Annotated in this window: 40 protein-coding genes and 1 tRNA gene; 33 read left to right on the forward strand and 8 right to left on the reverse strand. The window is 54.7% G+C overall.

Annotated features, from left to right (window positions below; genetic code table 11):
• From ONB24_01100 to ONB24_01110, 3 genes are all read right to left on the reverse strand, one after another.
• A partial coding sequence (locus ONB24_01100) for a urocanate hydratase (GenBank protein ID MDZ7314698.1) occupies positions 1-892 on the reverse strand: 892 nt, incomplete at its 3' end.
• Between the two features lie 111 nt (positions 893-1,003).
• A complete protein-coding gene (locus tag ONB24_01105) occupies positions 1,004-3,730 on the reverse strand; it encodes a CoA-binding protein (GenBank protein MDZ7314699.1) in 2,727 nt (908 codons plus the stop codon).
• A gap of 48 nt (positions 3,731-3,778) precedes the next feature.
• A complete protein-coding gene (locus tag ONB24_01110; protein ID MDZ7314700.1) occupies positions 3,779-5,047 on the reverse strand; it encodes a carboxylate--amine ligase in 1,269 nt (422 codons plus the stop codon).
• Positions 5,048-5,323: 276 nt separating this feature from the next.
• On the opposite strand from ONB24_01110, the gene ONB24_01115 reads away from it, so the two are divergent.
• The 5 genes from ONB24_01115 (at position 5,324) to ONB24_01135 (ending at position 12,354) form a co-directional block, all read left to right on the forward strand.
• Entirely contained in the window at positions 5,324-7,366 is a 2,043-nt protein-coding gene (locus ONB24_01115) for a S9 family peptidase (GenBank protein ID MDZ7314701.1), read from the forward strand.
• Between the two features lie 78 nt (positions 7,367-7,444).
• A complete protein-coding gene (locus ONB24_01120; protein MDZ7314702.1) occupies positions 7,445-9,607 on the forward strand; it encodes a hypothetical protein in 2,163 nt (720 codons plus the stop codon).
• Between the two features lie 26 nt (positions 9,608-9,633).
• Positions 9,634-10,743 (forward strand): NUDIX domain-containing protein, encoded by a 1,110-nt coding sequence (locus tag ONB24_01125; GenBank protein ID MDZ7314703.1) that lies wholly within the window; start codon positions 9,634-9,636, stop codon positions 10,741-10,743.
• A 91-nt stretch (positions 10,744-10,834) separates the two neighbouring features.
• Positions 10,835-10,906: transfer RNA gene (locus ONB24_01130), tRNA-Gly, on the forward strand.
• Positions 10,907-10,998: 92 nt separating this feature from the next.
• Entirely contained in the window at positions 10,999-12,354 is a 1,356-nt protein-coding gene (locus tag ONB24_01135; GenBank protein ID MDZ7314704.1) for an AGE family epimerase/isomerase, read from the forward strand.
• On the opposite strand, the gene ONB24_01140 is transcribed toward ONB24_01135, so the two are convergent.
• A complete protein-coding gene (locus ONB24_01140) occupies positions 12,339-13,364 on the reverse strand; it encodes a sigma-54 dependent transcriptional regulator (protein ID MDZ7314705.1) in 1,026 nt (341 codons plus the stop codon). The two genes, ONB24_01135 and ONB24_01140, sit on opposite strands and share 16 nt — an antisense overlap.
• Positions 13,365-13,658: 294 nt before the next feature.
• Between ONB24_01140 and ONB24_01145 the strand changes: the two genes are divergently transcribed.
• Both ONB24_01145 and ONB24_01150 read left to right on the forward strand, forming a co-directional pair.
• Complete coding sequence (locus tag ONB24_01145; GenBank protein ID MDZ7314706.1) at positions 13,659-14,774, forward strand: exonuclease SbcCD subunit D; 1,116 nt, start codon at positions 13,659-13,661, stop codon at positions 14,772-14,774.
• Between the two features lie 9 nt (positions 14,775-14,783).
• Positions 14,784-17,186 (forward strand): SMC family ATPase, encoded by a 2,403-nt coding sequence (locus ONB24_01150; protein MDZ7314707.1) that lies wholly within the window; start codon positions 14,784-14,786, stop codon positions 17,184-17,186.
• Positions 17,187-17,217: 31 nt separating this feature from the next.
• On the opposite strand, the gene ONB24_01155 is transcribed toward ONB24_01150, so the two are convergent.
• Positions 17,218-18,249 carry a flippase-like domain-containing protein gene (locus tag ONB24_01155; protein ID MDZ7314708.1) on the reverse strand — a complete coding sequence of 344 codons (1,032 nt, stop codon included), beginning with the start codon at positions 18,247-18,249 and terminating at the stop codon, positions 17,218-17,220.
• A gap of 147 nt (positions 18,250-18,396) precedes the next feature.
• Between ONB24_01155 and ONB24_01160 the strand changes: the two genes are divergently transcribed.
• The 21 genes from ONB24_01160 (at position 18,397) to ONB24_01260 (ending at position 42,138) form a co-directional block, all read left to right on the forward strand.
• Complete coding sequence (locus tag ONB24_01160; protein MDZ7314709.1) at positions 18,397-19,233, forward strand: sugar phosphate isomerase/epimerase; 837 nt, start codon at positions 18,397-18,399, stop codon at positions 19,231-19,233.
• A 255-nt stretch (positions 19,234-19,488) separates the two neighbouring features.
• Positions 19,489-20,181, forward strand: a complete 693-nt coding sequence (locus tag ONB24_01165) for a thymidylate kinase (GenBank protein MDZ7314710.1) — start codon at positions 19,489-19,491, stop codon at positions 20,179-20,181.
• Positions 20,178-20,855, forward strand: coding sequence for a thymidylate kinase (locus ONB24_01170; GenBank protein ID MDZ7314711.1), 678 nt, complete (start codon positions 20,178-20,180; stop codon positions 20,853-20,855). The genes ONB24_01165 and ONB24_01170 overlap by 4 nt, the downstream gene beginning before the upstream one ends.
• An 8-nt stretch (positions 20,856-20,863) precedes the next feature.
• Positions 20,864-21,181, forward strand: a complete 318-nt coding sequence (locus tag ONB24_01175; GenBank protein ID MDZ7314712.1) for a hypothetical protein — start codon at positions 20,864-20,866, stop codon at positions 21,179-21,181.
• Positions 21,178-22,104 (forward strand): hypothetical protein, encoded by a 927-nt coding sequence (locus ONB24_01180; GenBank protein MDZ7314713.1) that lies wholly within the window; start codon positions 21,178-21,180, stop codon positions 22,102-22,104. Before ONB24_01175 ends, ONB24_01180 begins: the two co-directional genes overlap by 4 nt.
• Positions 22,101-22,715, forward strand: coding sequence for an HD domain-containing protein (locus tag ONB24_01185; GenBank protein ID MDZ7314714.1), 615 nt, complete (start codon positions 22,101-22,103; stop codon positions 22,713-22,715). The genes ONB24_01180 and ONB24_01185 overlap by 4 nt, the downstream gene beginning before the upstream one ends.
• Complete coding sequence (locus ONB24_01190) at positions 22,708-23,277, forward strand: cob(I)yrinic acid a,c-diamide adenosyltransferase (protein ID MDZ7314715.1); 570 nt, start codon at positions 22,708-22,710, stop codon at positions 23,275-23,277. Before ONB24_01185 ends, ONB24_01190 begins: the two co-directional genes overlap by 8 nt.
• Before the next feature lie 15 nt (positions 23,278-23,292).
• Positions 23,293-23,862: a beta-galactosidase gene (locus ONB24_01195; GenBank protein ID MDZ7314716.1), complete on the forward strand. Its 570-nt coding sequence runs from the start codon at positions 23,293-23,295 to the stop codon at positions 23,860-23,862.
• The gene (locus ONB24_01200) at positions 23,760-24,938 is read left to right on the forward strand and encodes a DUF5597 domain-containing protein (GenBank protein MDZ7314717.1); all 1,179 of its coding nucleotides are present in this window, start codon (positions 23,760-23,762) and stop codon (positions 24,936-24,938) included. Before ONB24_01195 ends, ONB24_01200 begins: the two co-directional genes overlap by 103 nt.
• Before the next feature lie 22 nt (positions 24,939-24,960).
• Positions 24,961-26,964 carry a glycoside hydrolase family 127 protein gene (locus ONB24_01205; protein ID MDZ7314718.1) on the forward strand — a complete coding sequence of 668 codons (2,004 nt, stop codon included), beginning with the start codon at positions 24,961-24,963 and terminating at the stop codon, positions 26,962-26,964.
• Between the two features lie 22 nt (positions 26,965-26,986).
• Positions 26,987-29,038: a PAS domain-containing protein gene (locus ONB24_01210; GenBank protein ID MDZ7314719.1), complete on the forward strand. Its 2,052-nt coding sequence runs from the start codon at positions 26,987-26,989 to the stop codon at positions 29,036-29,038.
• A gap of 13 nt (positions 29,039-29,051) precedes the next feature.
• Positions 29,052-30,470, forward strand: coding sequence for a sigma-54 dependent transcriptional regulator (locus ONB24_01215; protein ID MDZ7314720.1), 1,419 nt, complete (start codon positions 29,052-29,054; stop codon positions 30,468-30,470).
• Between the two features lie 263 nt (positions 30,471-30,733).
• The gene (locus ONB24_01220; GenBank protein ID MDZ7314721.1) at positions 30,734-31,144 is read left to right on the forward strand and encodes a hypothetical protein; all 411 of its coding nucleotides are present in this window, start codon (positions 30,734-30,736) and stop codon (positions 31,142-31,144) included.
• A gap of 280 nt (positions 31,145-31,424) precedes the next feature.
• The gene (locus tag ONB24_01225; protein ID MDZ7314722.1) at positions 31,425-32,666 is read left to right on the forward strand and encodes an SLC13 family permease; all 1,242 of its coding nucleotides are present in this window, start codon (positions 31,425-31,427) and stop codon (positions 32,664-32,666) included.
• A 61-nt stretch (positions 32,667-32,727) separates the two neighbouring features.
• The gene (locus ONB24_01230) at positions 32,728-34,350 is read left to right on the forward strand and encodes a thioredoxin family protein (GenBank protein ID MDZ7314723.1); all 1,623 of its coding nucleotides are present in this window, start codon (positions 32,728-32,730) and stop codon (positions 34,348-34,350) included.
• On the forward strand, positions 34,350-35,270 hold the full coding sequence (locus ONB24_01235; protein ID MDZ7314724.1) for a GTP-binding protein: 921 nt from the start codon (positions 34,350-34,352) through the stop codon (positions 35,268-35,270). Before ONB24_01230 ends, ONB24_01235 begins: the two co-directional genes overlap by 1 nt.
• A 78-nt stretch (positions 35,271-35,348) precedes the next feature.
• Positions 35,349-36,605, forward strand: coding sequence for a methyltransferase (locus ONB24_01240; protein ID MDZ7314725.1), 1,257 nt, complete (start codon positions 35,349-35,351; stop codon positions 36,603-36,605).
• 59 nt (positions 36,606-36,664) lie between these two features.
• Positions 36,665-38,035, forward strand: a complete 1,371-nt coding sequence (locus ONB24_01245) for a sugar porter family MFS transporter (protein MDZ7314726.1) — start codon at positions 36,665-36,667, stop codon at positions 38,033-38,035.
• Between the two features lie 12 nt (positions 38,036-38,047).
• Positions 38,048-40,048 (forward strand): hypothetical protein, encoded by a 2,001-nt coding sequence (locus ONB24_01250; protein ID MDZ7314727.1) that lies wholly within the window; start codon positions 38,048-38,050, stop codon positions 40,046-40,048.
• Positions 40,049-40,099: 51 nt separating this feature from the next.
• Positions 40,100-41,515, forward strand: coding sequence for a sugar porter family MFS transporter (locus tag ONB24_01255; protein MDZ7314728.1), 1,416 nt, complete (start codon positions 40,100-40,102; stop codon positions 41,513-41,515).
• A gap of 71 nt (positions 41,516-41,586) precedes the next feature.
• The gene (locus tag ONB24_01260) at positions 41,587-42,138 is read left to right on the forward strand and encodes a hypothetical protein (GenBank protein ID MDZ7314729.1); all 552 of its coding nucleotides are present in this window, start codon (positions 41,587-41,589) and stop codon (positions 42,136-42,138) included.
• A gap of 5 nt (positions 42,139-42,143) precedes the next feature.
• Here ONB24_01260 and ONB24_01265 read toward each other — a convergent pair whose 3' ends face one another.
• On the reverse strand, positions 42,144-47,141 hold the full coding sequence (locus ONB24_01265; protein MDZ7314730.1) for an FG-GAP-like repeat-containing protein: 4,998 nt from the start codon (positions 47,139-47,141) through the stop codon (positions 42,144-42,146).
• Positions 47,142-47,230: 89 nt separating this feature from the next.
• Between ONB24_01265 and ONB24_01270 the strand changes: the two genes are divergently transcribed.
• The 5 genes from ONB24_01270 (at position 47,231) to ONB24_01290 (ending at position 55,194) form a co-directional block, all read left to right on the forward strand.
• Positions 47,231-49,468 carry a glycoside hydrolase family 2 gene (locus tag ONB24_01270; protein ID MDZ7314731.1) on the forward strand — a complete coding sequence of 746 codons (2,238 nt, stop codon included), beginning with the start codon at positions 47,231-47,233 and terminating at the stop codon, positions 49,466-49,468.
• A gap of 22 nt (positions 49,469-49,490) precedes the next feature.
• A complete protein-coding gene (locus ONB24_01275) occupies positions 49,491-50,555 on the forward strand; it encodes a hypothetical protein (GenBank protein ID MDZ7314732.1) in 1,065 nt (354 codons plus the stop codon).
• 111 nt (positions 50,556-50,666) lie between these two features.
• Positions 50,667-53,015, forward strand: a complete 2,349-nt coding sequence (locus ONB24_01280; protein MDZ7314733.1) for a 6-phosphogluconolactonase — start codon at positions 50,667-50,669, stop codon at positions 53,013-53,015.
• A gap of 10 nt (positions 53,016-53,025) precedes the next feature.
• A complete protein-coding gene (locus ONB24_01285; GenBank protein MDZ7314734.1) occupies positions 53,026-53,994 on the forward strand; it encodes an ROK family protein in 969 nt (322 codons plus the stop codon).
• An 18-nt stretch (positions 53,995-54,012) separates the two neighbouring features.
• Positions 54,013-55,194, forward strand: a complete 1,182-nt coding sequence (locus tag ONB24_01290) for an ROK family protein (GenBank protein ID MDZ7314735.1) — start codon at positions 54,013-54,015, stop codon at positions 55,192-55,194.
• Positions 55,195-55,206: 12 nt separating this feature from the next.
• Here the strand turns inward: ONB24_01290 and ONB24_01295 are convergent, their stop codons facing one another.
• Both ONB24_01295 and ONB24_01300 read right to left on the reverse strand, forming a co-directional pair.
• The gene (locus ONB24_01295) at positions 55,207-55,971 is read right to left on the reverse strand and encodes a hypothetical protein (protein MDZ7314736.1); all 765 of its coding nucleotides are present in this window, start codon (positions 55,969-55,971) and stop codon (positions 55,207-55,209) included.
• Between the two features lie 112 nt (positions 55,972-56,083).
• A complete protein-coding gene (locus ONB24_01300; protein ID MDZ7314737.1) occupies positions 56,084-57,664 on the reverse strand; it encodes a DUF362 domain-containing protein in 1,581 nt (526 codons plus the stop codon).
• Positions 57,665-57,671 lie beyond the last annotated feature (7 nt).

Genomic DNA, 57,671 nt, shown 5'->3' on the forward strand with positions numbered 1-57,671 from the left:
GATACTCTTCAGGGTCCTGCCGACGCAGTTCATCCAATTCCTGCAGATCGCCGGACGGAACGTAATCGAGCAGATCGTGCGCAGGCGTCTGGTCGGTTACCACATCCGGCGTAATATTGCGGCGCACCAGTTCGGGGTAAATGTCCGCCGCATTGGCGGCCAAGCCGACGGAGAGCGGCCGCCGTTCTTTGACGGCCTGATCGACCCAGCGAAGGGCTTCTTCCAAGCTATAGGTCATCCGATCGCAGTAGCCTTCGCGAACCTTACGCTCGATGCGCTCCGGCCGCACCTCAACGTCGAGGATGACGCCGTCGTTCATGGTCACCGCCTGCGGTTGGGCGCCGCTCATGCCGCCCATGCCGGCGGTCAGCACCCATTTTCCGGCAAGCGTGCCGGAAAAATGTTGCTCAGCCAAAGCGCCGAGCGTCTGAAAGGTCCCCTGCAGAATCCCTTGCGTGCCGATATAGATCCACGATCCGGCGGTCATTTGGCCGTACATGATCAGTCCCAGCTCGTCATAGTGCTGAAAGTTTTCGGCCGTGCACCAAGCCGGCACAATGTTGCTGTTGGCGATCAGAACGCGCGGACTGTAGGGATGGGTTTGTACGATCCCCACAGCTTTCCCCGACTGAACCAATAGGGTCTCATCGGGTTCCAAGGCTTTGAGGGCGGCGACAATGCGGTTAAATTCGCGCCAATTGCGGGCGGCGCGGCCGCTGCCGCCGTAAACGATCAACTGATCGGGGTCGAGCGCAACTTCGGGATCGAGGTTGTTTTCCAGCATGCGCAAAGCCGCTTCGGCTTCCCAAGTTTTGGCGCGCAGAACGGTTCCGCGCTGCGCGCGAATCGGCGCCGTCGGCTTTTCCTCCATGTACATTGGTCGCGGGCACATAATCAGTCCTTATGCAGACCTCAAGAGACCGCTATTTGCCAAAATCGTACTCATGAGAGCTCGCCGGGAAGGAAAACATTTCATGAGCACATTGTTCAGCAACTGAACGGTTTACAGCACAAACTGGATTTCTTCCTGCGGCGTGCGACAATCCATGTCCAGGCCACGGTCGCGATGATCGATGATTTCGGCAATCGTGCCGACCGTGCGGCCGAGCAGAAAGAGCAGGAACACCACCTTTTGCGCCTGCGCGCGCGTCATGCGGCCTTCCTGGAGATCCCTCCACATCAGCTTCAGAGCAATGACGGCCAGAACCGCATCGACGTTGACGCAGAAAATATTGGGTGTCACGCCCTCGTCATGCAGTTCGACCACGAGATGATGATAAAATTCATGAAAAGCGTTATAGATGCCTTTGCCTTCCAATTCCTTGCGAATAAAATCTTCACGCGGATCGATATTGACGGCATTTCCCTTAAAAACCGGATGGTTAATACAGGGAATACGTTTGATGTCAAGATCGCCTTTGTCGCGCATGGACTGTTTATAGGCGGCATATGATTTGGCGGCGCGGTTGGCGAGCTCCTTCAGATTGAGCTTTTCATCCTTTTTGCCGGGATCCTGGAGCGGCACGCCCTGAAACTGTTCCAGCAGATATTCGACCGCTTCATAACCGTTGCCGCCGTGAGCGTAACCGGTATTGGTCAAAAAGCCGGCAAAGGCGGTCGGGATGTCGTTGCGGGCGCTGACCGACTCTTTGGCGCCTTTGGCGGAAAGCGTGCCGGGACCGTTGGTGGCCGTCAATCCCAATAGATAGCGGAATTCGGTCAGTTCTTCATCGTCCGGTTTTCGATTAAAGAGAATCTGGAAAAGGTTGCTGCTGAAGGAGGAGCCCAGATAGGGAGTGGTGCCGCTGACCAGCTTTTGCCAATATTTGTTTTCTTTTCGGTCGACGACCGAAAACGCCGCCGTTTGTGCGGCCAGATAGATGTAAAAAACGGCATCTTCAGCCGTCTGCCGGCTGATGCGTTTTTCCAGCATCTGATTCCAAAACATGCTGACGATCAGAGCGGCGAGGAGGAATTCGGTTTTGTTTCGAATTCCCTTGCCGCGTTCCTGCGCCATCTTGATGACATGATCGCAGAGCAGCACCGGCGGCCGACTGTTGACCGTGTGATGGATTTCCTTATAAAGAAGGTCGTCGTAATCGTGAACCGGAACGTTCTCGTCGGTCAGCAGCAGGTTGTTGATTTTTTCTTCCAGGGCGAGCCGCACCTGCTCGTCGTTTTCGAATTCCGGATACTCGCGCAACAGATCGATGATCAGCCGGCTGTCCGAACGGATCTGTTCGAGAAACGGCTGTTTGCCGATGAGGGCCGCCCGCGCCGCCAGCAGCGCATTCGGCGAACATCCGGAGGCGTCGGCCCATTCGAGAAGATCCAAAAGCGGCTTGTCGGTTTTCAAAAACATGTTCAACAGCATATTCATTCGGCGCAGGTCGCGGCGGCCGGGCATTACTTTGGCAAGCGCAAAGAAAAGATTCTCTTCAAAGGAAGTCGTGGACAGCTCGAGGACGCTTTTGCCGTGCAGCTCGGCCACCTGCGTTGCCGGGTCCATGCGGCTGGCGCCGGACTTGTTGCGCATATTCTGGCGAATATAGGACGCGCCGACCTGTTTGTTGATCTCTTTGATCTGCTCGTCGTAGGGCGGCATGGCCTGCACCACCGGCAGATGCAGCTCTTTCGGCAGCTTGATGATGTTGTCGCTGATCCATAGTTTGAGGGATAAATCGCCGGTCGGCGGAAAGTCGGGTTCTTCGTCGATCTTTTCGAACACCGCCCGCATGGCGTCGGGGAAATGCTGGATGGAGGTGACACGGACGCCGCGCTTGCTGACCAGCGGATTTTTCGGGTCAAAAGGCGGCACTTCAAAGTACTCGTCGAACCAACGCTCTTTGGACTCGGCATCGTCGCCGCTGCCCGCCAGCGCTCCGGCGTGGCCGCAGGCGCGGGTGATGTTCTTTTTCCATCGCCCGGTCACGCAGACGACGATCGGTTTGTTGAATCCGAAACGACGTTCCTTGATCCAATCCAGCGCCTGCTTTTCGTAATAGCCGCCGGGCTCGACGTACAGCGCCACCGCTTTGGTGCGCGGATCGTTCTGTGCCGCATAAAGAAATTCGGCCAGTGCAAAGTGAATGTAAACATCTTTTCCCGAGCTCACCGCCGTGGAGATGCCGAATCCGGCCAGCTTGAGGTATTGCGCGATGGTAGTGGTAAAGTTGCCCGAGTTGCTGTGAATGGCGATCGAGCCCTTCTGCAGCGTTTCTTCCGGGTTGTCGCCGCCGAGCGCCCCGCCGACCCGCACATGGTCCCATACGTTGGCGATGCCCAGACAATTGGCGCCGATGACGTCCACGCCGGCATTTTGACAAGTCCACCGCACGTTGCGCGAGTCACGTACCGACACCTTCTCGGTGACGATGACTATGCGCTTGAGATCCGGATTGAAACGCACAAATTCCCACACCGCCTGCGCCACAGCCGGCGGCGGCAGGTAGATGACGCCGATGTCGAACCAAATGCCTTTGTTCATGACGTCGCGCACGCTGCGATAAACGGGAATGTCGCCGATTTTGGTTTCCAGCACCCCCTCACGTCCGTACTGCACGCCGGCGACGACGTTCCCGCCGCTGTACTCGTGCGAAATCGGCGTCACTTTACGGCTTTCGTTCCCCAAGATGTTCACCACGCAGACGCGGGAATCCTTGGTCACCAGCTCTTCGAGCGAATGAATGCCGACGTAATAGGGAAACGGTTTTGTGATCAACTGTCTCATGGCTGCGCCCGATTTTCGTTTATTCAAGATTTTATCCCGAGTTTTTCATTATGATTTGGCAAACTTGGCTTCATATTCCGCGCGACCGACGCTGCCCCACCAGTCGTCGATCTGCTTGGCGTATTCCAACACGCCGATCATCGACGAATCGTAGCCGAACATTTTGTAAGGAAGCTTCAATCGGTCAAGGATGTCCTTGCCGTAGAACATGCCGCGGATGAGGTTGGGCCCGCCGCGGCCGATGACGGTGTAGATCGGCCGCTTGCCGTGCAAAGCAATGTGATCGCGCAGAGCGTCGAAAATGCCTTTGAAGGTGACATAGATATCGGTGTTATTGGCTTTGCCGCCGATGATCAGCAGGACGTTGGCCTGGTCATACCAATATTTGAAGATGATTCGGCTGATGCCGTACATTTTGTCATATGGAGGATTACCGCCGAAATCGGATGAAAAGATGGCCTTGGTGCCGAGTGTTTCGGTGGCCGCCGAGTTGGCGCCGCCGCCGAACATAAAGGGAATGATCGTGCCGTTCGGATTGAGCTCCAAAACGTCGCTCTGGCCCTGATAAGTCCGCAAGCGGTTGATTTCGGCCTCGAAGGGCGTGACGTCGGTCTGAAAGATCAGCGGCGAAAGTCCGGTGCGGCGCCAGGCCGGATTGTCTTGGTCGAACGCCGCCTTGAGGTCACAGGCCACCGGTGTCAGCTTGTTGCCTTCCTTTTTCATGCGGATGGGGTTGATTTCCAAATTGACGAACCCGTAATTGTCATAGAGCTGCCACAATAGCGGCAGGGTCTGCACCAACGGCGAGATGTACTTTTCCGGACAACCGATGTCGCCGAGCGCGTTGGTGATGTCGAATGACTTGATGCCGATGAAAGGATCGATCCAGATCACCTTCTTTTTTTCCGGCGGCACGCTTTCCACATCGACGCCGCCTTGGGTAGAGATGGTAAACACCGGCTTGCGCTCCCAAGTGGAAACCGAAATGCCGAAGTAAAGCTCCATGTCCGATTCGATGTACTCTTCGAACGTTACGCCGTTGGCGACATAGGTTTTGCCGTCCACGGTATGACGGGCAAAATAGAGCTCGCGCTTGGCTTCCATGGCGTCGAGAAGATTGTCGACAATGCGCACCAGGCCGGCCTTGCCCTTTTTGCCGATGCCGCCGTAAAAGACCGGCTTGACGACGATCTTGCCGTACTGATCGAGCATCTGCTGAATTTCGTCGCGCGTTGCGGCGTCGGTAAGCGTTTTTGCCACCGGAAATTCGACAAGGTTGAGCAGTTGGCTGCCGTATTTGAGTCCTGTCAGCTGCATGGCGTTTTTCCTATTGAATTATTCTCAGACCCTTAAAAAAACAAAAGGCACCCCCTTTTTGGGCGTGCCTTTATATTCTTTAAACTGTATTTTGTGATAGCCGCATGGCGGATAACCTAATTTGGGCGCGTGAAATTTAACAGTTTTGCGGCGAAAAGCAAGTTGTTTATTTTGCCTCTTTCTCCCGATGAGTTTGGAACCTCAACCGGCTTCTTTCCAATTGAATCTGATCGATCGGCTTTCTATATTTATTTCAAAACCAGGAGCTCGATGACTATGAATGTACGCCTTGTCTTCTTGATGATTTGGGTTGTTGCCGTCCTCGGCTGGGCTGCCGAGCCGTTTTCTCCTCAGGATGTGCTCGATCTTGTTTACCCTGTCGAAGCTGTTTTGAGTCCCGACGGCCGACATGTCGCTTACACGACGGCCGTCAGTCGCAAGCCCGACGAACCTGCCGGTTCCGCTTATCGCGAACTGCATCTTGTCTCCTTGCAGACCGGACAAGCAAAGCCGTTCATTACCGGAAAAGTCAATGTCTCTGCCGTGCAGTGGAGTCCGGACGGCCGCCTGATTTCGTTTCTCGACAAGCGCGGCGAAAAGTATACCCAAGTTTGGGCCATTCCGGTCGACGGCGGCGAAGCGCGGCAGTTGACCTTTGCCGACGCGAACGTGCGCGCCTACCGTTGGCGCCCCAACAGCCGTGAGATTGCCTATGTCGCCGAAACACCGGAAAGCAAAAAAGAGAAACAACTGAAAGAAAAGGGCTATGATTTTATTTTCTTCGAAGAAAACCTCAAGGATCGCAACCTTTATTTAATAACCGCAGGCGAAAAAAGCGAACCCCGCCAATTGACGACGGGAATGAGCGTGTGGGATTTAGAATTCAGTCCCGACGGCGCAGTGATTGCCGCGGCTGCTTCACCGCGCAATCTGGTCGACGACAGCTACATGTTCAAGCGCATTTATCTCATCGACGCGCGCACGGCTGAAAGCCGCCTGCTATACGATCCGCAGCGCAAGCTGGGTAATCTGTCGTTTTCTCCCGACGGCAAAAAGCTTGCCTTCAGCGCGGCTTTGTCGCAGTCTGATCATGCCGTCAGCCAGGCATTTGTCATCGACACGGCGGGGGGCGGTCCGGTCAATCTGACGCCGAAAAACTTTCGCGGCCATGTGGAACAGGTGTTTTGGCAGGACGACAAGACGGTGCTCTTTACCGCAGCCGAAGGGGTGTGGACGACTTTGAGCGCCGTTGCCGCGGCGGGAGGCCCCAGACGCATCGTCTATGACGCACAAAAAACAGGAGTCGTCTTTACCGATATTTCGGTTGGACGCAATAAAGCGGCGCTCCTCGGCTCCACGCCGACCTGCGCGGGTGACGTTTTTTTGTTCGACTATAAAAAAGGTCTCAAGCAGATGACCGATCTGAATCCCTGGCTGAAAGAACGACAGTTGGGCGAGCAGATCGTCGTTCGTTATCCGGCGCGCGACGGCGTCGAAATCGAGGGACTGCTGCTCTACCCCGTTGGTTACCGCAGCGGGGAACGTTATCCCTTGGTCGTGGTGGTGCACGGCGGTCCGGAAGCCAATTTCATCAACGGTTTCACCCAACTGACGCGTTACTTTATTGCCGGACAGGTTCTGGCCGGCCGAGGGTATTTCGTTTTTTATCCAAACTATCGCGCCAGTACCGGTTACGGAGTCGAGTTTGCCGCCGCGGGCTACGGAAATGCCGCAGGAGTCGAGTTTGACGACATTGCCGACGGCATCGATTGGCTGGCCGCACAGGGTCTTGTGGATCCGGAGCGCGTGGGATTGGGGGGCGGCTCTTACGGCGGATATGCGGCGGCCTGGTTTGCAAGCTATTATACCGCCAAAGTGCGTGCCGTCTGCATGTTCGTCGGCATCAGCGATCTGATCAGCAAACGACTCACGACCGACATTCCTTACGAAGAGCTCTATGTTCATTCCGGCAGGCCGCTTGAAGAGATGTGGCAGTTCAGTCTGCAGCGCAGTCCGATCTATTATGCTCATCAAAGCCGAACCGCGGTGCTGATCGTCGGCGGGGCCGAGGATACGCGGGTGCATCCCTCTCAGAGCCTCGAGTTCTATCGCGCGCTCAAGATGAACGGACACCCGGCCGTGCGCTGGGTGTTATATCCCAATGAAGGCCACGGCAACAGCCGTCAGCCTGGCCGCATCGATCTGCTGCATCGCCATCTGCAATGGTTCGATTGGTATGTCAAGGACAAAAAGCCGCTCGACGGACCATTGCCGCCTCTGGACATCAGCGAATGTTACGGCCTGGAGCTGAACGAGTGATCAACAAACAATAAAGCACGAATACGGTTTTGAGTCGGATAAATAAAATAGTCGTAGAAGTAAAGAAGTGAGGTAAAGATGAGAATCAAGGCAGTCACAATGGTCGTCTTGCTTGCCGCCGTCGCGCTGCAGGCTCAATTTCCTCGAGGCGTTGCCCGCGACACGAAAGGGTGGATTCCATTCCCCTTGACTTCGTTCAATGACGTCAAAGGCACCGCCTTGGACATGTCGTGGCTGTTGGAAGCTCCTGCCGGTCAGCACGGTTTCCTTCAGGTTCGCGGCGATAAATTCTATTTTGACGACGGCACGGAGGCGCGTTTCTGGGGCGGCAATATTTTCGGCGAGGCCAATTTCGGCGATCCCAAAGAGGCGGAATTTTTGGCTGACGTTATTGCCCGCTCAGGCGCCAATATCATCCGCATGCACCATCTGGATGTGGTCAAACCGTGGACCGACAAAATCGTGCAGCGGAGCCTGTTCGGCGGACAAAGACCGCCCACAACCCGAATGCTGGATCCGAAAAATCTCGACCGCTTTCATTACATGTTTTATTGCCTAAAGCAGCGCGGCATCTATATTTTCCTCAGCCACAACTCTTCGCGCTTTATTATGGGCGGCGACGGATTTCCCGGCGATCCGGAGGGCTTTGAGGACGTCGATCAAGGCTTGAAGGTCGAAGGCATGTTCGATCCCTATCTCATCGAATTGCAGAAGGAATATCTGCGCGCTCTTTTGACTACTGTAAACCCCTATACCGGCCTGCGTCTGATCGACGATCCGGCCATGGTGATGACCGAAATTACGAATGAAAATTCGCTGCTCTGGATTCAGCCCGACGGCACGTATGCCGTCAAGTCCAAGTATTACCGGCATATGCTGGGAAGGATGTTTGCTGAGTGGCTTAAAGGCAAATACGGCGATGAGGCTTCGTTACGCAAGGCGTGGTCGCAGGAGGGTAAAATTGCCCTTTTTGATGACGAGAACTTTGGCGAAGGTCACATCAAAATCCCTCATATTTATGTTACCGAACGAGATTGGCCGGTAAGTGCACAGCGCGCAAAAGACACTTATCGCTTTTTGGTCGAGCTGCAGGATAAGTACTACCAGGAAATGTATCGATTCCTGAAGGAGCTCGGCTTCAAAGGCGTCATTACCGGCAGCAACCATTGGCACAACGATCCGGCTGATCTCTATCTCAATGCCAAACTCGATTTCGTCGATCGACACTATTATTGGACGCATCCGCATCACATTTACAACTATCTCGCCGGGCAAGGTATTATGGCCGAACCCATGGTCAAACATCCGCGCGGGGGCAACATCGGCGAGAATGCGGTGCGCTGCGTCTACGGCAAACCGTTCACCATCTCCGAATGGCATAATCCGCTTCCCAATCCCTATCGAGCCGAAGGTACGCCGATAACGGCGGCCTACTCCTGTCTCCTCGATTGGCATCCGATGCAGTACGCTTACTGGGGCGCGCGCGAAGCCGAGCCGGATACCATCAACGCCTTTGAAGCGATGTTCGACCCGACGCAGTTCAATCTCCTTCCAATCAGCGCGCTGCTGTTTCATCGTCGCGATTTCAAGAGCGCCGAGCGCAGCTGGTTCGAAATTATGACTCCCGAACAAATATTGAATCCGCGTGCCGAAGCGCCGCATCCTGAGGCCGCCTTTATCGGCAAGTATGGGGTCGCCTTTACCGACCTCCAGGTGCCGAGCTGCAACGACGGCGCGCTTATAAAGGAAGCGCTGCAGTCCGACGGCGTTTACGTTTCCTCGACCGGTGAGCTGAAATGGGACACGAAGGAGGGCGTGGTAACGCTCAACTCCCCACTTACTCAGGGAGTCATTGGCTTTATCGGCGGCAAACGGCTGGAAACGCGGGACTGGATTTTTGAGCCCGCAACCGAGTTTGCCGTAATTCTCACTTCGTCCTTGACCAACGAGAGGCCGGCAAACAGCAGCCGAATTCTCGTTTCCACTTCGGCCGATGCACGCATGAGCGGCCTGGAGACCAACACGGATTTTACGCTGATCACCAAAACCGGCAAATTTCCATTTCTGATGCAGCCGGTCGAGGGCAAGATTACCCTCAAGACGTCGGCGCCGATTCGCGTCTATCGCCTGTCCCCGGGAGGAAAGAGAGCAGGGGAGATTAAAACTCTCCGCACCGAAGAGGGAGTGGTCATTCCGCTGGCAGCCTCGAACAAAGCGATGCATTATGAAATCGTCCGCTGAAATGCAGGTAGAGTCGTTGGCTCTGTATGGATCGTAAAACCATATTGAAAAACCTGGCGGCCGGTTTTCTGCCGCTGCTGATCTTTATCATCGCCGATGAGTTGTTCGATCTGCTTGTCAGCCTGGCGATCGCTCTGGGCGTCAGCCTGATTTATCTTTTGATCGGTTGGCTGCGGGACAAGCGGATAGACCGCTTTGCTCTTCTCGATGTTTTGTTGATCGGTGTATTGGGCGGGGTGTCTTTGGCTTTTGACAACCCCGCTTTCCTGCTCGTCAAGCCGGCCGTCATCGAACTAGTCTTTGTCGCGCTTATCGGCGTGACGGTGTTTACAAAGAATCCATTGCTCATCCGTATGACGCAGCGCTACATGGGGGGAGCCGAATTGAGTCCGGCGCAGCAGCAGATCATGCGCCGTATGCTGCGCGGCATGTTCTGGCTGCTGCTCGTCCATACCGCGGCAATCGTGGCGACGGCGATCTATGTCGGTGAGCCGGGAAGTCCGGGGTACCTGCAGCGCAAAGAGCTTTGGGCGTTCGTCAGCGGTGGGCTGCTTTATCTGCTGTTAGCGGCCATGATCGTCGGACAGTTCATCAAAGGCAAGGCGGCGCAGCGCCGGCTGCTGCGACGCTATCGCGATGATGAATGGTTCGATCTCGTCACGCCGGAAGGCAAAGTCATCGGCAAAGCGCCCCGCTCTTTATGCCACGGCAATCCCGATCTGCTGCATCCGGTGGTGCACGTGCATGTGTTCAACTCAAAGGGCGAGCTTTGGCTGCAAAAGCGCGGGGCGAACAAGGAAATTCAGCCCGGTAAATGGGATACTTCCGTAGGCGGCCACGTCAGCAGCGGCGAAAAAATCGAGCAGGCGCTCCTGCGCGAAGTTCGTGAGGAGCTTGGCATCGATGTGCTGGCGAATGAGCCTCTCTTTCGCTACGTCATGCGCTCGAATTACCAAAGCGAGCTGGTTTATGCTTTTCGCGGCTTTCATGACGGACCTTTTTATCCCCCGAAAGATGAAATCGAAGAGGGCCGGTTTTGGAAAATCAGCGAGATTCGGCGCGCCTTGGGCAAGGGCATTCTAACCCCCAATTTCGAGCAGGAATTTGCCCTTTTGGAAAAGCTCAAGATTGTCTGAAGCTTCGGAACGTTTCTAAGCGAAACAGGCGGAGCAGGCAAAAAAATACTTGCATTTTTTTTTAAATCCATTATCTTTTATGCCGCAAAAGGCGGGAGTAGTTCAGTGGTAGAACACAACCTTGCCAAGGTTGGGGTCGCGAGTTCGAGCCTCGTCTCCCGCTCTTTTAAAGCCTCGGTTAATAACCGGGGCTTTTCTGTTTTCAGCCTGCGCCGTATTTCTGCATGTCGAGCCTGCTGTATTCTTGAGGTGCTTATGATCAGATCGTTTTTTCTTTTCGGATTGGCGGCGTACTGCCTGACGGCCGCAGAGCTGCCCATCCCCATCGAAGAGATCGAACGCGCTCTGGATAATGAGCTGCACGCCTGGTATCCCCGCTGCATCGATACGGTTTACGGCGGCTACTTGACGCACTTTGACGCCCGCTGGCAGCCGCTCGCCCGGCAAAATAAAATGATCGTCACTCAGGCGCGCTGCCTGTGGACCGCCTGCAAGGCGGCGATGCTTTTTCCGCAGGACGGCCGCTATCGTTCGGCCGCTGAGGCCGGCTTGCCGTTTTTACGCGAAAAGATGTGGGACTTGGTCTACGGCGGTTTTTATCAAGAGCGCAGCCGGGAGGGCGGACCGATCTTTGAAGGCTACACCGATGAAAAACGCGTCTACGGCAACGCCTTCGGTCTTTACGCGGTCACTGCCTATTATGAACTGACGCACGATCCGAAAGCGCTGGAATTCGCCAAAGAAATTTTTAATTGGATAGAAAAGACTGCCTACGATTCGACCAACGGCGGCTATTTCGATTACATCCGTCGCGACGGCCGCGTTTACGGCAAAGGATACGGCTCCTCGACCGGCGATTCCCTGCTCTTCGGCTATAAGGATCAGAATGCAACCATCCACTTGCTGGAAGCCTACAGCGAGCTCTATCGTCAATGGCCTGATCCCTTCCTGCGCGAACGGCTGCTCGCTCTGCATCATCTCGTCCGCGATGTCTTTACCGGCTCGGAAGGATATATGCGTCTGTTTTTTACTTCCGACTGGCAGCCGGTTTCGCACCGCGATTCAACGGAAGCTTTTATTCTCCGCAATTATTACTATGATCACATTTCCTTCGGCCACGACATCGAGACCGCCTATTTGCTGCTTGAAGCTTCGGATGCTTTGGGTTTAAAGCAGGATGAAAAGACGCTTACCGTCGCCAAGAAAAAGATCGATTTTGTGCTCGATTACGGTTGGGATGTGGAAAAGGGGGGCGTTTACCATGCCGGCTACTGGTTCAAGGGAGAATCTTTGCCAAGGGTCATCAAACGCGAAAAAGATTGGTGGGCGCAGGCCGAAGCGCTCAACTCGCTGCTAATGATCTCGCTGCTCTATCCCAATGAGCGGCGCTATCGGCCTGCACTCCAAAAACAGTGGGAGTATATCAAAACCTATCTCATCGACTGGGAAAACGGCAGCTGGTTTTCCTTAGGACTGGATGAGACTCCTGCAGCCGCCGGTGCTCCCAAAGCGCACGCCTGGAAAGGGCCCTACCACACCGGCCGCGCCTTGATGAACTGCCTTAAAATGCTGCACACGGGCAGGCTGTTCGATGATCACGTGTCCCAGTGATTCTCTTCCTGACTCGACCACTCCTCCGGCCGCGTTTTGATGTCGTATTTTTTGATCTTTACATGTAAATTCTGCCGCGGCATGCCGGCAATGCGTGCGGCTTTGGAAATGTTGCCGTGCGTTCGCCGCAGCAAATCCAAAATATATTCTCTCTCGAAATGATACTTGGCTTCGTTGTAGGGAATGAGCTGTTCGCACGACGGCCACCAGCGCGGTGAAGTCGAGTGCAGCTCGAGGGGCAGCTCCTCCGCACCGATCCAGTCGGTGTCCGTAAGCGCCACCACACGTTCGATGATGTTTTCCAGTTCGCGTACGTTTCCAGGCCAATGATAAGCCTGCAGCAATTCAATAGCTTCCGGCTTGAAATAAATGCCCAAATGATGATGCTTTTGTGAATATTTGCGCAGAAAATGACGAGCCAGGGGTTCGATGTCTTCCGGCCGCTCACGCAGTGGAGGAATCTCGATGGTGATGACGTTGATGCGATAATAGAGATCTTCGCGAAACTTGTTCTGCTCCACCAGCTTTTTCAAGTTGCGATTGGTGGCGGCAATGATGCGCGCCTTGCTGAAACGCTCTTCGCTGTCGCCGATACGAAAATAGGATCCGTCCTGCAGCACCCGCAGGAGCTTGACCTGCGTCGCCATGCTCAGCTCGCCGATCTCGTCCAAAAACAACGTCCCGTTCTCCGCCAGTTCAAAAAACCCTTTTTGGCTCTTATACGCGCCGGTATAGGCCCCCTTTTCGTGACCAAAAAGCGCGCTCTCCAGGAGCGTGTCGGGTATGCCGGCTGCATGCACCGGCACAAAGCGGCCGTTGCGGACATGGCTGTTCTGATGAATCATGCGCGCTACGACTTCTTTGCCCGTTCCCGTTTCCCCGACGATGAGCACGGTCGAATCGAGCGGCGCCACCTTGCGGATCAAGCGTCGGATATGAGCAATGGCCTCACTACGGCCGATCAGCAATTCGCCTTCCATGAGCGCCTGACAGACTTCGGTTTCATTCACGGTCCCCTCACCTCTTCCTGATTGTGGTTCCAGACTTTTCTTATCAATAAGCATGCCGTTTTTACGAGACGAACCTGCAAAAAAAATCGAACTGGAAAAAAATCATAATAGCAATAAAATTAGGATGATAAGCTGCCATATTCTGATTGAGGCGAGTATCCTCTTTTTTGTAAAGGCATATGAAAGATTCGAGATTGTGGCGTCCGGTCTACACTTTCCGCTCATTACTGTGACCGTCAAACGGTCTTGTTTGCTGAGCGCCGGATTTGTATATTCTATCAATTTGGAGAAAAGATGAAACTGCTGCATTTTTCCGATACCCACTTGGGGTTTTCCGACACGTATCGTATCGATCCGCAGAGCGGGCTCAATCAACGCGAACAGGATTTCTATGACGCGTGGCGGCAGGTGATCGAGGCCGTCCTTGAGCTGAAGCCGGATTTCGTCGTGCATGCCGGTGATCTTTTTCACACGCCTCGACCGAGCAATCGCGCCATTCGCGTTGCTTTGGAGGGCATTCAACAGGTCAGCAGCGCCTGCATTCCGTTCATCCTGGTTTCCGGGAATCACGAGACGCCGCGCATCCGCAGCACCGGCTCGATTTTCGAGGCTGTTGCGCTTTTCCCCAACGTCTATGCCGCCTATCGCAGCCGGCTGGAAACATTTGTCGTCAAGGACGTCGAGTTTACTTGTCTGCCGCATTGTTCGACGCAGGAAGAACTCGAACTCGCCTTGAAGGAGCTGCAGGGTCTTGGCGAAGCTTTGCGCCCCCGCATTCTGGTGACGCACGGCGCCTGGAGCCGCAGCGAGTACGGCATGGGCGAATTCAACGAGCAGCGTCTGCCTGATCTGGAGGAAACCGCCGGTGTGAGGTTCAATTATGTTGCCCTCGGCCATTATCATCGTCCCGTCGAGATTCGTCCGAACGTCTGTTACTCCGGCTCGACCGAGCGCACCAGCTTTAACGAGCATGCCAACGCCTGCGGCTACCTTGTCGTCGATCTGACGACCGGCGAGCGGCAGCGGTATGAAATTCGGACGCGCCCGATGCTCAAGTTGCCGATCCTTGACTGCAGCGGCAAATCGGTTGCTGACATAATTCAGGACGTCGCCGTGTCGGCATCAACGGTGCCTGAAGGGGCGATGGTGCAGCTTTGTCTGGACAATGTTGAACCGGACGCCTTTCTCAAGCTCGACATGCGGCAGATCGACGATCTTTTCCGACGTGCCCTTTATTTGGAAAAGCAGCTTTTTCGCCGTATCGACGAAAGGCAGAACGTGCAAAGCGGAACCAGCATGATCCGCCCGCTGCCGATCGAGTTTGCCGCCTTTCTTGAGTCGCTGCCGGACAATTCGTATTCCAAAGAAAAGCTGCTGCAGCTGGGCATTCGTTATCTGAGCATGGAGTAAATCGGGCGCATGGTCATCAAGTCGTTAAAGCTGCGCAACTATCGCCGGTTTCGGGAGCTGGATCTCGAGCTGCCGGAGAATATTATCGGCATTATGGGACGGAACGGCGCGGGCAAGTCGACGATCGTCGAAGCGATCGGCTGGATTCTATACGGCAATCGAGTAGTGCGGACCGATCGGTTCGACGTGCGTTCGCTGGCTGCCGAGGAACGCGACGTCTGTACAGCCGAGATGGTGTTCGTTTACGGCGGCCAAGAGTACCGCATAGAGCGGCGACTGAAGGGCAAACAGGCGATCATCGAGGCGGCGGTGTGGCGGGGCGGGCAGGGCGAGCCCGAGGCGGTGCAGGATCGCGGCGTCAATGAATTCATCGAAAATTTGCTGCAGCTCGACTGCCAATCTTTTCTTGCTTCGGTCTTTGCCCAGCAAAAGGATTTAGACAAGCTTTCGTCGTTGCGGCCTGAGGAAAGGCGGCAGACAATCAGCCGGTTGATCAACATCGATCGGATCGATCGCGCGCGCGAGCAGGTTCGCCGCGACGTTAACGAAAAAGCGGCAATCGCCGAAGGCAAACGTTCTTTGGCAAAGGACCCGCATGAGCTCAACAGTAAAAAAGCCGAGCTTTTACAGCAAAAGGGTCAATTGGCTTCCGATTTGGATGCTTGCTCGGCAAGCGTACGCGCCTGTGAGGACGTACTGGCCCAAAGCAAACAGCGGTTCGAGGCCGTATCGCTCAAACGCGATCAGTACCAGCAATGGCAGGCGCAGATCGGGCGACTGGTGTCGCGACAGGAGGAACAGATCAAAAACCATAACCGCGCCGAGCAGGAGCTGCAGCAGGTCGCTGCAGCGGAGAAAGAGCTTGCGCAGCTGCGACCCGAGCTGGCGGATTGGGAGACCGTCGTGTCGCTTAAAGAGCGGTTGGAAGAGGAGCGGCAAAAGGCGGCGACCCTGCGGGGGCTTTTCGACAAGCGGGGAGTTTTGCTTGCGACACGGCAAAAGGAGCAAGCCGCTCTTGCGGAAGCCGAAGCACGCGGGCGAGAGTGGACGGCTCTGAATGAGGAGGCGCAGCGCCTGGCAGCAGAGGAAAAGGCGCTTGAGGAAGAGCTGACGCATTGGCGCGAACGAGAAAAAGCGGCCAACGCGGAAAAAACGGCGGCACGCAGGCGCGGCGAAGAACTCAAGGGCAAACTGCTCAAAATTCAGGAGCTGGGTCCGGAGGGTGAGTGTCCGGTCTGCACGCAGCGGTTGGGCGAGCGCTTTGGCGATGTGGTGCACAATCACGAGGCGCAGCTTGAAGAGTTGCGTGAAACCTATCGTCGCTTCCAAAAAGAGGAGGAAGAGGCTCGAGAGAAAATAGCGCAGATGGAAGAAAAGCTGCGGCAAGTTCGGCAGGCTCAGCAAGAAAATGCCAGAAAAGAACAGAGTGCGTCCGAAGCGCGGCGTCGGACCGAAGAATGCGCCGGACATTTGCAGCAGATCGACGAGCAATTGCGCGTTGTGGAAAGCGAAATAGCTTCTCTCGGTGAGGTTAAATTTGACGAAGAAGAGTATCAGCGTGTCAAGGAACGCTTTGAGTACCTGAGTGATCAGAGCCGAAAGGCATCGCGGTTGGAAGAGCGGGCATCCAGGCGAAAGGAAGTCGAGGCGAACCTGCAGGCTGCGGCAGAAGCGTTGCGCAGCTTGGCTGAAGAGATCGCTGCGGCAAATGCGGCGCAGGCTGCCCTCGGCTATGACGAGAACGATTTTCTGCAGAAAAAAGAAGACGTGGAACAGGCGACGCGTCGTCTGGATGCCGCAAGGGAAGCCGCCAATGCCGTGCAGGTGGAATTGGCAAAATTGGAACGCGATCTGCAGAATCTCGAGCAGGAAATCGGTGCGCAAGAGAAATTGCGCGCCGAGTTGGCCGAGCTTGAAGCAGAGATCGCCTCCTTAAAACTGTTGGATGAGCTGTTGGGGAAATTTCGACTCGATTTGGCGGGGAGGGTCCGTCCGTTGATTGCGCGGCGCGCGTCGGAACTGCTGGCGCTCACCACTCATGGCCGCTATTCGCAGATCGATCTGGATGAGGATTACGCCATCCGCATTTATGACGGCAACCAGGCTTTTCCCATCAAGCGCTTTTCCGGCGGAGAAGAGGATCTGGTCAATCTGTGCCTGCGCATTGCCGTCAGTCAAGTGGTAGCCGAACGGGTCGGCGGCGCGCCGATCAATTTCATCGTACTCGACGAAATTTTCGGCTCTCAGGACTCCGAACGCCGCAACCTCATTCTCGAGGCCCTGAACCGCCTCTCCGCACAATTTCGGCAGATCTTTATCATAACCCACATCGAAACCATACGCGACATGCTGCCGGTGCTAATAGACGTCGAGCCTATCGACGAGTCAACCAGTCGCGCGCGGCTGGTGTAAAGCTGCTCGTCTCTCCAGGTACTTCTGCTTCTCAGCTTGTCGGCGACTCGGTTTCTTCCTCGAAATGCTCGGCCTGCTGCTGAACGGTTTTGAAGCTCAGGCCCATCAGCGAGAGGATAATCAGTCCCACGAGCAATACCGGAATAAAGTTGATGCCGTGAATAACAAAGGCAAAAGTCAACGCTTCACCCGGCGGCACATTGTAGAGGCCGAGCGCCAACTGACAAAGGTAATGATAGGTGCCGACATAGCCGGGGGAGGAAGGGACGACGACTGCTATAGTTGTAATGACCAGCAGCACAAGGGAAGCCGTCCAGGGCAAGTTGTAAAGTTTATCAAAGCCGAATGCCGCGAGCCCGAGACGGAAAACATACATATAGCAGAACCAGATGACCACGGAAAGGACGGCGACGATGAGATAGTCCCTTTTCCGCCGCAGAGCAGTCAAGCCGTCAAGAAAGGAGCCTACTAGGTGCACGAGGCGGCTGCTGAGGTGGGCGGACAGGGGCGAAAAAAGTCTTTCGATGAGCCGGCTTGCCGCAGCACGATGTCTCTTCATCCAAATTAAAAACGCGAGAAACAAGATGAGGACAGCCAAGGTAATCATGCCGCTCTTCCGCACCCAGTCCGGAAAGGGAAAGACAAGCAGGGTCAAAGCTGCCAAAAGCAAAAGGGTAAAGGCGTCTAAAAGCCGCTCGATGACGATGGTGGCAAATACGGTACCGCCGGCAACCGATCTGCGTCGCGAGACGATAAAGGCGCGTACCACTTCGCCCAAATGAGCCGGCAGAAAGTTGTTGGTCATGTAACCAATCATCAAAGCTGAAAATAAAATATTCATATCAAGGCGGGAGGTAGAGCTGAGGAAATAGCGCCATCTAAGCGCTCTCAGCCAGTGGCTAAAAAAGATGACGGCTAGTATGGGCAACAGCATGAGGACGTTTATACGTCGAAAAGCAGCCGCCATCTGTGCCAAATCGACCTTTCGGAAAGCCAGATACAAACAGAGAAAAGCAAAAGCAAAACCGACCCATACTTTCCAATCTTTGATGCCTTTGGTCATCCTTACTCCCAAAAATCCGCTCTTCTCCCGCAAATTTGCTTAATATGCTTGATTCCCCCCGGACAAATCCCTATATTTTGCGCTAACTAGAGGGAATTACCGCGGGAAAAAGTAGGTTTTTTTAACGTCATTTCAAACGAGGAAAAGATGAGCGCCGAGAGACCCTTAGGGATCTTTATTGTTTGCGATCAGGATTTGCCGCTTCGACTCCGGACAGCGCAGCGGCTCGGCATTCCTACGGCACAGATTTTGGCGCCGCCGGCAACGGAACGCACGCCGGCGAAAATCGCCGAACTACAGAAGTCTTTTACCGACGCCGGTTTAAAGATCACCGTGGTTTTTTGCGGTTTTCCCGGTGAAAGCTATGCCGATATTCCCACGGTCAAGCGCACGGTGGGTCTGGCGCCGGCAGCTACGCGGCAGGAACGTCTGCTCGAGGCCAAACAGATTTCCGACTTTGCGCGTCGACTCGGCGTCGATGCAATCGGCCTGCATATCGGCTTTATTCCGGAGGCCCCAGACGATCCCAACTACACGCCGCTGGTATCGGCGGTTCGGGAGCTGGCTCAATACTGCTCGGGTAACGGCCAGCGCCTGCATTTGGAAACCGGCCAGGAAACCGCCGAGACGCTGCTGCGGTTCATCAAAGATGTCGATGCGGCCAATTTGGCCGTTAATTTCGATCCGGCCAACATGATTCTTTACGGTTCCGGCGAACCGCTTCCCGCCTTGCGCCTGCTCGGCCGTTACGTGCGCAGCGTTCACTGCAAGGACGCGCGCTGGGCCGAAAAGCCCGGACAGGAGTGGGGCATGGAAACGCCGCTCGGCGAAGGTCATGTGAATATGGCCGCCTTTATCGCTGCCCTCGATGAGATCGGCTATCAGGGACCGTTGACGATCGAGCGGGAGATTGCCGGCGAAGCGCAGGCCAAGGATATCGAAAAAGGCGTACAACTTTTAAGACGGTTGCTCGAAAATCGATAAACTTGCGGGAAAATTTTTCCACTCTGAAAAACTCTCCTTATGGCCTCATGTTATGGAATGGTGCTTCTTAAAAAGAGGGTAGAAAGACGAGGCGGAAATACATTTTTCATCCGTCGGTGCTATTGAAAAACTGCTGGAGCAGAAGCGATCGGCAATAAAAAGCCGTTTGGAATAAAAGAACTAGCGTTTTTGTCATATTGAAAAAATCAGTCGTTTTTTATCATAACGAACAGGATGCCCGCTTAAAGGATTGTTATGGTTAAAATCAGACATCACGAGCAAAAGGGCAAATTGATTGCGGTCGAAGGGCTGGACGGCTCCGGCAAGTCGACGCAGATCTATCTGCTCAAACGATGGCTGGAGATCGAAGGCTATCGCGTCTCGTTTACCGAGTGGAACTCTTCCTTTCTCGTCAAACGAGCGACCAAAAAAGCTAAAAAGCTCAAACTGCTGACGCCGACGACCTTTTCTCTCATTCATGCCACAGACTTTGCCGATCGTTATGAACGACAGATCTGGCCGCTTTTGCGCGCAGGCTATATCGTGCTTTCCGATCGCTATTTCTTTACTGCCTTTGCGCGCGATGTAGTGCGCGGCTGCGATCCCGAATGGGTGAAAAATCTCTACAGCTTTGCGGCGATGCCGGACATTACCTTTTTCTTCCGCGTGGAGCCGGCGGTTGCCATCGCGCGCATCCTCGAAGGCCGGCCCGAGCTCAAATACCACGAGGCGGGTATGGACTTGAATCTTTCGCCCGATCCTTATGAGAGCTTTCGCATCTTTCAGGGACGCATCAATGACGCGTATGAAAGTATGATCGAGCCCTTCGGATTTACCGTCATCGACAGCAATCGGCCGGCGGATATTGTCCAGATGGAGGTACGCAATATTGTAAAGCAGCGGGTCGATTTGCCGCAATACAAACTGCGTTCAAAGGTGAGCCTATGAAATTTTATGGAAAAGGCATTCCAGGCGTCAATGCGGATGAGCTGACGGGCAAACTGATCGTCATCGAAGGGGCGGACGGCTCCGGCCGATCGACGCAAATTCGTCTGCTGACCGAATGGCTCGAGGGCCGCGGCAAAGCCGTAGTTGATGTTGGACTCAAGCGCTCCAATTTGGTCAGCGCCGAGCTCGAAGAGGCTATGAAGGGAAACATTCTCAGCCCCTTAACAATGAGTCTCTTTTATGCAACCGATTTTGCCGATCAGATGGAAAACCGCATCATTCCGGCTCTAAAAGCCGGATTCATCGTGCTGGCCGACCGCTACATCTATACATTGATGTCGCGCGATATCGTGCGTGGGGGTAATCCGGACTGGCTACGCGGCATTTATGAACAGATCGCCATCGTTCCGGACGTGGTCTTCTATCTCGATGTGGCTCCCCGCTATTTGATCGAACGTAATCTTAACAAGAACAAGACGCTCGATTATTGGGAGTCGGGCATGGACATCCGTCTGTCGCGCGACATTTTCGACAGCTTTATCAAATATCAGCGCAAGATACGCCTGATCTTTCATGATTTGAGCAAACGCTACGGTTTCCAGACCGTAAACGGCAACCGCCGACCGAAGGTGATCGCAGCAGACCTTCAGCGTCGCATCGAAAAAATCTTGTAGGTGACGATATGCCTGAAAAAGAGATGGACAGCGACGAGCTTGCGAAAGAACTGGCTTTTCAACTTGAACTGTTGCGCCAGGATTTCAGCCGGACGGTCGAGCGCTATCGCACCACCGTCGAAGCCGAATTGGTCAATCTGATCTCCCTTTTGCGCGGCGATTCGACCGGCGATGAGGTCGAAAAAAAACCGGAAGTCGAGACACTCAAATTTCTTCTCGAATTGATCGCTTCGACGCGCTATAAAAAGGATAAAGGCAGATTTAAGGATATTCGGCGCATTCACGAGTTGGTCAAGACAATCAGCAATCGTCTTGAATCAACATGACACCTCGTCAGCTGTTGCGGCGCGCCGCAATCGACATCGGCACCAATTCGACGCGTCTGCTGATCGCCGATGTGGATGATAACGGGCGCGTGCTGCCCGTTTTTTACCAGGAAGCACTGACGCGATTGGGTGCCGGATTTCTCGAGGACGGCTCCCTTGACGTCGTTGCGCTTCGGCGCGTTACCGCCGCGGTTCGTACCTTCAGTTCTACTGCAAAAAAGATGGCCGCGCATGAGGTTCGCCTCTTTGCCACCAGCGCCGCCCGCGATGCCGTTAACCGCGACGAGGTGGTTCGTCAGATCCGGCAACAGAGCGGTACGGAGTGTTTTGTGCTGAGCGGAGAAGAGGAAGCGCGTTTGACTTTTCTCGGCGCCGCGAGCGGCATCGACTGGAAAGGGCGATGGGTGCTGTGCGATGTCGGCGGCGGCAGCACCGAAATCATTGCCGGCGAAGACCGGGCGATGTTATCGTCCGTTAGTCTGCAGCTCGGCAGCAGCCGCGAGACGCGCCGTTTTTTCCACACTGATCCGCCGACGCACGATGAACAACAAGCCCTCCGGCAACATGTTCGATCGGTATTGGGAGCTTTGCCGCCTTTATGTGCCGGACTGCTGGTTGCTTCCGGCGGGACCGCCTATACGGCCGCTGTTTTGTGTGAAAAGAGCGCCGTTGCCGATCCCTTTGAAGTGGAAGGACGCGAGGTTCGGCGGGAGGAACTCGAGGATTTGATCATAAAAGTTATCCGAAAAGCCCTCTCGGAACGGCGAGCGATGCCGGGACTACCATCGGAACGGGCCGAAGTGCTGCCGGCAGGCCTGCTGATCTATCGAGAAATGATGGATTTTTTCGGCGTGCAAAAGCTAAAAATTACGTTGCGTGACGCTTTGTTCGGAGCGGTATTGGAAAAGGAGTGGTTCAGTTGAATCAGTTGCAAATCGAATCGGTCAACCTTTTACTTAAGCGGTATGAGCGAGAGCCGGAACATGTGCGTCATGTGACCAGGCTGGCGCTGGAACTTTACGACCAGTTGACAGAGCTGCACGGTCTCGGCAGCCGCGAGCGCGGACTGTTGGAAGCGGCGGCGCTGCTGCACGACATCGGCTGGTCGCAGAGCGCGACGGCGCATCATAAGGCGTCGCAGAGGCTTATTCTCGGCGCCGAGCTGGCAGGGTGGAGCGACGAAGAGAAGCTGATCATTGCCAATATCGCCCGCTACCATCGCAAGTCATCGCCGAAAATCAAGCATCGAAAATTCGCACTGCTGAGCGATCCTGCCAAGCAGGTCGTCCTCAAATTGGCGGCAATTCTTCGCATCGCCGACAGTCTTGATCGATCCCATAACGACGTTGTCGAAAAGATCATCTGTCATATCGACCATGACCTCGTTCGATTGGAGGTCTTTTGCCGTTATGACCTGGGATTCGAGCTCTATGCCTTTGAAAAAAAACGCGGCATGTTCAGCGAGGTCTTTGGCCTGGATATCCTCATCGACTCGGTGCGCAACATCAATCTGCAGAGACAGAGACATGAATGACAACGCAAAGCGTCCGTCACTGTCCACGCAAAAGGGAGATGGCGGCAGAACCGAACTGATCGACGGATCGACAGTGGAAAAGAACCATTTGCGCACCGAAGCCTACGGCACGCTGGACGAAGCGAACGCCCTCATCGGCTGGGCACGGGCCAAAGCGCTCCAGGAAAGAACGCGAGAATTCCTGTTGACCGTGCAGAATCATCTCTATGTCATTAATTCCGAGCTGGCCTGTCCGATAAACCGGCTGCACTTGCTGAACCTGCGTCTGAAAGGCGAGCATTTGCAGCAGATCGAGAGCGAAGCAGCACAGGTGGAAGAGCAGCTGCAGCTGCCGCGCAAGTTTGTCCTTTACGGTCAATGTGAAAGCTCGGCGGTTCTCGATACGGCGCGCGCGGTCGTCCGTCGCGCCGAAAGACGTATCGTCGAGCTCGAAGAAAATGAGCCGCTGAGTAACCCGTCCATTCTTCCTTATATCAATCGACTCTCGGATTGCCTTTTTCTCTTTGCCCGCTATGAAGAGTTTGCCGCCGGCGTGCCTTATGCGCATCCGGAAATTTCATGACAGGAATTAAACATCATGCGCCGAAGCAAGGATCGCCTCGCTTTTTTGTTGCTTTTTACGCTTCTCAATTGCAGCCGAACGCCCGAGCTCACCGGCCGTTTGCCGCGTTTAGAAGAGCGCGACGGCGCCGTGCGGCTGATTGTCGACGATCAGCCGTTCCTCATGATCGCGGGCGAGCTCCACAATTCCAGCGCCTCTTGTTTGGACTCAATGGACAGCCTCTTTGCGCGTTTGGCCGCTTTGAACCTGAACACCGTTTTGGCGCCGGTGTCCTGGGAATTGATCGAGCCGCATGAAGGCGAATTCGACTTTACGGTCGTTGACGGCCTTTTGGCTGCGGCGCGGGAGAACGGCCTCAAACTGGTGCTATTGTGGTTCGGCTCGTGGAAAAACACCGAATCGAGTTATGTGCCGGCCTGGGTAAAGCGGGACACGCGCCGTTTTTCCGCGCCCGAACGCGCAGCGGTGAGCAGCGGGAGATATTGTCGGCGTTGTGTCGTGAAGCGCAGCAAGCGGATACCCGCGCTTTTGCCGCGCTTCTCCGCCATTTGCGTCAGGTCGACGCATTCGAACAAACGGTGCTGATGGTGCAGGTGGAGAACGAGACCGGCCTTTTGGGTGATGCGCGTGATTTTTGCGCTGCAGCCGATTCGGCATTTCACTCGCCGGTGCCGCGGCAGCTGCTCGATTCGCTGAGCAAACGGGAGAACCGACTGCATCCCGAATTGCGCGCCGCCTGGCGCAAAGGCGCAACAGGTACCTGGCGGGAGGTTTTCGGCGACGAAGCAGAAGAAGTCTTTTCCGCCTGGTACATTGCCTCCTATGTTGAGGCAGTCGCCCGCGCCGGCAAAGCAGAATATCCGCTGCCGATGTACGTCAATGCCTGGCTGCGCGCTGAGGGGCAGAAACCCGGCGAGTATCCCAGCGGCGGGCCGATCGACAAGGTGATCGACGTTTGGCGCGCCGCCGCGCCGTCGATCGATCTGTTTGCGCCGGACATCTATCTGCCGAATTTCAAGCAGATCTGCGCCGACTATGCGCGCAGCGACTATCCGCTGCTTATCCCGGAAACGCATCGAAACAGAGAAAGCACGGCGCGGGCACTCTATGCGTTTGCTCAGCACAACGCCCTCTGTTGTGCGCCCTTTGGCATCGAAGATATTCTCGACCCCCTGGCGTTTCAAAAAGGGTGCGGCTTTCTGCAGTCTCTTGCACCGATTTTGACGACGCATTGCGGCGGCCGAGACATGGCGGGCGTACTACAGGAAGGCGATGAGACGGATACGCTAAGTCTCGGCGAGTACCGGTTTTTCATCCGCTATCATGCCAAAGCCGGCATAGGCTACGGGCTGATTGTCCGAACCGGCGTCGACACATTTCTGGTCGGCGGCTCGGGCTTTGAGCTGCATTTTTTGCCGAAATGTGAAACGGAAGCAGCTCCACGCATTCTGCAGGTTGATGAACTGGTCTATCGAGATGGGAACTGGAGACTCTGCCGTCGGTTGAACGGCGACGAGACCGCTGCGCATCAAAGAGTCATCGTGCCGGAACTGCTGAACCCGGAACTCGCTGCCGGTCTGAAGGAAAGCACGACGCATCCGCCGTTGCCCAAACCGCCGGAAGAGTATGCTCTGCAAAGAGTGATTGTGTATCGGCTTTAATAAATTCTTGGGAGAAAAAACGATGAAGGCGACAATCATGAGTTTGACCCTGCTGATTAGTGCCGTCGGATACCTTTATGGGAACGACTATCCCATTCGGCCGCTTCCGTTTACGGCGGTTGAAGTTCAGGATACTTTTTGGCGCGGTCGCATGGAAACGGTCATCAAGGAGACCATTCCGCATGCCTTTCGCCAGAGCGAAGAGACCGGTCGCATTCGCAACTTTATGGCCGCAAGCGGCCTCATTTCGGCCAAATTTGAAGGGGATTTCGGTTTCAACGACAGCGACGTCTATAAAATCATCGAAGGCGCTGCTTATGCGCTGTCGCTGCATTACGACGCCGAACTCGACGCCTACCTCGATCGCTTGATCTCCTATATTGCTGCGGCTCAGGAAGATGACGGCTATCTTTACACCGCCTGGACCCTTAAAGCTCGCGAAAGCAATCCGGGCATCTATTGCTGCTACAACGAAAAGCGGTGGGACAATCTGCGCAGCAGTCACGAGTTGTACAACGTCGGTCACCTTTACGAGGCGGCTGCGGCGCATTTTCAGGCGACCGGAAAGCGGACTCTGCTCGATGTGGCGCTTAAAAACGCCGACTTTTTGTGCGAAACCTTTGGTCCCGATAAGCTGCAGGATTACCCCGGTCATCAAGAGGTGGAAATCGGCCTGGTGAAGCTCTATCGCCTCACCGGCAAAGAAAAATACTTGAACCTGGCGCGGTTCTTTCTCGATCTTCGCGGACGAGGCATCCGCAAATATCCCGAATACGGCCGAAACTGGGAGTTGGCGACCTATACGCAGGATCACAAGCCGGTGGTTGAGCAGGAAGAGGCGATCGGGCATGCGGTACGGGCGACCTATATGTACTCAGCCATGGCCGACGTGGCGGCTCTTTCGGGAGATCAGGCCTATTTAAGCGCCATCGATCGAATTTGGCGCAGCGTGGTGAACGGCAAGCTTTACGTGACCGGCGGCATCGGCGATGTTCCTGAAGGAGAAGCCTTCGGACCGGCTTATCATCTGCCCAACCGCACGGCGTACTGTGAAACCTGCGCCTCCATCGCCAATGTCTTTTGGAACCATCGCATGTTTCTTCTTCACGGCAGTGCCGAATACCTCGATGTTTTGGAACGTACGCTCTATAACGCCCTGCTGTCCGGATTGTCGCTGGACGGCAAAACTTTCTTTTATCCCAACGTCCTGGAAACCGACGGCGACGAACGAAGCCCCTGGTTCGGCTGCGCCTGCTGTCCCTCCAACCTTTGTCGGTTTATTCCCTCATTGCCCGGCTATATTTTTGCCGAAAAGGGCGAGGATGTATATGTCAACCTCTTTATCAGCAGTCGGACCACAGTAAATCCGAAGGGAATTCCGGTCGAATTGAACCTCAAAACCGACTATCCCTGGGACGGCAGAATCGAACTGATCGTCAACCCGAAAAAGGCCGGCCGATTCACTCTGCATGTCCGCATTCCGGGCTGGGCGACCGGCAGACCGGTTCCCAGTGATCTTTATCAATTTCTTGAACCATCCGACGAAAAGCCGCAGCTACTGTTGAACGGCGCTCCCGTCTCCTATCAAGAGGATAAAGGCTTTGCCGTCATTTCGAGGGTCTGGAAGCGCGGCGATCGTCTCGAACTGTTGCTGCCGATGCCGGTGAGGCGCGTGGTTGCCCACCGGAACGTCGTCGAAGACCGCGGCAAGGTTGCTCTGCAGCGCGGTCCGCTGGTCTACTGTGCCGAATGGCCGGACAATTATGGCCAGGTGCTCAACCTGGTCCTGCCCGATTCCGCAAATTTGACTTCCGCTTTCGAACCGTCATTGCTCGGCGGCGTTACCGTCGTTCGCGGGACCGCAGTCGCGCTCAAGATTGCCCAAGACGGCCTTTCGGTCGGCACCGAACGGCAGCCGTTTACCGCCATACCTTATTATGCCTGGGCGCATCGCGGAAAAGGCGAAATGACGGTTTGGCTGCCTAGAAAAATCGAGCGTCTGAGGATTCTCTCTTCCATTGAATGATTTATTGAGAGATTTTGGCGTTGTGAAGCAAAGCAATCAACATAGCGAATCTTGTACAACTTATCCTATAGTGACATCTCAGCGCGATTCGGAGATTGCGCAGATCTATCAGCAGCTGGTCAATTATCTCTCCGACTATATTTACACGGTGCGCGTGGAAGACGGCAAGGCGGTGGAGACGATTCACGGCCCGGGCTGCATCGCGGTAACCGGCTATTCTTCTCAGGATTATGCCGAGGATCCGGAGCTGTGGTATCGTATGGTGCATCCCGACGATCGCGAAGCGGTCACCAGGCAGGCTTCGCAGGCGCTGCTGGGCAAGGATGTGCCGCCGCTGATTCATCGCATTATGCATCGCGACGGCTCGATTCGCTGGGTGCGCAACACCATCGTGCTGCTGCGCGACGGCCAAGGAAAAGTCTATGCCTACAACGGTTTGATTACCGACATTACAGCGCAGAAACAGGCCGAACTCGATCTCCTGCAGAGCGAAGAAAAGTATCGCTCCCTGATCAACGACGTGCTGGAAAATTCGCGCATCGGCATTTCGATCTTGGACGCCGATCTGCGCATTGTGTGGATCAACCGTGCTTATACCGACTATCTGGGCGTTAGGCGGGAAGAGGTGCTGGGCAGAGATGCGCGTCGGCTGGTGCAGGATTGCCTGGCCGCCATTTTCGAAAACGGCGCCGAGTTTGCCCGCCGCGTTACGGCTACGTACGAAGATACGGAACGGACCGAGCATTTCGAAGTGCGCGTGCGTAATTTCGGCGAACTGCGCGAAAGGTGGCTTGAGTATTGGAGCATGCCGATCCGCAGCGGTCTTTACCGCGGCGGCCGAATCGAACACTATGCCGATATTACCGAACTGAAACGCATTCTTGACGAAGTCATCGAGAGTGAACAGCGCTACAGTCAGCTGCTGCATCATCTGACCGATTACATCTACTCGGTAAAGGTGCAGGATGGTCGACCGGTTCATACCTATCATGGCCAGGGTTCGCTCGCCGTCACCGGTTATACGCAGGAAGATTTTGCCATCAATCCTGATCTGTGGCTGGAAATGGTGCATCCCGACGATCAGCCGCTGGTGGTCGAGCATGCCCGCAAGGCGCTTCGCGGCGAGGAACCGCCGCCGTTGGAACACCGGATCATTCACCGCAACGGCTCTTTGCGCTGGGTCAAGAGCACCATCGTCCTGCGCAAAGACGAACAGGGCAATGTGGTTTCCTACGACGGCCTGATCAGCGACATCACGGAGTTGAAAAAGGCCGAGGAACAACGACGGCTGCAGGAAGAACAGCTGCGCCAAACCGACAAGATGGCCACGCTCGGCATCCTGGTCTCAGGCATGGCGCACGAAATCAACAATCCGAACAATTTCATCATGCTGAATGCCGAGATGATCGGCAAGGCCTGGCGTTCGGTGCAGCCGATTTTGGATCGCTATTTCGAGGAAAACGGCGATTATGTGGTGGCCGGAATGCCTTACTCAATTGCCCGCGAAAAGATCGGCGAGCTGATCGCCGGAATTCAGAAGGGGTCGCAGCGCATTCAAAACATCGTCAACGGGCTGAAGGACTATGCCCGTCAGGATACGGGAGCCATGGACCAGCTGGTCGACCTCGACGAGGTCGTCGATGCCGCAATCATGATCGTCAATAACCTCATCAAAAAGTCAACCGATTCTTTCTCTTTCGTCAAATCGGAGAGTCTGCCGCGTGTTAAAGGCAATTTCCAAAAGCTCGAGCAGGTTCTGATCAATCTGATTACCAATTCCTGTCAGGCGTTAAAAGAACCGCCGCGCGAAATTACCATACGCACCGGTGTCGATCGCTCCCAAAATATGGTTTATGCCATTGTACGAGATAATGGAGAAGGCATTTCGGAGAGCGATATGAAGCACATTTTCGATCCCTTTTTCACCACCAAACGGGACGGCGGAGGCACCGGTCTCGGCCTCGCCATTGCCTATTCCATCGTCAGCGATCACCGCGGCCGCCTGCAGGTGGAATCCAAATTGGGAGAAGGGACCACGGTCACCCTTTATCTGCCCATTGCCGAAGGGAATTAACGAGGAGCAGAACGTGAGTCGAAACAAAAGCCCGGAGATGCCGATCCTGCTGATCGACGACGAGCCGGATTTTTTGACCAGCGTCGAGATGACGCTGGCTGCGCAGGGGCTGACCAACGTCGTCAGCATCAGCGACAGCCGCGAGGTGGAACCGTTTTTAGCCGAAAACGACGTTTCGGTTATTGCTCTGGATATGAACATGCCGCATGTGCCGGGGCGGGTGCTGCTGCCCAAGATCATTCGCGATTACCCGGAGATTCCGGTGATCATCATCACCGCGGTCAACGACGTCGAGACCGCGGTCTCTTCCATGAAGGCCGGTGCCTTTGATTACCTGCTCAAACCCGTGGACGAAGCGCGACTCACCTCGGCGATCCGCCGCGCGCTCGAAATCAGCCAAATGCGCGCCGAAAACATTCGTCTGAAGGAATATCTGCTGTCGCGCAAACTCAAACATCCCGAGGCTTTTTCGGCCATCATCACCGCCAGCCCGGCCATGCATGCCATCTTTCAGTATGCCGAAGCCATCGCCAGGACCTCGCTGCCGGTGCTCATCACCGGCGAAACCGGCACGGGCAAGGAGCTGATGGCGCGGGCAATTCACGTTCTCAGCGGCCGGCGCGGCGAATTTGTCGCCGAAAACGTCGCCGGATTGGACGACAATCTGTTCTCCGATACATTGTTCGGCCATAAAAAGGGTGCTTTTACCGGCGCCGATCGCGACCGCATTGGGCTCATCGAGCGGGCGGCTGGCGGTACGCTGTTCCTCGATGAAATCGGCGATCTTTCGATCGAATCGCAGGTCAAGCTGCTGCGTCTGCTCCAAGAAAAGCAATACTATCCGCTCGGCTCCGACATGCCCAAGATGAGCGACGCGCGGATCGTAGTCGCCACGCTGCAGAACATCGAAGAGCTGGCAAAAAAGGATTTGTTCCGCAAGGATTTGTTCTATCGTCTGCAGTCGCACCACATTCATCTTCCGCCGCTGCGCGAACGTAAAGAGGATATTCCGCTGCTGCTGGATTTCTTTTTAGACAAAGCGGCCAAAGAGTTGGGCGTCAAAAAGCCGAATTATCCCCGTGAGTTGCTGATCCTCCTGCGCAACTACCCGTTTCCGGGCAACATCCGCGAGCTGGAGGGCATGGTGTTCGATGCCGTCAGCCGACATCAAGGCGGGGTGTTGTCCACCGAATCGTTTCGCGAAAAGATAGAGGGCCGGTTGTCTACCGGTGCGGCAGAGCTTTTCGAGGAGGAGGGTGCGGCGGTTCCGGTCAGCTTTGGTCACCCATTGCCGACCTTGCGGGAAGTGGAAACCGCTCTGATCGCCGAAGCGCTGCGCCGCGCCGAGGGTAATCAGTCCATCGCCGCAGGCCTGCTCGGTCTATCTCGGCGCGCTTTAAACAATCGGCTGCAAAGAATGAAGGACGCCTGAGTCCAAAGTTCTTCAAAGGGGTGCCACATTTCTTCCCAATCTCTTTTTCGAGCAACATACCTTAAATTATAAATATTAAAAAGATTAACTCAACTTTTCTCCGTCGACGCGTTTACAACGTGGCTCCCCTCTCTGTTTCCTTCCGGAAGGTCTGTGTTGGGATAATTATGCTAAAAAATAAGCACTTATGTGATTAAAATGCTGTTTGGCACGCCCTTTGATAAACAAATGGCGTAGCTGAACAAAACCTAAAGGAGGAAGCTATGAAACGGATGATATATGTTTTGACGATTGCTCTCTTGACGACTGTTGCATTTGCCGCTGATCAACCGACGAATGTGGAAAAAGCACGCATTGAATTGGCAAAAAGAGCACTGCTGGATGTCCTCAAGAGCGAAAATGCAGGAGCACGCAACAGCGCGCTGCATGTCATTGCCAAGATCAAATCCGATTATCCGGATGTCGATCTGACGGTCTTTAACGACATGCTGCTGAAGCTGAGCCGCAACGACGAGCGTTCTCTGATTCGTGTTAACGCCAACCTGGCTTATGCTTACATCAACAACCCCGAGTTGGCGGCCCGCGTCAAAGTCGAAGATCCGGAAGATCCGGCGGCTTTCTTTAACGCCCTGTACAACGAACTCAATAAAGCCGTGGTCGCATTCAACAATTGAGCCCTGTTTCCTTTCCTTTCTCAATGATGGGGGAGAGATGCTTCACTCTCCCCCAGGCTGCAACATATACAATGTGCTTCATCATACCTCATATTAAACGCTTCATGATTGCACTCTCCTAAGAAAGGCTCCGGCAGACCTCTGCCGGGGCTTTTTTATTGGTTAACCTTTTCTCTTTCCGGTTGGGAATTCGAAAAAAATAGCGTATTTTCGCCTTGCATTGATTTTATGGCGTTGAAAGCAGTCATCGCTCTGAAAACAAATTTCTGATTCTAATGAGATGCTGCCGACCCCAAACTCTTCCTTCATTACGCTTCTTTTTGTCTTAACCTATATCGGTATTGCGCTGGGGGAAATTCCCGGTTTGATGATCGACCGTGTGGGCATTGCCGTCCTCGGCGCAACCGCGATGGTGGTGTTCGGCGGTGTGTCCGTTTCTGAAGTCCATCGCGCCGTCGACCTGCCGACGCTTCTCCTTTTATATTCCTTGATGATCGTCTCCGCGCAATTGCGCCTGGGCGGATTCTATACACGTACAGCGTTGCGCATTACGCATCTGTCGACGCGGCCTCTGCTGTTGCTGGCCTTAATCATGTCGGTCAGCGCCTTTCTTTCGGCACTCCTGGCCAACGACATCATCTGCTTGGCCTTTACGCCGGTGTTGGTCTATTCACTGGCGGAAACGCGGCTCAATCCTGTGCCTTTTCTGCTGGGATTGGCGGCGGCGAGTAATATCGGCTCGGCAGCCACAATCATCGGCAACCCGCAGAACATGCTCATCGGCCAAGTGGGCCGACTCGATTTTGCTCAGTTTGTGCTCTGGTGTACGCCGCCTGCTCTTGTTTCCTTGGCCGGCGCGTACGGAATTATTGCTTTAGCCTTTCGCAGACGGATGATCTTAACGCAGCCCCTGCCGTTTTCCGAGACGCAAACCCGCTGGCCTGAGTTCAATGCCTGGCAAAGCGCCAAAGGGATTTTGGCCGTAACAGTTTTGGTCATCTTGTTTTTTTCGCCCCTGCCCCGCGAGCTCTCGGCTATCGCCGTTTCCGGCATCTTGCTGTTAAGTCGAAAGTTGGAGTCGCGCGAAATCATGGCGTTGGTCGATTGGAACCTGCTGGTGCTGTTTTTGTCGCTGTTCATCGTCATTCACGGCATTACGGAGGCTGGATTGCCGTCCTACCTTGCCGACGAACTGCAGCGGCGGGGGGCAGACCTGCGTAATCCGTATCTCCTCAGCGGCGTTTCCACCTTGTTAAGCAATCTGGTCAGCAACGTCCCCGCTGTGATGTTGTTGGTTAAATTTCTCGATCCGCATCAACCGATTCAATGGTATGCTCTGGCAGTTTCCAGCACCTTTGCCGGAAACTTGATCACCATCGGCAGCATCGCCAATCTGATCGTTTTCGAGCAGGCCAAGCCTTTCGGCGTTACGATCACGTTTCGCGAACATGCCAAGATCGGTGTGCCGGTGACCCTGTTCTCATTACTTGTCCTTTTTCTCTGGCTTGCCGTGACAACCTGATCTTGGGCAGGCCGCATTTCAAAACTGTCAACCTTGAATTTATATTGGGAGGTTTTATTCTATGCATGGACGCGAACTCATTCGAGCGGCAATGACCCTGCAGGACGTCGAACGAGTACCGTGGACGCCTTTTGTGGGCGTGCACGGCGGCGCCTTGATCGGCGTTAGCGCTGCCGATTATTTGCGTTCCGCAGATCATATCGTGAACGGCCTGACAAAAGCCGTGGAGCTCTACCGTCCCGACGGATTGCCGATTGTATTCGATCTGCAGCTCGAGGCCGAGATCCTCGGCTGCCGACTCGAATGGGCGGCTGAAAATCCCCCCGCGGTCGTCTCGCATCCCTTGGCCGAAGGATGCCCTCTTGGCGAACTGGCGTTGCCGAATGCCGATGACGGACGCCTGCCGATCGTTTTGGAAGCGGCGCAGCGTCTGCGGCAAAAATTTCCGGACTTGGCTCTCTATGGATTGATTACCGGTCCGTTTACCCTCGCCCTCCATCTTTTAGGAACCGACATTTTCATGAAAATGATGCTCGAGCCTGAGAGCATCAAGGAACTCTTTGCCTTCACGCAGCGGGTGGCCGAGCGTATGGCCGATTTTTACCTTGATGCCGGTGCCGACGTTATTGCCGTTGTCGATCCCATGACCAGCCAAATCGGGCCGGATCTTTTTCGGCAGTTTGTTACGGAACCAGCGACGGCTATCTTTTCTCATATCCGCAGCCGAAGGGCGCTCGGCTCGTTCTTTGTCTGCGGCCATGCCCAACAAAACATCGAAGCCATGTGCGAGTGTCGGCCCGACAATATTTCGGTGGACGAAAACATTCCTCTCGACTTTGTACGCGAAGTCTGTCTCAGCCGCGGGATCAGTTTCGGCGGGAACCTGCAGTTGACCGTGGTATTACTGCTCGGCAGCGAAAAAGACGTGCACCGGCACGTTGTGGAAACTCTAGATATCGGCGGCGAGCGCGGCTTTATCCTGGCGCCCGGCTGCGATCTTCCCTACCGCACGCCGATCGCTAATCTGCGCGCCGTTGCCGAGCTGGTCCACGACCCTTATCAACGGGAGGTGGCCCGCGCCGTCAGCAGCTCCGGCGAAATTTGTGAAGTGTGGGATATGAGCGATTACGGCAAAAGCGACCGCGTGATCGTCGACATCATTACCCTCGATTCCGAAGCCTGCGCGCCGTGTCAGTACATGGTTGAATCGGTCAAGGCCGTGGCGCCGCAGTTCAAAGACATCGTTGTTTGGCGCGAGCACAAGATCAAGCACACCGAGTCGGTTCAGTTTATGACCTCCCTGATGGTCAAGAACATTCCCACCATCTGCATCGACGGTAAGATCACTTTTGTTTCCCGTATACCGCCCAAAGAAGAGCTCATCGCCGCCATTCAGCGCCGAATCAATGAAAAGCTGCTGTTCAAAATTCGCTCCCGTAAAGGGGCGCTCTATTTGTTCGGGAAAACGGAAGAAGAGCTGGCGCCGTTGGAGGAGGTTGTTCGCCGCGCACTGCGCGAAACCGGCGCCGATATCGACCTTATTAAAAGCTGCAACCCTGAGGAGATGCACAAATTCGGCGTCGCTTTGACGCCGGCAGTGGTCCTGGCCGTCTATAAAATCAAAGCGGAAGGCATTGTACCGCAAGTCGCTGCGGTCAAAGAGTGGATAAAGGAAATCGTTTAGTGGCTGTTCCGCTTTACGTCATCACCGGCTTTCTCGGCAGCGGTAAAACGACGCTGCTCAAGCAGTTGTTGGTACGCTATGCCGACTCTCAACGCATTGCCGTCGTTCAGAACGAGTTCGCCGACGTCAATGTCGATGCTCGAGAACTGTACCGCACGGGCAAAGCTTTTCATCTTTTGGAAATCAACCGCGGCTCGGTGTTTTGTATCTGCCTGATTGCCGACTTTACGACCTCTCTGGCGGAATTCATTGATCATTATGCGCCGGACGCGGTTTTCCTCGAAGCCTCGGGCCTGGCCGATCCCATTGCCGTGGCGGAGATTTTGACTGCACCGTCGCTCAGCGGCAAGGTGTACCTCGCCAATGTCTGGTGCATCGTAGACGCCGCTTCATTTTTGCTGCTGGAACGGGGCAATGTGCGGCTGAGGCATCAAGTTCAGGTCGCCGATTTGCTTTTGCTTAACAAAACAGATTTGGTCGATGAACCAAAGCTGCAGTGCATAGAAGCGCGGCTGCGGGAAATCAATCCTGCGGCGCCGATCGTTCGCTCAGTCTATTGCGCAACGAATGCCGTCGCGATCGAATCAATCCGGAGCCTGCCGAAGCAGTGCTGTGGTGAGTTGTCGGGCAGGCCGGAAGTCGGCACAGCAATCCTCAAAAGCAGCGTAAAAGTCGAACGCCGGGCACTGGAAAAATTTCTCGAACAAGAGGCTGCTTCGGCATGGCGTATAAAGGGATATGTGCGGCTTTCGGACGGCGGTGCCGTTTCCGTGCAGGCGGTTTTCGGCAAGCTGCAAGTGGATACCGTGCCCGATTACACCGGTGTGACGCAACTGGTTGTCATCGGGCCGGAGGTGAAGCAGGACGAGTGTGCTGAACGCTTTCGTCGCTCCTGCGAAAAAAACACTTCAGCTGAATAGGCAAAGCGCAGTCGAATGCCGAAAAATTCGGCAAGCAAAGATGCAGTTTATCGCCAACCATCTAGGGAGCATATGGCCATGACTTCACGCGATAGGGTTTTGCAAAGTTTATCGCACCGTCAGCCGGATAAAGTTCCGATCGACTTTGGTGCGACTGCGGTTACGGGAATTCATGCCAAAATCGTGGCGGAATTACGGGACTATTTTAATCTCGAAAAACGACTGGTCAAGGTTCATGAGCCTTATCAGATGCTCGGTTTAGTGGAGCCGGATCTGCAGGAAGCGCTCGGCGTCGATGTGGAAGGGGTTTTCGGCCGTGAGACGCTGTTCGGCTTTCCCAATGAGAATTGGAAAGAATGGCGTTTTCTCGATGATTTCACCGTCCTGGTCTCCGAGCATTTTCAAACCGACCTGCAGCCGGACGGCAGTTACGTCATTTATCCCAAAGGCGATCGTTCGGCGCCGCCCAGCGGCCGCATGCCCAAGGGCGGCTATTTCTTTGACAGCATCATCCGCCAGGAGCCGATCGACGATTCCCGTCTGAACGTGGAGGACAATCTTGAAGAGTTTAGTGAGATTTCCGAGGTCGATCTGGCTTACTTTGAACAGAAAGCAAAGCAGGCGCGCGCCACCGGCAGAGCGGTCATTGCCTCGTTCGGCGGCACGGCGCTCGGCGACATTGCCCTGGTACCGGCGCCCTTTTTGACTCACCCGAAAGGCATCCGCGATGTGCAGGAATGGTACCTGTCCACGTTGATCCGTCAGGATTATGTTCGAAAGATTTTCGACCGGCAAACGCAGATTGCAGTGCGCAACTTGGAAAAGCTTTGGCAGCGTGTCGGCGATTTGGTGGACATTGTCTTTATCTGCGGCACCGATTTCGGCACGCAAAGCTCGACCTTTTGCTCGCCGGAGACGTTTCGCACTCTTTGGCTGCCCTATTACAAGCGCATGAACGACTGGATTCACAAAAACACGACCTGGAAGACTTTTAAGCATTCCTGCGGGGCGGTCGAACCCTTCATTCCTTTGTTCATCGAGGCGGGATTCGACATTCTCAATCCGGTACAGATTGCCGCCGCCGGCATGGATCCAAAGCATCTGAAAAGAGAGTACGGAGCCCAGATCACGTTTTGGGGCGGAGGCGTCGACACCCAGACCACGCTCATGTTCAAATCGCCCGCGGAGGTTCGCGCCGAGGTGCTGCGCAACTGTGAAATCTTTTCCCGCGACGGCGGCTTTGTCTTCAATACCGTCCACAATATTCAAGGCAATGTACCGTTGGAAAACGTGGTCGCCATGCTTCAGGCTGTGCGCGAATTCAACGGCGATTGATGCCCCGACGCCCTAACCCGACTCGCGAGGGCTGCGTGAAAAGACGATTCGACTATCGAATGCCGTACATTTGGGCTTTGTCACTAACTGCGGCGCTCGGCGGCCTGCTCTTCGGCTACGACTGGGTAGTGATCGGCGGCGCCAAGCCATTTTACGAAGCCTTTTTTAACCTCACCACTTCCTTTGAAATCGGCTGGGCTATGAGCAGCGCGCTGGTCGGCTGCCTTGTCGGCGCCCTGCTTTCCGGCGGGCCGGCAGACCGTTTCGGCAGGAAAAGGCTGTTGATCCTGGCGGCGGCGTTGTTCACTATCTCTGCCGTAGGCACTGCCCTGGCGCGCCGCTTTTCCGGCTTTGTCTGGTACCGTCTGCTCGGCGGCGTCGGCATCGGCTTGGCGAGCAATCTGTCGCCGATGTATATTGCCGAAATCTCGCCTGCGGAGATGCGCGGCAAATTCGTCTCGATTAATCAGTTGACCATCGTCATCGGCATTCTGGCGGCGCAGACGGCCAACTGGCTGATCGCGCAGCCGGTCCCCGCAGGCGCTTCTGCCGAAGAGATTCTGCAGTCCTGGAATGGACAATACGGCTGGCGCTGGATGTTCGGCGCCGAAACGCTTCCGGCAGCCTGTTTTCTTTTGGCCATGTTCCTTGTGCCTGAAAGTCCCCGATGGCAGGTTAAGAACGGCCGTTATGATTCGGCCTTGCGAACGCTGGCAAAAATCGGCGGCGATGATTTTGCTCAACAAAGCATGCGGGAAATTCAGGCCACATTGGCCGGCGAGAATCGGCGCGTGAATTATCGTGAGCTGCTGCAACCGCCTCTTTTGCGCGTGCTGACGATCGGCGTGACTCTTGCCGTCTTTCAACAGTGGTGCGGCATCAATGTCATCTTTAACTATGCCGAAGAGGTCTTTGCCGCCGCCGGTTACGGCGTCAGCGACATCCTGTTCAACATCGTCATCACCGGTACGATCAACCTGCTGTTCACCTTTATCGCCATCCGCACCGTTGACCGCTGGGGCAGAAAGCCGCTGCTGATCGTCGGCGCGGGCGGGTTGAGCATCCTCTATGTCCTCCTCGGCGCCGGTTATCGACTGCACCTCACCGGCCCTTTGATGCTTCTGCTTGTCGTGGCTGCCATCGCCTGTTACGCCATGTCATTGGCGCCGGTAGTGTGGGTGGTAATTTCGGAAATCTTTCCTAACCGCATTCGCGGAGCAGCCATGGCGGTCTCGGTTTCCGCATTGTGGATCGCCTGTTTTGTACTGACCTATACTTTCCCCTATCTCAACCGCGCTTTCGGCGCTTCCGGAACATTTTGGATCTATACCGCCGTCTGCGTCGGCGGTTTTTTCTTCATCCTGCATAAAGTTCCGGAGACCAAAGGGAAATCTTTGGAAGAGATCGAAACCGCGCTGATGCGCTCATGAACAGGAGGCTTTATGAGTCTGCTGCTTGCTTTGCTGCTGATGCTTGCTGCGCAACCGGCGGCCCAAGAGGTGGTTTCTTTGAGCGGCGAATGGCGTTTCCAGACCGACCCATTGGACGTTGGGGTGCAAAACCGTTGGTTCGCAGGCGACTTTTCGGATTGGGACTGGCGGCCGGTCCGCGTTCCTCATACTTGGCAGGTCGATGCCGGATTTGAGGACTATCGCGGAGCAGCCTGGTATCGGCGAACGGTGCATCTCCATGCGCCGGAGGACGCCTGTCTGCGCCTCGAATTCGACGCCGTTTACCGTGACGCCGATGTATGGGTGAACGGCCGAAAGATCGGCAGTCATTACAATTCGGGATGGACGCCTTTTGCGCTTGACGTGCCGCGCAGCGATGCCGGCATCTATCTCATTGCCGTGCGCGTCGACAATCGTTTTTCCGAAACGGCGCTGCCGTACAAGGACTCTTTTGACTGGGCCAACGACGGCGGCATTATTCGCGGCGTTCGATTGCGGGCTCTGCCGCCGCAGCATCTATTCGAACTGCGCGTCGATGCCCGCCCGCTTGAAAAATCTGCCGAATTGACTGCCGCTGTACGCGTCACTCGTCCTGAGGGATTGATGGTGCGGGCGTTTGTCTATGATCCTTCGGGAAATCTCGTCTGTTCTTTTGATCAGCCTGCAGAGGCGATTGTTCGGTTCGGGGGCCGTATTGACCGTCCGCAGCTTTGGCATTTTGATTTTCCCAATCTGTATACTTTTGCGGCGGAGCTGTACGACGGCAACCAGCTGCTGCATCGCTTGTCCACCCGCTTTGGTATTCGGCAGGTAGAGGTGCGCGACGGCTTTTTTTGGTTGAACGGCGAGCCGATGCGGCTGATGGGCGTCGAGTGGATGCCCGGCAGCGATCCCCGATTCGGCATGGCCGAGCCGATCGACTATGTCTGCAGTGTACTGGAGGATATGAAACGGCTCAACGCCGTCATCACCCGTTTTCATTGGCAACAGGACGATGCGGTGTTCGAATGTGCGGATCGCTGTGGTCTGCTGATCCAAGAAGAGATTCCGACTTGGGGTGCGGCCACGCGACTGGAAACCTTGGCGGCCGTGCAAGAACAGCAGACCCAAGAGATGATTCTTGCTCATTACAATCATCCGTCGATTTACGCCTGGGGTCTTTGCAATGAAATCCGCGGTCTCGAGGACGCGGGACATGTTTTTATACAGAACGGTATTCGCATAGCGCGCCGCCTGGATCCTTATCGTCTGCTTACCTACGCTTCCAACACCGTGCACCATGCTCCGGCGCAGGATGCTGCAAAGCTGGTCGATTTTGTGGAATGGAATGATTACTATGAATCCTGGTACGGCGGCGGGCTGGAGGATGTCGATCGCAAGCTTTTGCAAATGGCCAAAGAGCTTCCGAACCATTCCGTCGTCATTTCCGAATACGGTCTCTGCGAATGCTCGCCGGATAATCCGGTCGGAGATTCACGGCGCATCGAAATCCTTCGCTCGCATACGGAAATCTATCGGCGGCACAAGAACGTTGCGGGTGCTATTTTTTTCGACTATAATGACTATCGAACCCACATCGGCGACAAGGGCCGCGGCGCGTATCAGCAGCGCGTTCACGGCGTCGTCGATCTCCTCAACCGGCGCAAGCCGTCATGGGAGGTCCTGCGGGACGAAATGTCGCCGATCAGGACAATCACCCTGTCGCCTTTGCAGCGGGGAGAAAAGCTGACGCGCGTAGCCGTTACGGTTCAAACGCGCAGTTTGGAGAACGATTTTCCGGCTTATACGCTGCGTTCCTACCGGCTGGTGTGGACGGCCGCCAATGCTCTGGATCAGCCGATCGAAGGGGGAGTGGTCATGTTGCCGGATATCCGGCCGGGAACGATGCGGAAGGTGGAGTTGGCTTGGCCGTCGTTCGAGATCCGAAAATTGAGAGTTGAAATCTACCGCCCGACCGGTTATTGGGTCGCGCAAAAAGAAGTGCACTATTGAATCGGCTGCCGTAATACAAAAGCAGTACGGCGGCAGAAGAGGGAGAGTTATTTGGACGCAAATAAAAAAGCCGTTTACTTTGCCTCGTTTGTTGCGGCGCTCGGCGGCCTGCTGTTCGGCTACGACACGGCGGTCATCTCGGGCGGCGTCGGGTTTCTCAAAGAGTTTTTCGGCCTCAATCCGGCGCAGGAAGGATGGGCGGTTTCCAGCGCGCTGGTCGGCTGCATTATCGGTGTGGCAGCTTCCGGTTTTCTTAACGATGCCGTCGGGCGCAAAAAGGTGCTGCTGATCTCGGCGGCCCTCTTTACGATCTCTGCCGTGGGTTCGGCATTGCCGCGCACTTTTGCCGAATTTGCGATCTATCGGATGATTGGCGGACTCGGCGTCGGGGCGGCGTCCATGACTTCGCCGCTGTTCATCGCCGAAATTGCGCCGCCCGCCATGCGCGGCCGGCTCGTTTCCTGGAACCAGTTGGCCATTGTCTCCGGCATGCTGGTCGTTTATTTTGTCAACTATCTCATAGCGGATCCGCTGCATCCTGAATGGAATGTGACCACGGGCTGGCGCTGGATGTTCGGTTCAGAAACCCTGCCGGCGGTGCTTTTCTTTCTGCTGCTCTTTTTTGTGCCGGAAAGTCCGCGGTTTCTTATCAAGCAAGGGCGTCGCAAAGAAGGCGAGGCGGTCTTGGCGCGGATTGGCGGCGAGGCCGAAGCGGAACGGATGGCTTCCGAGATCGAAGCGGCGGTTGCCGAAGAAAGCAACTCGCCGACCGAATTGCTGAAACCGGGACTGCGGCGCATTTTGTGGATCGGCATAGCATTGGCGGTTCTGCAGCAGATCACCGGCATCAACGTCATCATCTACTATGCACCGGAGATTTTCAAAAAGCTGGGCAGCAGCACCGATGCCGCGCTGTTGCAGACGGTCATCATCGGCGCCTGTAATCTCGCTTTTACGCTTGTCGCCATCCACACCGTCGACCACTACGGCCGCAAGCCGCTCATGCTCATCGGTGCGGCAGGCATGGGACTTTCGCTGCTCGCCTTTGGAATGACGGCTTTTTTGCAGATCAGCGGCGCCGGTCTGCTGATTTTTGTGCTCACCTATATTGCCTCGTTTGCACTTTCCGTGGGACCCGTTACTTGGGTCATCTTGTCGGAAATTTTCCCAACCCGCATGCGGGGACGCATGATGGCTATCAGTACTGTCATGTTGTGGGGCGCGAACTATTTGGTCTCGCAAACGTTCCCTATGCTGGATGCCGACGAGTTTCTCGTGCGCACCTTTCATCATGCGTTTTCTTTTTGGCTTTATGCGTGGTTTTGCGTCGTGCTTTTTGCAGTCGTTAAGGCTTGGGTGCCGGAAACCAAAGGCAAGTCGCTCGAAGAGATCGAACGATTTTGGGGACGGCGAGGAAAGCCGTCGGATAAAAGAGCCTTGTTTCGTTTGGAGTGCGGGCAATTATAATAAACTTACCGGGGAAGAGTAATTTGCATTCAATTTGCGGTTGGAAAATAGATCGTTGATGAGGAGGAGATATGAAAGTCGTATATCGGCTTTTAATTGCGGCGGTTTTGCTGTCGGCCTGCAGCAAGAAAAACCCCGTTGAACCGCAGCAGGATTATCACCGTTGGTTTCCTCTGCAGGTTAATTACAAATGGTACTATTACCACCCGGAATCGCCGAACGCCAAAATCACCTATCGGGTATGGGAGACGCGTGAACTGGATGGCAAAACCTATTATGCTTACGGCAATAAAGCCGAGACCAGCGAACTCTTCCGCCAAGACCAGATCGGCAATGTCTACAAGAAACGGCCAAACGGAGAGATCCTGTGGTTCGACTTTCGCGTTCCCGACGGCGGAACTTATGAAGTAAAGCTTTCCGACAACTTTATCTATACCGTCACCGTCGCCAAGAACCAGACCGTCAGCTATGACGGGCACAGTTATGCGGACTGTGTTGTCTTTTCTTTCGATGCAGCCAAGCTGACTACCGAAGAGGTGACGTACGTCCTGGCACCGGACATCGGCATTGTCAAGATGCAGACTGCCTGGATGACGCTCTATCTCGATTCTTTCGATTTTTAATAGGGTTAGCGGATCAGAGTCAATTTCTGTACGCCGCAATAGTCATCAGTCTGCATTCGACAGAGGTAAACGCCGCTGCCGACCGGTACGCCGTGCTCGTCTCGGCCGTCCCACTCAACCTGATGTTCACCCATTGACAAGCGGCCGTCGATCAGCGTTTTAATACAACGGCCGCGCAAGTCGGTCACCTCAATGCGCACCCATGATGAAACAGCGAGCGTAAAACGGACTCGAGTTGAGGGGTTGAAGGGATTGGGGTAACCGGCCGACAGTTCGGTCCGTCGCGGTAATTTTTCTGCGGGTGTATTGACCAGGCTGCTGTTTTTATGCAATCGTATCTGCCAAGAGAGAATTTGCAGCTTTCTGCCTCGCTGCAAATAGGCTGCAACATGCGCCTCGCCGTCAGGATGTTCCTCCTCGGTGAAAACGGTCGTCAAAGACGGACCGACTCCAACAGGGATCTCCTCCTTCATCCAAACAATTAGCACCGACGAATCTGCAGGTTCGACCAGCAGATTCACCGGCTGGTCGTAAAACGCCTCGATCTGCGCCTTCGGGAGGCGTTGTAATAGGAGAAAATATAGCGGTTCCGCGCTGACCTGCAGGAGCAGCTGAAGCGTGTCGGCAGCGCCGTAGGTATCTATTGCGGCAAGCTCAAGCAGATGATTACCGATGAGAGTGCTGTCTGGGGAAAGAGTGAAAATCGCCCGTTTTCCAAACTGCTGAAAATTGCCAAAGTTCGGATTTAGATATTGCAGAGTGACCTCGTCTCCGTCGATGTCCTGCGCGCTGAAAAAGATCTTTGTCTCTTCCCCGACCAACACGTTGATGCTGTCCGGCATAGGATCGGGAGCGGTAAATTGCGGCTCATGGTTGGCGACAAAGGCGGTGAACCGCGCCACACCGACAGCGCTTGAGCCGCGGATCTCACAGGTTTGCATTCCTGCAGCGCCGAGCCTCCACTTTGTTGCAAAAATGCCGGTCGGAGCTGTAAAATAGGGCGGCGGATCGATCAGCTCACCTCCTCCGCTGATCGTGCAGGACAATGCCGCTCCGGCTGCGGGTGCGCCGAAACCGTCCCTGACGCGCACAATGATCTCCATTTCTGCGTGCGGCGGCAGGGTGAGGCTGTCCGGCGAGAGCTTTTCGAATGAAAGGAGTGCCTGCCGTTGTACCAGCACTTTGAACTGTACGCTTCCCCAAGCTGAACCTGCCCTAATGATCCGAAGCCCGATTTCGCTGCCGGCAAAATAGGCGGCGGCCGCCGTGCCGTCGGCGCGCGTTTGAACCGAGGCCGGCGTCACACGGCCGTTTTCTGCGCTTTCACCGCCGACGATGCCGAAATCGATGCGTACCTCAGGCATGGGATGGCGAAGCGAGTCGAGGACCTGCACCACCAGCGAGTCAGGTGCCGCCTCATTCGGCGCCGTTGTTTGCCGATCGCCGCTCACCATCACCAAGCGGACGGCGCCGAAAGGCAAGGCTGTTGCTGTAAACTGGACGAAAGGCAGGTTCTCCGCAACCGCTTGCGATTTTTGGGTGCCGAGAATCGGACCCAGTTGCCAATGTACTTCGGCCAGACCAAGATCGTTCGTCCGTACCGGCTGAGGCTCCGGAATAGCGCCGCCCCCGTCTACAATCCTAAAAAAGACCGGATAGTCGGCGATCGGATGCTGCCAGGCATCGGTAATCAGCACGGCGATCGGTTGCGGCAAGAATTCGCCCGCATACTGCATTTGCCCATCGCCAAAGCCGACCATCTGGGCCGGTGGACCGGCAATGCAGAGCACCGTTCGCGTCAAAAACGGTTTGTTGTCGACAAAAAGTTGGAAAATGACTTGGCCAATCTGTGAGGCTGTAAAGTGAGCCCATGCTGCACCGGTCGAGTCGGTTGAAGAAGGCTGGACGAGCTGCACAGGCACGCCGAGCGCTTGGACCTGCACTTGGTAGCCGGATACCGGATTGTCGAAAGCGTCGCGCAAAAGAATTTGCAGCCTGCCCTGGGTTTGCCCGTCGGCGATGTGACTGGAAGGCGTTTCAAAAACGCTGTGATCCGGCGAAGGAGCCCCTGCCGTCCCTCTCAGCTTGAACACCACCGGACTGCCTTCGAGGTTTCCTTCTTCATTGCGGGCAACGGCGCGAACGGTGACATCCGGCTTGCGGCCGAGCCTTAGGACGGCTTGCGCCACACCGTCGGCGTTGGTCGTTACGTTCAATTGAGACTGACCGGCAAAGAGGGCATCCCCTTGTGTCACGGAAAAAGCAACGGGATGGCTTTCGATGGCATTTCCAAATGTATCCGAAACTCGGACGGCCAGCGGCTCCGGCAGAGGTTGCGTCAGGATGCCGACCTGACCGTCGCCGGAAACGTATTCCAATCTGGCGGCCGGGCCAGGCAGCGCATCGGCGGTCACGGTCAGCACTCTATTCGGAATTGCAGGCGACGTGACCTGGAGCACTTGGCTCGCCCTTCCGGCTTGCGTGCCCAGCTTCCATTGGACTTCGGCGCATCCGTTTGCACGCGTGGCGACCTGCACCGAGGATTGTCGATTGACCAGCCCGCCTCCGGCAGCAACGGCAAACTGAACAAGGATGTTTCGCAAAGGACGATCGACTGAATCGGTAATCTGCACGACAACGGAATCGTTCAAAGGTTGATCGACGCGGCCCGCCGGCCGTTGCGACCCCAGCAAAACCAGTTTCTCCGGCGGTCCAAAGCTGCCGGCCTGAAAAATCTGCCGTAGAGTGGGCTGATCTTTCACATAGACTGCGCACTGTTGTTGAGTCGAGGGTCTGTTGCCGAGCGTCCATTCGGCCTCAGCATAGCCGTCGGCTGAGGTCAATCGTTCCGCGCGTGGTAGTCCTGCAATCGAACCGCAACCGGCGGCAGGTTCAAAGATGACCGCCACCCCGGGAATACCGATGCCGGCGGAATTCAGAGCCCGAACTCTGAGCTTTTGCGGCAAGGGATAGCCTCCTTGCCCTTGTTGCGCGTCGCCGCCGCTTTTGACCAGGCTTGCGACCGAAGAAACTTCGATTGCCGATGCCGTAAACACCACGCGGGCGCTCGGATCGGCTTCGCACCAGGCAGTGATGGTCTGCGTGCGGTTGACCCCGAGAACGTAGCCGATCTGCGCATTGCCGGCGATATCGCTGTAGACCTGCTCAGTTGTGAAGCGACCCGAAGGGTCATCGGAAGTAAAGATAACTCTTGCGCCGTAAATTGTGCGGCCATAGGCATCACGAACCTGCACTTTGAGCGGTTGCGGCAAAGGAGAAAAGGCAACCTCCGTCTGCCCGTCGCCGCCGGTTTTTACGAGCTGCCGGGGCCTGGAAAAGTAGAGTCGGGTGTTCGCCGGAACACTGTACATTTTTAGCACTGTTCCGTCGAGAAGCCTGACTTTTACATCAGCGCTGTCGCGTTGACCGAGACCGAAATGCTGCACCGGATCATCCTGACAAAGATAGCCGTAGGCGTTCTGTACTTCGCGATAGCCGACAAGCCGGGTCATCTCCTCCATATGCCCGCGGTCAAAGACCCAAATCTTGGTGCCGAAACCTCCCAGATCTCCCTTGGGTCCGCGGCCGGTCACCTTGAGCCAACGGTTCGTAGAGTTTAGTTCGTTGCGGAAGAGGCGGTTACCTGCGTTGGTCTGAAGTTCCTTATTGGCGTCGGCGAGGTAAAGATCAAGGTCGCCGTCATTGTCGATATCCGCCACCGCGCCTCCGCGCGGATCGTAATTATAGAGCTCGACTCCCGTATTGGACAGCAGTTCGAAGGTTCCGTTCCCGCGGTTGCGGTAGAAAAGAGTCGTATCGCGCGTTCTGGGGGCAATGAGATCCAAATCGCCGTCATTGTCGGCGTCGAACAGAAACGTGCTGAAGCCCCACTGCGTCAGGTTGAGCTGGTCGGTGACGTCGTCAAAAAAACCGTTGCCGCGGTTACGATAAACGCGGATTTTACCGCGCGTTTTGGCCTTGGGCGGGATGAAAATATCCAGATCGCCGTCGTTATCATAATCCGCCAACGTGGCGCCGTTGGCGTCGTTCAGCGGGTCAAAAAGGCCGCGGGCGGCTGTTTCGTCGGTAAATTTGCCGGTGCCGTCGTTGATCATCAACTGATTCGGAACTTGACGGCCGGAGTCGAAGCCTTCGATTTTTCGCCCGTCCTCGGCAATACCGGTATAGTTGCGGTGAATGATCAGTACATCGATGTCGCCGTCGTTGTCGATATCCCCGGCAGCTACGCCTTGTGTGCCCATCCAGCTGCGATTCGGCGGATGCGTCAACCCGCTGTTGGTGACCGATTTAAAGGTGCCGTTGCCGTTGTTCAGATAGAATTCGTTCGGCTGCTCCGGTACTTTGATGATTTTCGTCATGTCGTAACGCGATTCTGCCGGTCCCCAATTAACCGCAAAAAGATCCATATCGCCGTCGTTATCGGCGTCAAAGGCAACGACGCCGCGAGTGCCGTATCCATAAGGCGCCGAGTCAAAATCTGGGAAAACGATGCGGATCAGCGGCAAACCGGCGAGATCGGTGACATTTTTAAAAAAGGCGTTGCCGTCATTTTGATAGAGGCGGTTGCGATCGTCCGTCGTTGCATTAAAGATATCATAATCGCCGTCGTTGTCGTAATCGACAAAGCAGATGCCGTGCGAACCGGTCCAACCGTAGGGATCGTCGACGCCGCGCGCTTTGTCGCATTCGACATAGCCGTTCGGCGAAGACAAATAGAGGGTCTCCGGCAGGTGATCGGCATAGCGTACGGCGTTGGAAATGTAGATGTCCGGCAGCAGATCGTTGTTGAGGTCGGCTATGATCACACCATGACCGTAGGCGCTCACGCCGTTTTCGACGTTACCGGGCACGCCGAGTTGGCGGGCGACTTCGCTGAATTTGATTCCCTGGGCCTGGCCGGTACTGCTCGAAATAGAGATAAGGAGCGTCAGAACGGCCGCTTTGCCGATTCTCCATTGATTTGACCGTATGGTATCTAACATTTAAAAATTAGTTGCTTTTAGCAGGTGAATACATAAATTCTTGATGATTCCCACCGAAAAACGACCAATAAATTAATAGGATCCAAAGTATGAAAACGGAAAAATTCTTTTTTGCCCTTGCGTTTGCGTGTTTTTCCGTTGCTTTCGGCAGTGATCCGCGCTATATGATGCCTTTGAACGGCACATGGCAGTTCGATCAAACGAAAACCGCCTTTCCGCCGAGCAGGTTCGGCAGGATTATACCGGTGCCCGGCTTGATTCATTTGGCGCAACCGCCGATCGATCAATATAACAAACTATATGCCAAGTCCAAGACGCCTTTAAACAAGACCGATCATCGCGTCCTCGATCTTCAATACGAGCCGAGGTACAATTGGTATCGCCGCCAGGTTGAGATTCCCGCATCTTTTCGCGGGTTGCAGGCAGTTTTGACGATCAAGAAAAGCCAATACGTCACCCAGGTTTTCATTAACGGCATGGATGCGGGCAGTTCCATCGAGTGCTATACACCCATCGATCTGCCGGTGACGTCGTTTCTCCGATTCGATAAAGCGAATGAAATCATGATCCGCGTCGGCGATCGCGCCTGGCTGCTGGCGCAGGCGGCAGGAAGTACGGACAAGGAAAAGGTCAATTACCTGCCCGGCATTTGGGACGACGTCGAGTTGTCCTTCACCGATTTTCTACGCGTACACCGAGCGTTGGTTCTGCCTTCGCTGAAAAATCGCCGAGCCGTCGTCAAGCTGTTGATCCGCAATTTCAATCCCGCCCAGCAAATGTACGGCGATCCGATGGAGGATTCCTGCCTCGTGCGGATTAGCGTTTGCGAAAAAGCATCGGGCAACAAGGTCATCGGCCCAATTGAGAAAAAGTTGCAGACGGTGCGCGACAATTTGACTTTTGTCGAACTGATCCTGCCGTTTGATCAGCCTCACCCCTGGTCACCCGAAGATCCTTTTCTCTATCGCGCCCAAATCGAACTTTTGACGGCGGATCGCCGCGTTTCGGATTCGGTCGCCGAAACCTTCGGTATGCGCGACTTTGAACGACGCGGCAAGTTCTTTTATCTTAACGGCGAACGGCGGCTCTTGAGAGGGACAAACATCACCCTGCATCGTTTTTTCGAAGATCCCGACTGTCGAGATCTGCCGTGGAATCGCGCATGGGTTACCAAATTGCTGGCGCACTATCCCAAACAGCTCCACTGGAACGCCATGCGCATCTGCGTCGGCATCGCACCGGATTTCTGGTACGATATCGCCGATTCGGTCGGCCTTATGCTGCAGAACGAATGGCTCTATTGGCAGGATCACGGTTGGGATGAACAGATTCGCGCCGAGTATACGAATTGGGTTTGGTCGGACGGATCGCATCCGTCGATCGTTATTTGGGACGCCATTAATGAAAACTGGAACGACTATATCGGCAATTTCCTGATTCCGGAGCTCAAACGCCTGGATCCGACGCGCATCTGGGACGCCGGTTACATGACCGATGAGCATATGGCGTTCGATGAAATGGATGAGCCGCACCCTTACATGCAGGGAACTTGGATGTTTCCCGATCAGGTGCGCGAGCAGCCGTATCCCCTCGGCGATCTGCACTATTGGCCTGCGGCATGGCATCGACAATGGGAGAGCAGTGCTGCGCAATTGGTCAATGAGTACGGGTGGGTTTGGCTCTGGCGGAACGGCAGTCCCTCGCATTTGACTAGGGTTGTCTATGACTATTACCTCGGCCCGAACGCTTCGCCGCAGGCTTGTCGTGAAATGCAGGCTTATTGGCTGCAGTGCGAAACCGAAGCGCTTCGCGTACGCCGCGACCTGGCCGGCATTCTTGCCTTCTGTTATCTTTCCGATAATCTCGGTTTCACCGGTGATTGGTGGATGGGAGATGTATCGAAACTCGAACCGGCGCCTGCCCTGGCCTGGTTCAGGCACTGCTTTGCGCCCAGCGCCGTTTTCATCGACCTGACCGATCACCGCTACGCCAAAGCCGCTAAACCATTCAAGCCGAAACAAGAGCTGGCTTTCAACCTCATCGGCGTAACCGATTACCTGTCTCCGGTGTCCGGCCAAGTCAATCTGCAACTTTTGAACGGCGACGGTGAATCGATTTGGTCTAAGCAACTGAGCGTCGAAATTCCCCCTTACGCCAACCGCTACATCCCGGTTGTTTTGACATTACCCGAAAAGCCGGGCGGTTATCTGCTGACGGCCGAGTTTACTCCGGAAAGCGGATCGACGGTCATCTCTCGCCGCTATCTGCGAGTCGGTGAAACAGAGGCCCGCTATTACGATCTGCCCATTCCTGAATTAACCCGTTAAGGAATCAGAGAAAGGCAAAGAAATGGACCCTGAATTGCAAGCGATCGTTGCCCGCCTCGAAAAGACAAACCGAAAACCCGAGTTCAATAATCTGCTGAGAATTTTGCGGCGGGAAGTTCCTTCGCGACCGACTCTCTTCGAGTTCACGCTGAACCAAAAAGTTTATGAACAGGTGACCCAACAGCCGCAACCGGAAGACGGAGACGGCGCGGCCTGGGCGCGTTATCTAATCAAAGCTTTCGGCAAGCTCGGCTATGATTTTGCCGTCATCGGCGGCTGGCATCATCGGGCGTTGGTTTTTGAAAAGGAAACCGTAGTGCAAAAGGCTTCCAAATCGTTGAATCAGGGCGCCGTCATCACCAACGAAAAAGAGTTTGATGAATATCCATGGCCGTCGCTGCGGGAAGATCGACTGGCCTTTTTTGCCTCGATCGATTCCGAATTGCCTGACGGCATGAAGCTGATCGCCTGCGGTTATGCCGGTGTGCTCGAAACGGTCATCGAATTGGTCGGTTACGAAAATCTCTGCACCATGATCTATCTCCAACCCGAACTCGCTGAGGCCATTTTTGCCCAGGTCGGCAGCCGCATCCTTGCACTCTATCAGCGCTGCCTCGAATATGATGCCGTAGGTGCGATCATCGCCAACGACGATTGGGGCTTTAAGACGCAGACCATGCTGCCCCCGGATGATCTTCGCCGTTTGGTATTCCCTTGGTACAAAAAGGTCGTGCAGGCAGCCCATGAACGCGGTAAGCCGGTCATTCTGCACTCCTGCGGCAACCTGGAGGCGGTCATGGACGATATCATCGACGATCTAAAGGTCGACGGCAAGCATTCGTTTGAGGACGTTATTTTTCCAGTCGAGGAGGCCGTTGCCAAGTGGGGGGACCGTATCGCCGTGATCGGCGGCATCGATGTGGACTTTATCGCGCAGCAGGCGCCGGAGCTGATCCGCGAACGCGCCGCCCGATTGGCGCATCTTTCCCTGCAGCGCGGCGGTATCGCCGTGGGAAGCGGCAACTCGATTCCCGAATACATTCCGATCCGGAACTATTGCGCGTTGTTGGAAGCGGTTTTATTTTAAACGATTTTGGATTGGCCTCCCGGCCGATTAATTACAATTTTTCTTGCAAAAGCGAATCAAAAGGATTATTTTACCGATGTAAATTCAATGAATGAACATAAAGGTTGCTTTATGAATTATCAAAACACATTATCCAATGTGGAAAAAGCAATTCTGGCGCAGTCGGCCCACGCCCTGATTTATCCGCCGACCGAAAAGGTTCCGGTGATTGAGGTGGAAAATTTTCCGATGCTGGGCAAATTGACGGCACTGCGATTTTTGGAATGGGTACAGAAACATCGCGGCGGCGTTATTGCCCTGCCCACCGGAAAGACGCCTGAATATTTCATAAAATATGTGAAACGATATCTGGCCGGATGGAGCAATAAAGAGATCCAATCCGAATTAGAATCTTACGGCATCGATCCGGCGATCGAACCGGACATGAACAGCCTTCATTTCATCCAGATCGATGAATTCTATCCCATCGATCCGAAACAGAAAAACAGTTTTTTCTATTACGTCAACAAGTTTTATATCGAAGGCTTTGGTCTTGATCCCCGCAAAGCCATGCTGATGAACTTTTGGGAGGTGGGCGTACCGCCGGGGAAAACCTTAAAAGATGTATTCCCGGACGGCTGCGTAGATCTTTCGTTGCGTCATCGGCATCCGGTAAACGAAAAAGAGGCGATGCAGAAAGCAGCTATCGAGGCGGTCGATCAGTTCTGCACCGATTATGAGCATAAAATCCGCTCGCTTGGCGGGATCGGCTTTTTCCTCGGCGGCATCGGGCCGGACGGTCACATCGCCTTCAATATTCGCGGTTCCGATCATTTCTCCACCACACGTCTGACGGCCACCAATTACGAAACACAGGCGGCTGCGGCCTCGGATTTGGGCGGCATCGAAGTGTCGCGTAATCGTCTGGTCGTGACGATCGGCCTGAAGACGATTGCTCACAATCCGGATGTGACAGCCATCATCATCGCCGCCGGCGAGGCCAAAGCCAAAGTCATCGCCCAAGCCATCGAAAACCCCAAGAGCAATCTTTATCCTGCCTCGATCCTGCAAAACCTGCCGAATGGAAGATTCTACTTGACGATCGGAGCCGCTTCCAGGTTGATCGAACGTCGGTTTGTAGACTTTAAGGCTAAGGAAGAGCTGCCCTTTGCGGAGATCGAGCGGACCGTCATCGACCTGGCGGTGAACAAAAAGAAACGCATCTTGGACTTGAACCGCAAAGACCTGAGCAGCGATCGGTTCGGCAATGAGCTCCTGCGCCGTTTCCCGGACAATTATGAAGCATTGCTCCACAAAGTGTATGAATCCGTTGATCAAAAATTGAAGGACGGCCTGGAAGAGCTCGACAAAAAAGTTTTTATGCATACGGCGCCTCATCATGACGACATCGAATTGGGATACCTGCCCTATATTTATCACTTGGTGCGCAAGCCGGATAACATCCATTATTTTACCTACATGACCAGCGGCTTTACAGCCGTCACCAATCATTACGTCCTACGGATGCTTGAGATATTGCAGCGGCAATTGAATTCAACGGAGATGGTACGTCTCATCGATTCCGGTTATTTCAAGCGGGATCAGCATACGGAGGATTGGGATGTCTATCATTATCTGGACGGCGTGGCTGCCAACAGCCGCACGATCCTCGAAGAGGCCAACTGCCGCCGCCTGCTGCGCATTTTGATGGAAGTGCTGGAGGAAGAGAGCCCGGCGCATCTTGCCGACCGAATCAACGAGCTGATCGGCTATTTCCGAACGCAGTATCCGGGCAAAAAGGATCTGCCGCACATTCAACGGCTCAAAGGCATGATTCGCGAGTGGGAGGCGGATCTCTTTTGGGCGCATTTCGGCTTCAGTTCCCGCTCGGTAAAACATTTCCGTTTGGGGTTTTACAAAGGCGAGATCTTTACCGAAGATCCCGAGTTTCAGCGCGATGTTCAACCATTGGTTGATTTTATGAAAGAGATCACGCCGGATGTGGTTACTCTGGCCTTCGATCCCGAGGGCAGCGGTCCGGATACCCATTACAAAGTTATGCGCGCGATTGCTGAAGCAATAAAGGTTTATCTAAGCTTGGGCGGAAAAGAGCCGGAAATTTGGGGATATCGCAACGTATGGTACCGATTTCATCCGGCGGAGGCGACGACTTTTGTGCCGGTCTCCATCAACTCGATGGCCGTGCTCAACAACGCCTTCACCAATGCCTTCGGCTCACAGGTCGACGCTTCTTTTCCGAGCTATGAGCTGGATGGGCCCTTTTCAAAGCTCGTGCAAAAAATCTGGTCGGAACAGTTCTACGCCGTCAAAGTCTGCATGGGCGACGACTATTTTAATGAGAACCGCCATCCGCGTGTCAGAGCCTGCCACGGTCTCTGTTTTCTGAAAAAGATGAGCGTCAACGAGTTCCTGGAGCAGACGATGATTCTGAAGCGGCGATTGGAAATAGGAAACGAGTGAAGGAAAGCCATTGGAAACGCTCTATTGTGGTATCGACATCGGCGGAACGACTACGAACATCGGTTTGGTGGATGAAAACGGCGCAATTAAGGGTTGGCGTCAGATTCTTACGCACGTTGCGGAAGGGCCAGCTTCTCTCGCCGACCGTGTAAGCGCCATAGTCGATGAACTTTGCGATCTGAACGGCGTAAAGAAACCTGCAGCCTGCGGCATCGGAATTCCGGGTGTTGTTGAGCACGATCTTGGAGTCTTGAGTACAGCAACAAATTTTATCGGCTGGACGTCAATTCCGCTGACGCAATTATTCGCCGAACGGATGCTTCTGCCGGTAATTATTGAGAACGATGCCAATGCGGCGGCGTTCGGTGAATTGATTTTCGGCGCAGGGCGCGGGTGCCGTAACATGCTGATGGTCACTTTAGGAACCGGCGTCGGCGGCGGCCTTGTGCTCGACGGATCGATTTACCGCGGAGCCTTTGGGAAAGCCGGCGAATTCGGCCATATGAGCATAAACTTTTTCGGCAAAAAATGCGCCTGCGGTCGTCGCGGGTGCATCGAAGCTTATATCAAAGCTTCAGCGTTGGTGAACAGCGCTTTGGAAATAGCTGCCGAAGTGAAAAATTCTTTGATTCATACCTGCCCCCGAGAATCGTTGACTTCAAAAATAATCTATGAGTTTGCCTGTAAAGGGGACACAGTTGCAAAACAAGTTTTGCATAAGGCCGGTGAATACTTGGGAATTGGATTGGGGAATGTAGCCAACCTTTTGGATTTGGAGCGGTTCGTTATCGGCGGGGCCGTCTCCGGGGCCGGTGAATACGTTTTGATGCCGGCGCAGGCAAAGCTTCAGGAAATTGCCCTGGCAAACCCGCACGGCAAGATACCGTCGATCGTTCCGGCGGAACTTGGCCAGGCTGCCGGCGTTGTCGGAGCGGCAACTTTGGCCATGCGGCAGCAGAGCATAATAAATAATCATTAAAGAGGGGAAAGCAGGAATATGAGTTCAGTGGAAAATTCGATCAAGTTGCCGGAAGATTTTTGTCTGAGTATCGCCAGCCATCGGCAAATTTTGAATTCGATCCGCATTCATAAAGAAATCAGCGGAGCCAAGTTGGCGCGGCTCAACAACTTTCAACCGTCCACTCTGGTCTATATTCTGCGGGCTTTGAAGGATCGTGGACTCATCGAAGTCAGTCGCGTAGCGGCGTTGCATAAAACTGCCGGAAAACCGCCGACACTTTGGCGGCTTGCGCCGGATAAGGGCTATATCATCGGCATTGAGGCCATTCCCGGGGAATTGCGGGCGGTTGTGGTGAATTTTCAGGGTAAAGTTATCCATTGTGAGCATCTGGTAGGAGTTTCGAATATTGGATCGCAAAACATCATCGAATCAGTAGCGGAATTTGTCGAAATGCTGCGGACAAAGCTGGACATCAGCCATGAAAAAACTATCGGTGTAGGCATGGCGTTGACGGGATGGGTCGACCGCGCCGCCGGCATTGTCCGCTATTCGCGACGCCTAGAGCTGAAGGATTTTCCAATCCAAGAGAAACTATCGCATCGTTTGGGATTATTCGTTGAAGCAGTCAACGATGCCAATGCGGGGGCACTCGGCATCAAATGGCATGAGGAAGATGAGGTCGGACACGCCCCGCACGTCGTTTTTTTGACTTTAAACGAACGCACCGCTTACTTTGGCGCCGGCTTGATTCTTAACCACTCGCTTTATGAAGGGGCGGACGGCGGCGCGGGAGAAATCTGCGACGCTCTGCCGAGCCTTAAAGAATTCATCGACAATGCGGTGGCTCGAGTCGGAAGCGATCACCCGCTCATGGCATTGGCTGCCACCCAGCAAATTGACATTGAAGACGTTATTCGTTGTGCCCAAGAAAACTGCAGGCTTTCCAAAGAGATTCTGTCGCAATACAGCTACTTTATCAGCGAGGAGATCGTTCGTTTGGTGCAGATGCTGGCGCCGAACGTCATTGTCCTCGGCGGCGACTTGGCCGATGCGCGCGAGTTAATTTACTCTTCCATTGTCAATCAAGTTGAATCGCGCCTGAACGAGCTTTTTCCCTGGGGCTTTACGGTTCCCAAGATTCACTTTTCCAGTTACGGCAGCTATGCCGTCTCGGTCGGCGCTGCCGCATTGATTATGCGCAGAATATTTATGCCGTAAACGTTCGCTGCCTCAACGCAAAGACCCTCTCAGCCTCTCCTGCACCTGAGGCGAAGGAATGGGAAAACTGTCTCCGGCCGAAAGAATGACGGCGGGGCGGTCGGAGCTGAATCGGTAGCCCACCATAAGACGCGGCAGCTTGATTTTCCAGAAATACAAAGGCTCGAAGGTGCCGAAAGTGATCCCTACTTCCGTTTCGAAGCGGCGTCTAAAGGCCTCCTTGTTATGAATCCACAAATGCGGCGAAGTATAGTAAAGATAGCTCAGCACAAAGAATCCCGCGTCCAGCTCCTTTCCCCACGCTTTGCGCCCGATCTTTTGCCTGATTTCTATGCCGTTTTTCCACATCACCAATTCGTTATAGGCACTGCCGGCAGGCTTCCATAGAGTGCCATACAACATCAGTGAGTAAAGTCGCAAGTGCCTTTCCCTCAACGGGATGAAAAACAGTTGACGGAGACCCAGCACCACACCCCATACATGCGATCGGTTTCGCAAGTTTACTGCGGCGCCTGCGCCTAAAACCGGCGCCACGGAAAAAGTGGGCCTCGGATAGTGCTCGATTTCGGCCATCGGCAGAATACCTATGGTTTCCAGGCTGTTCGGCAGCCCTTTGCGAAAAATGTCCCAATAAGTGTAATTCAAAAAGCCCGCCGTAACCGGTACCCTCAGGGTGATGCCCCATCGGTGTTGAAAGGGCGACAATAAAGTGACCGAAGGTGTACCGCGGTAGATTTGCGCGACATACGGTCCGGCTGAGTAAAGTCCTGACCCCATGTAAATCGAAAAAGCATGATGCCCTGGGTTGAGCTCAGTTTGTGCCGCAGCATTCGGCAAGAAGAGTCGGCACAGACTGATCAAAAACGCGAGGCGGGCAAAAAAGGTGACCTTAGCGGAGCAAAAAGAGACGGCGGCTGATCGTCTGCCCGTTAAAGCTCGCCTTGAGAAAATAAATGCCTGAAGGTTTATCATCTGCATTCCATCGAATGACGTGTTGACCTTCGAGTCGCCCGTCGACGAGTATATCAATGAGCTGACCCGAGAGGTTATAAACTTTGGCGTCAAAATGTCCCGTATGGGGCAACGAAGCAACTAGAGAGGTATTACTGTTGAACGGATTCGGAAAGGCCGGGGAAAGGGCAAAAGCCGCGGGCCTTTTCTCGTTTTGAGTAACGGCGGATTTGCTGTAATCGTATGGTTCGTTCACCAAATGCCAAAGCGGCTCGCTCTGACCGTTATAATCCCGACGCAGGTAATAGGTAACCAGAGGCGTCCGCTCCAAACTGGTCAAGCTTTTTACCTCCACCTTACCATCTTCGAACCATTCATAAAGAGGAACGGCAAACGGATCGAGGAAGGAGCTCATCCCGCGTTCGACCGCCATATGAAACAGGCCGAAATTTCCGGGTTCATGTCCGGCCAACCAGGTGCCGATTATGTCGACGTGAAACGGGTTTTTGCCGAAAATGATGAGGTTGGTCATGAAATCGGCGGCGAAACCGTCGTGCGGCCCTTCGATAAAGTTGCCGTCATGGCCGTAAAGTGCCTCGATGATGTGAAGATCGGCCTTGAGAATACTATTGTTGTCGAGGCAGCGCGTCGCCCAGGTTTCCTGCCACAAGCCGCCGTCGGCCCCGGGACGATCCCAACGCGGAATCCCTGCCGCCACATGTCTTTGATAGTTATTCTGAATCGTCTTTTTCGCATTCGGCTGCACGTGCGCCGGATCGATGCTCATTTCATTCTGCAATAGGGTGCAGTGTTGCTGATAGTTGGCGGCAATGGTGCCCTGCAGATTCTTTGCGCAGAGCGTCATGCCCATGCCGTGCGATTTGAATTTCGCGATATTGATCAAAAAAGTATCGGGAGCATTGACCGGCCAAAGATAGGGAATTTTTTTGAACCAAATTCCTTCCGGGACGTCTTTCCAAACGACCTGGTCGGGCGAAAGCGAATCGACAGGGGTCGAAATGATTCGCACGTCTGCGCCGGTGCGGGCGGCGAGGGCGCCGTAACCGCCTTCCGTGAGGTTTTCTATGCCGTTTACTTCGCGGATGAAAAAGCGGTCGCCGCCAAGGCCGAGGGGTTTTATTCCATCGATGAGCCCCTCGACGAAAAGGGCATCGGTTACTACGCCCATCGATCTTTCAATCGTGTAACCGCGCTGCCATTTACCGCGGGAGGTGAGATTGGGCTTGAGGACAATTTTTCGGGTGACCGGCAGCCCATCATCGGCGGAAGCCTCTATAAACACCGTCGAAGCAAACTTGCGTCCGGCTTTATATTTGGCGGCTTCGTCATGCTTGTCGCTGATCTGCGTCCGCATGATAAAGACTGCATCGGGCAAAGCTTCGATCAACGGATTGAGGCGAAAAAATTGGCCGAGTGGCTCGGCCTGGCTGCGAAAGAAGGGAATAGAAGCCCAGGCTGCTCCGGCCCCGATTGCTTTGATAAAGGCTCGTCTTTTCATTGGTCAG

It is taken from the genome of candidate division KSB1 bacterium, assembly GCA_034505495.1.
Lineage (GTDB): Bacteria > Zhuqueibacterota > Zhuqueibacteria > Residuimicrobiales > Krinioviventaceae > Fontimicrobium_A.

Coding starts and splice junctions, on each gene's coding strand:
- ONB24_01120 (MDZ7314702.1), top strand. CDS start 7,445: ATGAGAATCAAGGCAGTCACAATGGTCGTCTTGCTTGCCGCCGTCGCG.
- ONB24_01150 (MDZ7314707.1), top strand. CDS start 14,784: ATGGTCATCAAGTCGTTAAAGCTGCGCAACTATCGCCGGTTTCGGGAG.
- ONB24_01135 (MDZ7314704.1), top strand. CDS start 10,999: ATGATCAGATCGTTTTTTCTTTTCGGATTGGCGGCGTACTGCCTGACG.
- ONB24_01280 (MDZ7314733.1), top strand. CDS start 50,667: ATGAATTATCAAAACACATTATCCAATGTGGAAAAAGCAATTCTGGCG.
- ONB24_01230 (MDZ7314723.1), top strand. CDS start 32,728: ATGCATGGACGCGAACTCATTCGAGCGGCAATGACCCTGCAGGACGTC.
- ONB24_01265 (MDZ7314730.1), bottom strand. CDS start 47,141: ATGTTAGATACCATACGGTCAAATCAATGGAGAATCGGCAAAGCGGCC.
- ONB24_01295 (MDZ7314736.1), bottom strand. CDS start 55,971: ATGGGGTCAGGACTTTACTCAGCCGGACCGTATGTCGCGCAAATCTAC.
- ONB24_01175 (MDZ7314712.1), top strand. CDS start 20,864: ATGCCTGAAAAAGAGATGGACAGCGACGAGCTTGCGAAAGAACTGGCT.
- ONB24_01115 (MDZ7314701.1), top strand. CDS start 5,324: ATGAATGTACGCCTTGTCTTCTTGATGATTTGGGTTGTTGCCGTCCTC.
- ONB24_01155 (MDZ7314708.1), bottom strand. CDS start 18,249: ATGACCAAAGGCATCAAAGATTGGAAAGTATGGGTCGGTTTTGCTTTT.
- ONB24_01180 (MDZ7314713.1), top strand. CDS start 21,178: ATGACACCTCGTCAGCTGTTGCGGCGCGCCGCAATCGACATCGGCACC.
- ONB24_01260 (MDZ7314729.1), top strand. CDS start 41,587: ATGAAAGTCGTATATCGGCTTTTAATTGCGGCGGTTTTGCTGTCGGCC.
- ONB24_01245 (MDZ7314726.1), top strand. CDS start 36,665: ATGCCGTACATTTGGGCTTTGTCACTAACTGCGGCGCTCGGCGGCCTG.
- ONB24_01300 (MDZ7314737.1), bottom strand. CDS start 57,664: ATGAAAAGACGAGCCTTTATCAAAGCAATCGGGGCCGGAGCAGCCTGG.
- ONB24_01270 (MDZ7314731.1), top strand. CDS start 47,231: ATGAAAACGGAAAAATTCTTTTTTGCCCTTGCGTTTGCGTGTTTTTCC.
- ONB24_01195 (MDZ7314716.1), top strand. CDS start 23,293: ATGCGCCGAAGCAAGGATCGCCTCGCTTTTTTGTTGCTTTTTACGCTT.
- ONB24_01290 (MDZ7314735.1), top strand. CDS start 54,013: ATGAGTTCAGTGGAAAATTCGATCAAGTTGCCGGAAGATTTTTGTCTG.
- ONB24_01160 (MDZ7314709.1), top strand. CDS start 18,397: ATGAGCGCCGAGAGACCCTTAGGGATCTTTATTGTTTGCGATCAGGAT.
- ONB24_01190 (MDZ7314715.1), top strand. CDS start 22,708: ATGAATGACAACGCAAAGCGTCCGTCACTGTCCACGCAAAAGGGAGAT.
- ONB24_01145 (MDZ7314706.1), top strand. CDS start 13,659: ATGAAACTGCTGCATTTTTCCGATACCCACTTGGGGTTTTCCGACACG.
- ONB24_01250 (MDZ7314727.1), top strand. CDS start 38,048: ATGAGTCTGCTGCTTGCTTTGCTGCTGATGCTTGCTGCGCAACCGGCG.
- ONB24_01225 (MDZ7314722.1), top strand. CDS start 31,425: ATGCTGCCGACCCCAAACTCTTCCTTCATTACGCTTCTTTTTGTCTTA.
- ONB24_01125 (MDZ7314703.1), top strand. CDS start 9,634: ATGGATCGTAAAACCATATTGAAAAACCTGGCGGCCGGTTTTCTGCCG.
- ONB24_01105 (MDZ7314699.1), bottom strand. CDS start 3,730: ATGAGACAGTTGATCACAAAACCGTTTCCCTATTACGTCGGCATTCAT.
- ONB24_01275 (MDZ7314732.1), top strand. CDS start 49,491: ATGGACCCTGAATTGCAAGCGATCGTTGCCCGCCTCGAAAAGACAAAC.
- ONB24_01165 (MDZ7314710.1), top strand. CDS start 19,489: ATGGTTAAAATCAGACATCACGAGCAAAAGGGCAAATTGATTGCGGTC.
- ONB24_01170 (MDZ7314711.1), top strand. CDS start 20,178: ATGAAATTTTATGGAAAAGGCATTCCAGGCGTCAATGCGGATGAGCTG.
- ONB24_01240 (MDZ7314725.1), top strand. CDS start 35,349: ATGACTTCACGCGATAGGGTTTTGCAAAGTTTATCGCACCGTCAGCCG.
- ONB24_01205 (MDZ7314718.1), top strand. CDS start 24,961: ATGAAGGCGACAATCATGAGTTTGACCCTGCTGATTAGTGCCGTCGGA.
- ONB24_01110 (MDZ7314700.1), bottom strand. CDS start 5,047: ATGCAGCTGACAGGACTCAAATACGGCAGCCAACTGCTCAACCTTGTC.
- ONB24_01220 (MDZ7314721.1), top strand. CDS start 30,734: ATGAAACGGATGATATATGTTTTGACGATTGCTCTCTTGACGACTGTT.